Annotated in this window: 55 protein-coding genes and 5 pseudogenes (1 of these 60 running past the window's edge); 30 read left to right on the forward strand and 30 right to left on the reverse strand. The window is 62.3% G+C overall.

All coding sequences use genetic code 11. The features are described from left to right. The coding region (locus BCR55_RS33670) for a hypothetical protein (RefSeq protein WP_254661866.1) at positions 1-294 on the reverse strand (294 nt) is incomplete at its 3' end. A gap of 106 nt (positions 295-400) precedes the next feature. Here BCR55_RS33670 and BCR55_RS29270 point away from each other — a divergent pair. The 15 genes from BCR55_RS29270 to BCR55_RS33230 all read left to right on the forward strand — a co-directional run bounded on the left by BCR55_RS29270 (position 401) and on the right by BCR55_RS33230 (position 12,231). Then, on the forward strand, positions 401-1,603 hold the full coding sequence (locus tag BCR55_RS29270; protein ID WP_254661867.1) for a hypothetical protein: 1,203 nt from the start codon (positions 401-403) through the stop codon (positions 1,601-1,603). Beyond that, entirely contained in the window at positions 1,600-1,974 is a 375-nt protein-coding gene (locus BCR55_RS29275; protein ID WP_065497240.1) for a hypothetical protein, read from the forward strand. The genes BCR55_RS29270 and BCR55_RS29275 overlap by 4 nt, the downstream gene beginning before the upstream one ends. Before the next feature lie 10 nt (positions 1,975-1,984). Further along, positions 1,985-2,629, forward strand: a complete 645-nt coding sequence (locus BCR55_RS33675; RefSeq protein ID WP_254661868.1) for a hypothetical protein — start codon at positions 1,985-1,987, stop codon at positions 2,627-2,629. A gap of 62 nt (positions 2,630-2,691) precedes the next feature. Next, complete coding sequence (locus tag BCR55_RS33680; RefSeq protein ID WP_254661869.1) at positions 2,692-2,877, forward strand: hypothetical protein; 186 nt, start codon at positions 2,692-2,694, stop codon at positions 2,875-2,877. A 278-nt stretch (positions 2,878-3,155) separates the two neighbouring features. Further along, entirely contained in the window at positions 3,156-3,443 is a 288-nt protein-coding gene (locus BCR55_RS29295; protein ID WP_011875781.1) for a type II toxin-antitoxin system RelE/ParE family toxin, read from the forward strand. Between the two features lie 30 nt (positions 3,444-3,473). Further along, positions 3,474-3,665 carry a hypothetical protein gene (locus tag BCR55_RS33685; protein WP_254661870.1) on the forward strand — a complete coding sequence of 64 codons (192 nt, stop codon included), beginning with the start codon at positions 3,474-3,476 and terminating at the stop codon, positions 3,663-3,665. After that, positions 3,666-3,860, forward strand: coding sequence for a hypothetical protein (locus BCR55_RS33690; RefSeq protein WP_254661871.1), 195 nt, complete (start codon positions 3,666-3,668; stop codon positions 3,858-3,860). It begins immediately after the preceding gene. Between the two features lies 1 nt (position 3,861). Then, on the forward strand, positions 3,862-4,065 hold the full coding sequence (locus BCR55_RS29305) for a hypothetical protein (protein ID WP_043293136.1): 204 nt from the start codon (positions 3,862-3,864) through the stop codon (positions 4,063-4,065). Between the two features lie 34 nt (positions 4,066-4,099). Further along, a complete protein-coding gene (locus BCR55_RS32000; protein ID WP_254661872.1) occupies positions 4,100-4,321 on the forward strand; it encodes a hypothetical protein in 222 nt (73 codons plus the stop codon). A 7-nt stretch (positions 4,322-4,328) separates the two neighbouring features. Beyond that, a complete protein-coding gene (locus BCR55_RS29310) occupies positions 4,329-5,831 on the forward strand; it encodes a zeta toxin family protein (RefSeq protein WP_254661873.1) in 1,503 nt (500 codons plus the stop codon). Between the two features lie 297 nt (positions 5,832-6,128). Further along, entirely contained in the window at positions 6,129-6,542 is a 414-nt protein-coding gene (locus BCR55_RS33695) for a hypothetical protein (RefSeq protein WP_254661874.1), read from the forward strand. Then, positions 6,539-8,182 (forward strand): Eco57I restriction-modification methylase domain-containing protein, encoded by a 1,644-nt coding sequence (locus BCR55_RS33700; protein WP_254661875.1) that lies wholly within the window; start codon positions 6,539-6,541, stop codon positions 8,180-8,182. Before BCR55_RS33695 ends, BCR55_RS33700 begins: the two co-directional genes overlap by 4 nt. Positions 8,183-8,708: 526 nt before the next feature. After that, on the forward strand, positions 8,709-9,374 hold the full coding sequence (locus BCR55_RS33705) for a DEAD/DEAH box helicase family protein (RefSeq protein WP_254661893.1): 666 nt from the start codon (positions 8,709-8,711) through the stop codon (positions 9,372-9,374). Positions 9,375-9,878: 504 nt separating this feature from the next. Then, on the forward strand, positions 9,879-11,432 hold the full coding sequence (locus tag BCR55_RS33710) for a helicase C-terminal domain-containing protein (protein WP_254661876.1): 1,554 nt from the start codon (positions 9,879-9,881) through the stop codon (positions 11,430-11,432). A gap of 661 nt (positions 11,433-12,093) precedes the next feature. Beyond that, positions 12,094-12,231 carry a hypothetical protein gene (locus BCR55_RS33230; RefSeq protein ID WP_175403861.1) on the forward strand — a complete coding sequence of 46 codons (138 nt, stop codon included), beginning with the start codon at positions 12,094-12,096 and terminating at the stop codon, positions 12,229-12,231. An 89-nt stretch (positions 12,232-12,320) separates the two neighbouring features. Here the strand turns inward: BCR55_RS33230 and BCR55_RS32010 are convergent, their stop codons facing one another. Beyond that, complete coding sequence (locus BCR55_RS32010) at positions 12,321-13,439, reverse strand: IS256 family transposase (RefSeq protein ID WP_371493917.1); 1,119 nt, start codon at positions 13,437-13,439, stop codon at positions 12,321-12,323. A gap of 162 nt (positions 13,440-13,601) precedes the next feature. Here BCR55_RS32010 and BCR55_RS29320 point away from each other — a divergent pair, with 162 nt between their 5' ends. From BCR55_RS29320 to BCR55_RS29360, 9 genes and pseudogenes are all read left to right on the forward strand, one after another. Continuing rightward, on the forward strand, positions 13,602-13,739 hold the full coding sequence (locus tag BCR55_RS29320; protein WP_176697472.1) for a hypothetical protein: 138 nt from the start codon (positions 13,602-13,604) through the stop codon (positions 13,737-13,739). Between the two features lie 294 nt (positions 13,740-14,033). After that, positions 14,034-14,930 (forward strand): YafY family protein, encoded by an 897-nt coding sequence (locus BCR55_RS29325; protein WP_065497244.1) that lies wholly within the window; start codon positions 14,034-14,036, stop codon positions 14,928-14,930. 2 nt (positions 14,931-14,932) lie between these two features. Next, positions 14,933-18,464: pseudogene (locus tag BCR55_RS33985) on the forward strand (helicase-related protein). Between the two features lie 198 nt (positions 18,465-18,662). Next, complete coding sequence (locus BCR55_RS29335; protein ID WP_065497246.1) at positions 18,663-19,280, forward strand: NYN domain-containing protein; 618 nt, start codon at positions 18,663-18,665, stop codon at positions 19,278-19,280. A 12-nt stretch (positions 19,281-19,292) separates the two neighbouring features. Then, positions 19,293-22,169, forward strand: coding sequence for a DUF1156 domain-containing protein (locus tag BCR55_RS29340; protein ID WP_065497248.1), 2,877 nt, complete (start codon positions 19,293-19,295; stop codon positions 22,167-22,169). Between the two features lie 11 nt (positions 22,170-22,180). Then, entirely contained in the window at positions 22,181-25,000 is a 2,820-nt protein-coding gene (locus tag BCR55_RS29345) for a TrlF family AAA-like ATPase (protein ID WP_065497250.1), read from the forward strand. 1 nt (position 25,001) lies between these two features. Next, positions 25,002-26,273, forward strand: a complete 1,272-nt coding sequence (locus BCR55_RS29350) for an ATP-binding protein (protein WP_065497251.1) — start codon at positions 25,002-25,004, stop codon at positions 26,271-26,273. Then, complete coding sequence (locus BCR55_RS29355; RefSeq protein WP_065497253.1) at positions 26,270-29,137, forward strand: ATP-binding protein; 2,868 nt, start codon at positions 26,270-26,272, stop codon at positions 29,135-29,137. The genes BCR55_RS29350 and BCR55_RS29355 overlap by 4 nt, the downstream gene beginning before the upstream one ends. Before the next feature lie 250 nt (positions 29,138-29,387). Then, positions 29,388-29,975, forward strand: a complete 588-nt coding sequence (locus BCR55_RS29360) for a hypothetical protein (RefSeq protein WP_065497255.1) — start codon at positions 29,388-29,390, stop codon at positions 29,973-29,975. Here the strand turns inward: BCR55_RS29360 and BCR55_RS29365 are convergent. Together BCR55_RS29365 and BCR55_RS32895 are read right to left on the reverse strand one after the other, a co-directional pair. Next, positions 29,972-30,157 (reverse strand): annotated as a pseudogene (locus tag BCR55_RS29365) (lysozyme); the annotation flags it as partial. The gene BCR55_RS29360 and the pseudogene BCR55_RS29365 overlap by 4 nt on opposite strands. Before the next feature lie 53 nt (positions 30,158-30,210). Further along, positions 30,211-30,387: pseudogene (locus BCR55_RS32895) on the reverse strand (transposase); the annotation flags it as partial. A 125-nt stretch (positions 30,388-30,512) separates the two neighbouring features. On the opposite strand from BCR55_RS32895, the gene BCR55_RS29375 reads away from it, so the two are divergent. Further along, the gene (locus tag BCR55_RS29375) at positions 30,513-30,908 is read left to right on the forward strand and encodes a hypothetical protein (protein ID WP_065497259.1); all 396 of its coding nucleotides are present in this window, start codon (positions 30,513-30,515) and stop codon (positions 30,906-30,908) included. Positions 30,909-30,919: 11 nt separating this feature from the next. Further along, positions 30,920-31,192, forward strand: a complete 273-nt coding sequence (locus BCR55_RS29380; protein ID WP_045220237.1) for a hypothetical protein — start codon at positions 30,920-30,922, stop codon at positions 31,190-31,192. Positions 31,193-31,222: 30 nt separating this feature from the next. Here BCR55_RS29380 and BCR55_RS33840 read toward each other — a convergent pair. Continuing rightward, a pseudogene (locus BCR55_RS33840) lies at positions 31,223-31,345 on the reverse strand (H-NS histone family protein); the annotation flags it as partial. A 20-nt stretch (positions 31,346-31,365) separates the two neighbouring features. Here BCR55_RS33840 and BCR55_RS29385 point away from each other — a divergent pair. Then, on the forward strand, positions 31,366-31,680 hold the full coding sequence (locus BCR55_RS29385; protein ID WP_045220235.1) for a hypothetical protein: 315 nt from the start codon (positions 31,366-31,368) through the stop codon (positions 31,678-31,680). 49 nt (positions 31,681-31,729) lie between these two features. Here BCR55_RS29385 and BCR55_RS29390 read toward each other — a convergent pair whose 3' ends face one another. The 8 genes from BCR55_RS29390 to BCR55_RS29425 form a co-directional block, all read right to left on the reverse strand. Next, positions 31,730-32,251 (reverse strand): hypothetical protein, encoded by a 522-nt coding sequence (locus BCR55_RS29390; protein ID WP_045220232.1) that lies wholly within the window; start codon positions 32,249-32,251, stop codon positions 31,730-31,732. Positions 32,252-32,260: 9 nt separating this feature from the next. After that, entirely contained in the window at positions 32,261-32,401 is a 141-nt protein-coding gene (locus BCR55_RS32900) for a hypothetical protein (protein ID WP_175403862.1), read from the reverse strand. Positions 32,402-32,407: 6 nt separating this feature from the next. Beyond that, positions 32,408-33,085 (reverse strand): hypothetical protein, encoded by a 678-nt coding sequence (locus BCR55_RS29395; protein ID WP_045220230.1) that lies wholly within the window; start codon positions 33,083-33,085, stop codon positions 32,408-32,410. Next, positions 33,082-33,348 (reverse strand): hypothetical protein, encoded by a 267-nt coding sequence (locus BCR55_RS29400; RefSeq protein ID WP_045220228.1) that lies wholly within the window; start codon positions 33,346-33,348, stop codon positions 33,082-33,084. The genes BCR55_RS29395 and BCR55_RS29400 overlap by 4 nt, the downstream gene beginning before the upstream one ends. A gap of 113 nt (positions 33,349-33,461) precedes the next feature. After that, on the reverse strand, positions 33,462-33,854 hold the full coding sequence (locus BCR55_RS32025; protein WP_254661878.1) for a hypothetical protein: 393 nt from the start codon (positions 33,852-33,854) through the stop codon (positions 33,462-33,464). A 497-nt stretch (positions 33,855-34,351) separates the two neighbouring features. Further along, positions 34,352-34,543: a hypothetical protein gene (locus BCR55_RS29415; RefSeq protein ID WP_065497263.1), complete on the reverse strand. Its 192-nt coding sequence runs from the start codon at positions 34,541-34,543 to the stop codon at positions 34,352-34,354. Between the two features lie 18 nt (positions 34,544-34,561). After that, entirely contained in the window at positions 34,562-35,368 is an 807-nt protein-coding gene (locus tag BCR55_RS29420) for a hypothetical protein (protein WP_065497264.1), read from the reverse strand. Positions 35,369-35,446: 78 nt separating this feature from the next. Then, positions 35,447-35,842, reverse strand: coding sequence for a hypothetical protein (locus tag BCR55_RS29425; RefSeq protein ID WP_254661879.1), 396 nt, complete (start codon positions 35,840-35,842; stop codon positions 35,447-35,449). A gap of 33 nt (positions 35,843-35,875) precedes the next feature. On the opposite strand from BCR55_RS29425, the gene BCR55_RS29430 reads away from it, so the two are divergent. Then, positions 35,876-36,241, forward strand: a complete 366-nt coding sequence (locus BCR55_RS29430) for an Arm DNA-binding domain-containing protein (RefSeq protein WP_065497270.1) — start codon at positions 35,876-35,878, stop codon at positions 36,239-36,241. Between the two features lie 78 nt (positions 36,242-36,319). Here the strand turns inward: BCR55_RS29430 and BCR55_RS29435 are convergent, their stop codons facing one another. After that, a complete protein-coding gene (locus BCR55_RS29435) occupies positions 36,320-37,516 on the reverse strand; it encodes an IS256 family transposase (RefSeq protein WP_065494173.1) in 1,197 nt (398 codons plus the stop codon). 111 nt (positions 37,517-37,627) lie between these two features. On the opposite strand from BCR55_RS29435, the pseudogene BCR55_RS29440 reads away from it, so the two are divergent. Continuing rightward, positions 37,628-38,491, forward strand: a pseudogene (locus tag BCR55_RS29440) (tyrosine-type recombinase/integrase); the annotation flags it as partial. Here BCR55_RS29440 and BCR55_RS29445 read toward each other — a convergent pair. From BCR55_RS29445 to istA, 5 genes are all read right to left on the reverse strand, one after another. Further along, positions 38,469-40,247, reverse strand: coding sequence for a GTPase (locus BCR55_RS29445; RefSeq protein WP_065497273.1), 1,779 nt, complete (start codon positions 40,245-40,247; stop codon positions 38,469-38,471). The pseudogene BCR55_RS29440 and the gene BCR55_RS29445 sit on opposite strands and share 23 nt — an antisense overlap. Further along, positions 40,240-42,441 carry a GTPase gene (locus BCR55_RS29450; protein ID WP_083211916.1) on the reverse strand — a complete coding sequence of 734 codons (2,202 nt, stop codon included), beginning with the start codon at positions 42,439-42,441 and terminating at the stop codon, positions 40,240-40,242. Before BCR55_RS29450 ends, BCR55_RS29445 begins: the two co-directional genes overlap by 8 nt. Before the next feature lie 77 nt (positions 42,442-42,518). Next, entirely contained in the window at positions 42,519-42,743 is a 225-nt protein-coding gene (locus BCR55_RS29455) for a hypothetical protein (RefSeq protein WP_065497276.1), read from the reverse strand. 250 nt (positions 42,744-42,993) lie between these two features. Next, entirely contained in the window at positions 42,994-43,800 is an 807-nt protein-coding gene (gene istB, locus BCR55_RS29460; RefSeq protein WP_006402507.1) for an IS21-like element ISRme20 family helper ATPase IstB, read from the reverse strand. Next, the gene (istA, locus tag BCR55_RS29465; RefSeq protein WP_006405053.1) at positions 43,800-44,810 is read right to left on the reverse strand and encodes an IS21-like element ISRme20 family transposase; all 1,011 of its coding nucleotides are present in this window, start codon (positions 44,808-44,810) and stop codon (positions 43,800-43,802) included. Before istA ends, istB begins: the two co-directional genes overlap by 1 nt. A gap of 122 nt (positions 44,811-44,932) precedes the next feature. Between istA and BCR55_RS29475 the strand changes: the two genes are divergently transcribed. Further along, positions 44,933-46,053 (forward strand): IS3-like element IS407 family transposase gene (locus BCR55_RS29475; RefSeq protein ID WP_111442900.1). Its coding sequence is split into 2 segments (ribosomal slippage): positions 44,933-45,191 and positions 45,191-46,053, totalling 1,122 coding nucleotides; the frame shifts between segments, so codons are not numbered across the junction. A gap of 79 nt (positions 46,054-46,132) precedes the next feature. On the opposite strand, the gene BCR55_RS29480 is transcribed toward BCR55_RS29475, so the two are convergent. The 11 genes from BCR55_RS29480 to BCR55_RS29520 form a co-directional block, all read right to left on the reverse strand. Beyond that, a protein-coding gene (locus BCR55_RS29480) for an IS3 family transposase (protein ID WP_105771389.1) occupies positions 46,133-47,301 on the reverse strand; the annotation gives its coding sequence in 2 pieces (ribosomal slippage) (positions 46,133-47,037 and positions 47,037-47,301; 1,170 coding nt in all). A 141-nt stretch (positions 47,302-47,442) separates the two neighbouring features. Next, positions 47,443-47,949, reverse strand: coding sequence for a hypothetical protein (locus BCR55_RS29490; RefSeq protein WP_065497389.1), 507 nt, complete (start codon positions 47,947-47,949; stop codon positions 47,443-47,445). Between the two features lie 230 nt (positions 47,950-48,179). Next, positions 48,180-48,389, reverse strand: a complete 210-nt coding sequence (locus BCR55_RS32030; RefSeq protein WP_217491749.1) for a hypothetical protein — start codon at positions 48,387-48,389, stop codon at positions 48,180-48,182. Continuing rightward, positions 48,386-48,613, reverse strand: coding sequence for a type II toxin-antitoxin system RelE/ParE family toxin (locus tag BCR55_RS29495; RefSeq protein WP_083211918.1), 228 nt, complete (start codon positions 48,611-48,613; stop codon positions 48,386-48,388). Before BCR55_RS29495 ends, BCR55_RS32030 begins: the two co-directional genes overlap by 4 nt. 378 nt (positions 48,614-48,991) lie before the next feature. Beyond that, complete coding sequence (locus BCR55_RS32035) at positions 48,992-49,177, reverse strand: hypothetical protein (RefSeq protein ID WP_083211919.1); 186 nt, start codon at positions 49,175-49,177, stop codon at positions 48,992-48,994. A 101-nt stretch (positions 49,178-49,278) separates the two neighbouring features. Beyond that, positions 49,279-49,698, reverse strand: coding sequence for a GIY-YIG nuclease family protein (locus tag BCR55_RS33990; protein ID WP_083211920.1), 420 nt, complete (start codon positions 49,696-49,698; stop codon positions 49,279-49,281). Positions 49,699-49,800: 102 nt separating this feature from the next. Beyond that, positions 49,801-52,005 (reverse strand): DotA/TraY family protein, encoded by a 2,205-nt coding sequence (locus BCR55_RS29500; RefSeq protein WP_065497281.1) that lies wholly within the window; start codon positions 52,003-52,005, stop codon positions 49,801-49,803. Beyond that, positions 52,002-52,595, reverse strand: a complete 594-nt coding sequence (locus tag BCR55_RS29505) for a hypothetical protein (protein WP_065497283.1) — start codon at positions 52,593-52,595, stop codon at positions 52,002-52,004. Before BCR55_RS29505 ends, BCR55_RS29500 begins: the two co-directional genes overlap by 4 nt. Beyond that, a complete protein-coding gene (gene traW, locus BCR55_RS29510) occupies positions 52,595-53,815 on the reverse strand; it encodes a conjugal transfer protein TraW (RefSeq protein ID WP_065497285.1) in 1,221 nt (406 codons plus the stop codon). The genes BCR55_RS29505 and traW overlap by 1 nt, the downstream gene beginning before the upstream one ends. Next, positions 53,812-56,877: a conjugal transfer protein TraU gene (locus BCR55_RS29515; protein ID WP_065497287.1), complete on the reverse strand. Its 3,066-nt coding sequence runs from the start codon at positions 56,875-56,877 to the stop codon at positions 53,812-53,814. Before BCR55_RS29515 ends, traW begins: the two co-directional genes overlap by 4 nt. Before the next feature lie 11 nt (positions 56,878-56,888). Next, positions 56,889-57,218, reverse strand: the end of a protein-coding gene (locus BCR55_RS29520) for a hypothetical protein (RefSeq protein WP_065497289.1). 423 nt of this gene lie beyond the right edge of the window; only the last 330 of its 753 coding nucleotides appear in the window; its start codon lies off the right edge, out of view — the gene reads right to left on this strand; its stop codon occupies positions 56,889-56,891.

Consider the following 57,218-nt stretch of genomic DNA (forward strand, 5'->3'; position numbering starts at 1 on the left):
CGCGCTGCTCGCCGGTGACCCGAACATCGTGCAGATCTCTACGAGAAGGAAGAGGTCATCACGGTGCTGCCGGGAAAGCGAAACCTGACGATGCAGGCGTTCCTGCGCAAGTGCCGCTACAGCCACAACAAGCGCCAGGGCAACCGCTTCACAGTCGTCGAGAACGGCTTCGACGTGCCCAAGGGCGAAGCGATTGCCCGCGAGGGCATCGCTGTCGTCGTTCACCCCAAGACGCTCGAGCGCTTCGGTTGTTACAACGCACACGACCTGGTTGACTGCGTGGACCGCATCCACGCCAACATCCGCGAGGATATTGAGAAAAACGGTACCCGTTTTTGGGGCCTGGATACGCTCGAGTTGCCCGAGCTCGTGGACTTCGCGACGTTACGTGACGCCTTCGTTGAGCGCACAGCGCTTGTCACTGAACGCGATGCGTTGGAAAGAGACTCGCCGTGCGTGGACCGCGCTTCGCACGATCCTTCACCACTATGCCGCCGTTCTGACCGGCGGCGAACGTCGCTACCACGGCAGTCCCATCGTGAGGGGCGGCAAATCTTTCCAGATCCTGCTGGGCGAGTCGAACACCGCAGAGGCTTGGACCGATGGGGAAACCTACATCGCGCTGACCGTCGACGTCGTGAAGCGCCTCAAGACGGTGCCGCTCAAAGCTGCCGCGTACATTTTCAGCTTGGTGGAGCATGAGGTCGCACACGAAGGGGATAGTCTCGACTGCGGCCACGACGAAGCGTTCTACCAACGCTTCCACGACCTGACCATCAAGTACGCGCAGGAACGCCAGTGGTACATGCACGCATGGCTCATGCGGTACACGACCAGCCTGGAAGCCGAGGGCAAGCGCGCACGAGGCGAAGCATGGCGCGAGCGCTATCTTGTCGATCGCGCGGGCACAGGCCGCACGAAGCGCGGCTTGCCACGCGCAATCGACGACGTGGCGACCGATCCGCCCGTCGTGACTCCCGAAGAGAACATGGCCTTCATCGACTATCAGAACGCGCGCCTCGTGCAGGCTGGCGTCTGCCCGCCACCGCCGAACTGGACAGAGGTGCTTGACCGTGCGCGCAGTACCCAGCAACAAGTTGAGATCGATCTTCGTGCGGAGCGCGCGCGCCGGGAAGCCGAGGATGCCGCCGAGATGGCTGAGTTCGACGCGTTTTACGAAGAGATGCAACGCGAAGAGCAAGCGGCGCGGCAGCGCCTCGCGTTGCTGCTCGGTATCAACGCCGACGAGATCACCGATTACGCATTCGACTACCTGGCTGCGTCGGGCCTTTCTGACGACGACGTAAAGGCGATTTGGCAGCAGAAGCCGTGGGCCGAACGGGAACGGGAAATCTACGGCGATCCTATCGACTATCAGGACTGCGCCACGCAGCCCGACGATGGCGAGACAGACGCCACGGCCGACGACGAATCTCCCGACAACGACCCTGCCGCAGTCGAGGCAGGAGCCTTCTATCCCCCTGAGCTGCGCGCGCTGATCCAGCCAGGCGAAACGACGTGGGCGCTCGAGCGTAACGCGGCGGCCGCCGGCTTCTATCGCGTCGAGGACTATCTGAAATGGCGAGCAGAGGTGAATTCATGAAACGATGCGTCATCGCGCTCGCGCTTATAGCGTCGCTCGCCGCTTGCGACCGCAAGCCGCCCGCCGAGGCCGACGCTCAGGGCACTCACCGCGAAGTGCTGCAGGGCTTCCAGACCACGTTCTATCGCGTCAGCGACGGCAAACAGCGATGGGTCGAGATCGCTATCGCCGTCGACGGCAGCAAGACGTTCCGCATGCCGGTCTTTTTCTCCGACAATGGGCGACTTGTCCAGGTCAGCGACGACGAAGCCCGCACGCTGATCGATAAGTGGCTCAAGCAGCGGGCGGCGAACGTCGCCGCCTTCGGCTCGGTCGACCCGCAGGTCGGCGGCAACACTCCATTTCTGGCAATCGACCGCAACACCCCGTAACGGAGCGACCATGCAAGAACGCGCCTACCTTGAGGCAGTACCGGCCTACCACGCGACATCGCCCGACGGCCGCACCGTGCCTTTCATCGTCTCGTTGCTGCTGCACGACGCCGAGAACAAGCCTCGCATCACACCTGCCGTCGAGCGGTCAATCGACCGCACCATCGACATCACCGGCCGCGAAGGCCTCGCCCTGGCGATCATCGCGGACGACGACGAAATGCCGGCCACGGCACGCCGTTACGTCGAGCGAGCTATGGGCATCCCTGGCGCGATCATCCTGTTCCGATGCCAGAGTCCCGAGACGGCGGAACGCCTGATGCAGCACCTGCAGCCGAGTACCAGCTCACGCTTGTTCGTGAGCCGGCCGAGCCCGCACCCGGTCCCTGAAATCACACCTGCCGTCGAGCGGTCAATCGACCGCACCATCGACATCACCGGCCGCGAAGGCCTCGCCCTGGCGATCATCGCGGACGACGACGAAATGCCGGCCACGGCACGCCGTTACGTCGAGCGAGCTATGGGCATCCCTGGCGCGATCATCCTGTTCCGATGCCAGAGTCCCGAGACGGCGGAACGCCTGATGCAGCACCTGCATGCCGAGTACCAGCTCACGCTTGTTCGTGAGCCGGCCGAGCCCGCACCCGGTCCCTGAATTTGCATGTTAATGTTATTCGTGTACTCTAATAACAATTAAATTGCACCGGAGAGACCGAGATGCACACCTTGACCCTTGAACAGTTGCGGGCCACTACGGACGCCGGCGGCGTCGCGGGCGTCACGCTCAAAGCGCAGGGCGGCGCTTTCTACGTAAAAGTCGACACGCGCAACGGCGACGAGGCCGTGCTCGCGAAGGCCGCAGCAGCGAACCTCGCAGCTTCGGCAACCCCGCGCAGGCATTGACGCTGCTGCGCGGCCTCGGGCTGGCTGTCGGCTCATTCGACGTGCAGGACTGGAACCCGGAGGACAGGGCCACGGTGCGCACTCGTCCCGACCGCCGAGGCCCTGAAGCGGACGCACGAAGCGGCCGAACACGACAAATGGTTCCGCGCGCAGGTCGAACAGGGTCTCGCCGAGGCCGACGATCCGAATACGAAGTGGGTGCCGCACGACGTCGTGAAAGACGACATGCAGCGTCAACGCGAAGCACTGAAGGCCCGTATCGCAGGCGGCAATAAGTGATGGAATTGGTATGGACGCCACGCGCACGTCGCGCTCGCGAAGAGGCAATCGACTACATCGCGCAGGACAACCCGGTTGCCGCACTCGGCCAGCTCGACGAGATCGAGCGGCAGACCGACATGCTGATTCAGCATCCCGAAATGGGGCGCCCCGGCCGAGTGGAGGGCACGCGCGAGCTCGTCATCAGCCGCACGCCGTTCATCGTCGTCTATCGGCTTAGGCCGCGCGCCCGACGCATCGAACTGATCCGCTTTCTTCACGGCGCGCAGCAATGGCCGAAGACGTGACGAAGGACCGAACCACCGAGAGGACCGAACATGAAACTGAAAGTCAGAAACGCAGCCGGCGAACAGCACACGATCGACATTGATGCGTGCGACACAGCCATTATCAACGGCGCGCAAGGCCCGACCACCTCGTTGCTCGATTGGCTACCGCTGACGAGCGTCGAGAACTGGACGAGTGGTGCAACAACCAGACGCCAAGCCCGAATGGCTCGATCGCAATGAATGCGTGGCCCGGTTGGCATGATGTCGCGCTCCGACGCTTCGCTGACCGCCCGCAACTACAGGCCAAATATCCAAACCGTAACGCAGTCGTTCGCTCAACTCGTCGTCGGGGCACCGGCCAGCGGCAAGTCGCAGATGATGAACTCCTTCCCCATCACGGACCCGGACGCGCCGAACACGACGGAGGGCAACTGACGTGAAGACGACCGTACAAACTGGCGTTGCGATCCTTGCCCTTCTCATAGGATTGCTTTTCTGTTTTGCCGCCGCGCGCGGCTACATGCAGCACGACACCATCGCTCTGCGGCCATTGCTGTTCGGGGTGGTCGACGTGGCTGTCGCATGCGTGTTGCTACGCAAAGCCTATACGGCCCGCAAGGCCCGGAGCATGCCGCTATGACAACCTGGACTGACGAACAGCTTGCCGATTATGAGTGCGCGCTCGAAACGATCGGCAACGTGATTGCCTGAAGGCGCGCGACATCGAAGCCGAGAAAACGAAGCCGTCGCCGAACTCAGATCGCATTGACGAACTGCGACGGCAACAAGCCGAACTTGCCGACGAGCGTAGTCGCTTGCGCATCGGCGATCACGACGCCGTTGCGCGCGCCATCGAGCAATACGGCAGGCTTGTGGCGCGCAAGCGCGTGAACTGAGGGCGCGATGACGGTTATCCACGACAATCGCCCGCGCGGACTCTCGGTCGAAGAGGCGCAGAAAGCCGTCGACGAGTTCCTCGCCGAGTACAACGGGAATATTCCCGTAACCGCCGTCGTGCGCGCAACACAGGAGGAAATCTATGGACCCCAAGCATCCCGCGAAAAGCTCGGCTACCGTATCGACGGCGCATACCACCCGGCCCGACGCATCTTTACCCTTGCAGCTTCCAATATGGGTGACGAAGGGGCCGTCCGACGAGCCCTTCGCCACGAGCTGCTCGGCCACTACGGGCTCAACACTTTCAGCCCGACTGAGAAGCGCGCTCTGCTCGATCGCGTTCTGGAAACGCGGCACGAGCCGTCGTTGAGCCACATCTGGAAGCGGGTGGAGCGTGACTACGCCTCGCTTCCAGATCTGCACAAGGCCGAGGAAGTGTTCGCCTTCGTCGCCGAAGAAGAGCGCAGCTTTCTTGGTCGCGCATGGGATGGAGTGCGAGCAGCGCTTCAACGCGCCCTTCGTGCGACGGGACTTTCCAGCCGACCATTGACCCTCACGGAGCTGCGCGACGTAGCCCGCGACATCGCGCGCGGCATCCGCTCAGGCGATCGCGAGCAGCAGACGTTTCCCCAAAGCGACACCGCGCAATTCCGGCTCGATCCTGAAACGCATGCCGAGATCCTGCGCGACATCCAGACCCAAGCACTCGGGGCTACGCGACCGGCCCAGCGGCCCGTAGCGATCATTCTCGGCGGGCAGCCTGGCGCCGGCAAAGCCGGGCTGGCCAGTGCAGCGCTGGAGGAGCTCGCCGGCAACGCCGTAAAGATCGACGCGGACGAGCTCCGCAAGAACCATCCGGCCTACATCGCGCTGATGCGTGAGGACGATCGCACGGCCGCGGACCGCACACACGGCGACGCGGGCCCGTGGGCCGTCAAACTGACGAGTGCGGCGATGGCCGCGCGGCGCAATCTCATCGTGGACGGAACGATGCGCGACCCGGACAACCTGGCCAAGCTCTGCAGGAAGCTGCGTGAGGCCGGATACCGGATCGAGGCCCGCGTGATGGCCGTCAACCCGCTCGTCAGCCGTCTCAGCATTCACGAGCGATATGAGCGTCAGGTACGGGCCAACGGCTTCGGCCGCTGGTCGAACCGCGACAAGCACGACGCAGCGTTCAGCGGCGTGCCGCTGACCGTCGAGAAGCTCGAGGCGCAGCAGCTCGTCGACCGAATGACCGTGTTCGCACGGAACAGTGACGAGCCGATCTACGACAACCGGCTCGTCGCAGGACATTGGGAGCAGCCGCCGGCGGCCGCGAGCGGGTCGACGCAGAGCGTGCGCGCGATTGGTCGCCGGCCGAACGTCACCAGTTCGCCGACAAGCTCGACGCGATCGCACGCCGAATGCAACAGCGAGGAGCCGGCGAAAGCGACCTCGCGTCGCTGGCCGAGCTTCGTGCCGATTTTGAACGGCAGCATCCGACTGACCGGCACGCGCCGCGCGTGACCCGCCGCGATGCCCCAAAACCCGGAGGGTGACGCTGATATACGACACTGGCCGACATATGTCGCATACGCCACGAAGCAGCGCGCACGGCGCTGATTAAACATCTCTAGCCGTTTCGGACGCATTTTGTATAATGCCTATGATACAAACGGCTAGAGGGCGTACATCATGGCAAAAAGCGGCAGCCGGCCGACGATCTCAACCAACTCTCATTCGACTTCGAATTCAACGCCACCGCCGACATCATCGACAGCCTTCAGGCACAGATCGATGTCGACGAAGATGAAGGAGCACAGCATGCTTACCGGTCAAACTCAGCCGCTGTCGATCGCGGCGAAATCCTCAAGCCGACGACGATTCAGGCCGTCCGGCGTTCACCCTCGTATCACCTGCAGGGCTGGAAGATCCTCGACCGCTGGGCGTTCAACCAGCCCGGAGAAACTGCGCTCGCTGGAAGCGCAGGGCGAGGTGATCCTGCTGGGCAGGCTTCTGGAGCAGCAGACGATCGAGCACCAGGTCTTGAGCCGCTCGATCGACCAGAAGCAGAACGGCCTGACGGAGCACGAGATCCTGGTCAGCAACGAGATCATACCGAGCTGTAACGCCCGCCGACTACAACATCACCGCCGCGGACCGGCTCGGGGAGGGCGGCGCCAAGGCGAAATATCGGGACAACATCGCTGCATTGAAGCTGCTCCTGCAGCTTCGTGAAGAGCAGCGCAGCGCGACGCCTGACGAACAGGCAATCCTCGTGCGCTATGTGGGCTGGGGCGGCATTCCGCAAGCGTTCGACCACCGCCAATCAGGATTGGCAAGACGAATACCTCGAGCTCGCCGGCCTTCTCTCCAAAGATGAATACGAACGTGCGCGCCGTTCCACACAGGACGCGCACTACACGTCGCAAACCGTCATCGAGGGTATCTACAAGGGCCTCCAGCGTATCGGGTTCGACGGCGGCCGCGTCTTCGAGCCGTCTGCTGGCATCGGCAATTTCATCGGCCTCATGCCGGCGCCGATGCGTGCCGCGACCCACTTCACGGCGATTGAGCTCGATCCACTGACGGCCGAGATCGCGCGGCATCTGTACCCCAGCGCGACGCATATCAACCGTGGCCTGCAGGACGTCGTGATTCCCGCCGGTCATTTCGATGCGTGCGTCGGCAATCCGCCGTTCGGCACGCAATCACTCTACGATCCCCATCATCGCGAGCTGGGCGGCTTCTCGATCCACAACTACTTCCTCGCGAAGTCGATCGACAAGCTCCGCGAAGGCGGGGTAATGGCCGTCGTTGTGAGCCGCTACTTCCTCGACGCGGCCAACACCGCGGCGCGCGAGCACATCGCGGGACCGCGCGCACTTCTCGGCGCGATCCGCCTGCCCAACACGGCCTTCAAGCGCAACGCGCTCACCGAAGTCACGACGGACATCATCTTTTTCCAGAAGGCGGCCGCCGGCGAGACGCCCGATCGGCGCTGGGTCGATGTCGGCGAAATACGAGATCACGAGACTGGCGAGCCGATCACCATAAGCCGCTACTTTATCGACATCCTGAACAGTGGCCGTCGCATGGCGATCACCAGCAAGATGCACCGCGACGCGGCGGACCTGGTGCCCGAGGCGGGCGTCGACCTTGCCGACGCGATCGAGCGGCGCCTGCAGGCGCTGCCTGCCGACGTTTATCGGCCCGCCGATGACGCGGCCACCGCAACCGATCGGGGCGAGGACAACCGGCGCTCACGCTGCCGGACACGCTCAAGGTCGGCTCGTTCTTCGTCGCGCCAAACGGAAGGCTCGCGCGACGCCTGCCGGATATCCTCGATGAGCACGACTATAGCTACGTCGAGCCAAGAACGAGCGCGCCGGCGCGCGCATCAAGGGCATGGTCCAGGTGCGCGAGGCGCTGCGCGATCTCATGCAGGCGAGCAGTCCGAGCATGTGACCGACTTCGAACTCACTTCGAAGCGCTCGAAGCTGAACCGCGTCTACGACGACTTCGGCGCAAGTTCGGGCACGTCAGCTCGCAGGCGAACCGCCTCGCCATGTCGGAGATCCCGAGTATCCGCTGTTGCACGCGCTCGAAAGCGACTACGACAAGGGCATCTCGCCCGAGACCGCGAAGAAGCACGGCGTGGAGCCGCGCCGGCCGAGCGCGAACAAGGCGGCGATCTTCTCGAAACGCGTCATGAGCCCGCGCAAGGAAGTGACGCACGTCGAGACGGCGAAGGACGCGCTTGTCGTGTCGATGAACGAGAGTGGCCGCATCGACCTCGCACGCATGATGCGCCTCACAGGCAAGCCCGAGGACGAGTTGATTCGCGACCTCAAGGGCCTCATCTACCTGAATCCTGAGCGCGATCGCTGGGAGACGGCGGACCAGTATCTGACCGGCAACGTGAAGGCCAAGCTGCGCGCGGCCGAAACGGCCGCCGGCCAGAATCCCCGCTACATCGAGAACGTCGACGCATTGCGCGCCGTTCAGCCCGCCGACATCGAGCCGGTCGACATCTCCATCCAGCTCGGCTCGACGTGGGTGCCTGACCAGGTGATCGACCAGTTCGTCGGCCACTTGCTCGGCGACGTGCGCCGGCGCATCACGTATCAGGAGACGCTGGCAAGTGGCTCGTCGACATCGAGCACGGCGATCGCACTACGGCACGCGTCACGTGGGGCACCGAGGCATATCCCGCGAACGAGCTCATCGAATCGATCCCTGACGAACCGTCCGATCCAGGTCAAGGTCGAGGCGGGCAAGGACGCGAACGGGAACAAGATTTATCGCGTTGACGATTCGCAGACGGCAGCCGCCAACCAGAAGGCCGACGAGATCCGGCAGGCGTTCCTCGATTGGGTGTGGGAAGACAAGGACCGTCGCGAGATGCTCGCACGCATCTACAACGATCGCTTCAACACGAACATTCCGGCGAAGTACGATGGATCGCACCTGGACCTTCCCGGCGCGTCGCTCGACATAACGCTGCGGCCGCACCAGAAAGACGCTATCTGGCGCGGCATTCAGGACGGCACGGCGCTGTTCGATCACGTCGTCGGCGCCGGCAAGACACTCGTATGCGTAGGCACCATCATGGAGAGCAAGCGCATGGGTCTGATGTCGAAGCCCATGCTCGTCGTTCCGAACCATCTGCTGCTGCAGTGGAAGGACGCCTTTTACTCGCTGTATCCCAACGCGAACATCCTCGTCGCCGAGAAGAGCGACTTCAAGAAGGAAACGCGAGCGGCTGTTCGGCCGCATCGCAACAGGCGATTGGGATGCCGTGATCGTCGCGCACAGTTCGTTCAAGAAGATCGGCATGCCCGAAGACACGCTTCCGCGAACTGCTGGAGGAACAGATCGAAGATCTCTCGGACGCGATCACGCAGATCAAGCGGAGCAGGGCGACCGGATCACGATCAAGGAAATGGAGAAGGCGAAGGAGCGCATGACGGAGCGCCTCGAGCGCAAGGCCGATACCGGCGCGAAAGACTTGGCGGTCAGCTTCGCCGACCTTGGCGTCGACGCGCTTTTTGTCGACGAGGCTCATGAATTCAAGAATCTGTTCATCACGACGACGCTCAGTCGCGTGTCCGGTCTCGGCAATCTCGCCGGCTCCGAAAAGGCGTTCGACCTGTTCGTGAAGTGCCGTTACCTGCACAGCGCAAACGACGGCCGCGGCGTCTTTTTTGCGACCGGCACGCCGATCAGCAATACGATCGCCGAGCTCTATACGATGCAGCGCTACCTGCAGTACGACGAGCTCAAAGCGCGCGGCATCGTCCACTTCGACGCATGGGCGTCAACTTTCGGACAGGTCGTCACAGGCTGGGAGCTGGACGCAACGGGCGTTAACTACCGGCTCAACAGCCGGTTCTCGAAGTTCCAGAACGTTCCCGAGCTGATCTCGCTGTACCGCACCTTCGCCGACGTCATCACAAAGTCGGACCTCGATCGCCAGGCGGAGGAACGCGGCACCCGCTTCCCCGTCCCGAAGATCAGGGCGGCCGGCCGCAGAACATCATCGTCGATCGGTCCGATGCGCAGGCGCTGTTCATGGGCGTGCAAACGCCCGTGCTCGACGACAATGGCGCGCCTGTCCTGCGCGGCGATGGCACGCCACTCAAGAACTGGAACAGCGGCTCCATCATCCACCGGATGGAGAACCTGCCGAAAGACCCGCGCGTCGACAATCCTCTCAAGATCACGAACGACGCGCGCAAGGCTGGCCTCGACTTCCGCCTCATCAATCCAAACGCAGCCGATGATCCCGGCAGCAAGGTCAATACGGCGGTCGACAACATCTACCGGATATGGGAGGCGTGGAAGGACCGGAAGGGCACGCAGCTCGTGTTCTGCGATCTGTCGACGCCAAAGCTGTCGAAGAAGGCTGCGCCGGTCGCAGACGCGGCGAACGATGACGACAGCGACGATGAGGCGCCTGCTATCTCGATGGACGAGCTGCTGGCCAGCAACTCCGACTTCTCGGTCTACGATGACATCAAGGCGAAGCTGATCGCGCGCGGCGTTCCGGAGCACGAGATCCGCTTCATCCACGAGGCGACGACAGATCTGCAGAAGGCCAAGCTGTTCGATGACATGAACCGCGGCCATTCGCGGATCATGCTCGGCTCAACGGCAAAGATGGGCGCGGGCACTAACGTACAGCGGCGCCTCGTCGCCGAGCACCATCTCGACGCGCCGTGGCGGCCGAGCGATCTGGAACAGCGCGAAGGCCGTATTCTGCGGCAGGGCAACCTGTTCTACGAAGAAGACCCGGACGGCTTCGAGGTCGAGATCCTGCGCTACGCGACCAAGCAGACCTACGACAGCCGCATGTGGCAGACGATCGAATATAAGGCCGCCGGCATCGAACAGTTCCGCAAGGGCGACAGCTTGCAACGTGTGATCGAAGACGTCGCGAGCGAAGCCGCGAATGCGGCCGAGATGAAGGCCGCCGCGACGGGCAATCCGCTGATCTTCATGCAGGTGAAACTCAGTGCCGACCTGAAGAAGGTCGAGGCACTGTTCTCGAACTATAAGCGCAATCAGCACAGCCTCGAGAGCCGAATCGGCTGGCTCGCCGATGCAGACCAGCGCGCGGATCGCGCTGTCGCGCGATGGAACCGCGAGATCGAGCTCCGCGACAAGGCCACGACCGAGCAATTCCGGTTCGAGACCAAGAACCGCGTCTATGGTGAGAAGGATCGGGAGACGCTGCTCGGCGAAGTCATGTACGCAATGAAGAAAGCAGTCGAGCGGCGGGCTGTCGGCATCCTCGATCGACCCACCGAGATGCCGGTTGGCCGCTATCGCGGATTCGATGTGAAGGTCTATGCCAGCCGCGACGAGATTCAGTTCACGTTGACCGGCTCGGACACCTACGAGCCTGAAAATCTGAGCTATCGCGCCGAGGAGAAGTTCAGCATCACCGGCTTCATCCACCGTCTCGATAATTTCATGGCCCGCTTCGAGGACTGGCGACAGGAGGCCGAAGAGACGCGAGAAAAGGAGCGTCGCGAGTACGCGAAGGCTATCGCGGAGCAGGGCAAGCCGTTCCGCAGCAGGCGCGCCTTGAGGCGCTTCGGCAAGACGTGCGCGACGTCATGACGGAGCTGAAGCTCATGCAGGCAGACGAAAACTACGTATCGCAGTGGCAGCCTCGATCGCTGGCCAGCGACAGTAATACCGGTCAGCAGCAGGACCGTTACCGCATGCGAGCATGAGGAGGTAGACACAAGATGTTGTGCCCGACCAGCTGCCCGAAGGCACTACATCTTGTGGTCCGGCCATCTCGGCCGCACCGACTTCGACGCCTGTAAGCAGGCGAGCAGGGCAGGGCCGCCGACGGCGGCCGCACCCACCCATCCCCCGCCCTTCCCGCCCTGCGGGAAGGGAGCGAGTCGCCCTCTGTCGTCAAGGGTGCGGGGGAGATGAAACCACCCCCACACCCTCGACTGGAGCGTCTACACCGGCACGTCAGCCCCTCAAGGGCCGCTACGCTGCCGTCCTCACCCGTTCGGTGCTCGACCTGGCCTGCGGCCAGCTCTGCGCTCCGCGTGCGGCCTCCGGGCGGCCCCTTGACCGTCTGCCATGCCGAACAACTTCCCCATCTTTTTACGCAAGTACGTATTTACGTATGTACGTAAGCAGGCTATAATAGTCCCCATGCAGTGAGGATCTCCACCCTCGCCGCATCCCCGGCCGGAAACCACTGGCGGCTACCAGTCCCCCGGCTTCGTCGTTCACCGTCCCGTCTAGGAGCATTGGAATGAGCGCGAGTCTGTTCACACTGCATCATTGGATCGTAGTCCTGAGTTGTGCCTACATGGAATACACGTACACGCCGTGGAACGGTCGCAACCACTATCGGCGCACGGTCGACTACGGCCGGGTCGTCTGGTGCTAACCCCACGCCGAAAAATTCCCCTGATCGCATTGGCGGCTACCGATGCGATCGGTTTCTGCAACATCAACGTCTAGGAGCAACCATGCACATCAAGTTCCCGGTGCAGAAGGGCACGGCCTTGGCGGAGCTCGGCTATGGCGAAAGCCTGCTGGTCCCGTGTAACGATCGGACGGTGCAATCCGTCCAGTCATCCATTCAATCGCTGTACGCAAACGGATACGGTGCGCAGCGGGGAAGTCGAACACCGTCAGGGATTCAGGAATCGCGGTTTCGGCCCACTCGGCCAGTTTCGGATGCTCCTTGCGCCAGGTGTCCAGGGCGGCTTTCAAAAGCCGCTCGGCTTCTGCCTTGTCCGGAGCATTGAAGATCGCGCGCAGTGTCGCGGCGACGTGCTTTTTCGCCTCCTGTCGGGTGACGAACTGGCCGGCGTTTTGCTGCAGATGGAACTGGCAACGCTGCCAGGGAACAGAAGGGAACACCGCTTTGCGGGCAGCTTTGAGGCCCGCATGATCATCCGCGATGATGAGCTTGATCCCGTGCAACCCTCTGGCCAGGAGGGATTCCAGGAAACGTCGCCAATTGATCTCGGCTTCCGACGTGGCCACCGTGCAACCGAGCACCCGCCGTTTGCCCGTCGCATCGACGCCGACGGCGATCAAGACGGCACAATCGACGATTCGCCCTTCCAGCCGCACTTTCTCGTAACGGGCATCCAGAAAGAGATAGGGCACTTCGCCCAGAGGACGCTCGCGCCAGGCCGCAAGCCCCTCGTCGAGCCTGGCGGCGGCACGGCTCACCTGGGCGGTGGAGAGCGAAATCTCCGGCCCCAGCAGGCGCTGCAGTACCTCGATCACCCGGCGGGTGGAGACCCCCTGGACGTACATCTCGGCCAGGGCCAGATGCACCGCCTGATCGGTGCGGGTGCCTTTTTCGAGGGCAGAAGGGTAGAAGTCGCCGCAACGCACCTGGGGCACCTGAAAGGTCAGCTCACCAAGGCGGGTGAGTACCGTCTTGGGTTTGTACCCGTTGGCGTAGTCACGCCGTCGCTCACTACGTTCATAGGGCGCCGCTCCAAGGAACTGGGATCGTTCGATCTTGGCGGCTTCATTGACGAGGATGCGCAGAGCCTCGCCGGCACCCTCCAGTCCGTGTTCGAGCAACACAGCATAAGCCATTTCCAAAGGATTGGTTTCGACACGCATCGCCATGATGGGCATACTCCTTTCTCGAAGTCATGGCGTCAGACCGAGCGCCGCGCACTTCCTACCATAGGCGCTAAACGGAATTTACAGAAAGGATGGTACACAACCAAGGACAATTGTGTCGCTTTCGAGGGGCTGAAGTTGCAAATCCCGCCGGATCGCTATCGCATGCACTACGTGAAGGTCAAGGTACGGGTGCATCGCTACCTGGACGGGCGGCTGGCGATCTTCCATGGCCCGAGAAGGCTCGCGCGCTACACGGCTGACGGTCAGCTGCAAACCCCCGAACTGCAGGTTGTCGCGTAGGTCCGCCGCGGCGCCTGCCGGGGAGGGAAGGCGCTCCGGGCTACGCCCTTCACGCCTTCCCTCCCCGGCCCGGAAAAGCGGACAGTTTATGTGCTACGAAACCGGACAGTTCTATTTGTTGACAACACGGGGGGGCAAGTCGTGACCTGACGCGACACCCAAGCGGATCGCCGCTGGTCCATGCTGCATGTGCTAATCATTTTGCAACGCACAGCGGCGCGTTTTACGACTGCTTGACGTTCGTTTTGGATATCCGTATGCTTCCGCAAAAGCTACGGAAACTAGCACACGAACATGTCGAGCGGCCGACTCCCGGAGATGACCCAGGCGCAACGCGACCGGCTCGCGTTCGTCGAGTTGCGCCTGCGGTTCGTTGGCGAGATCCGCCGCCAGGACTTGGTGACGCGCTTCGGCATCCAGGCTGCGGCAGCCACGCGGGACATCGCCCAGTACAAGGAGCTGGCCCCAGGCAATATCGAGTACGACACCAAGGGCAAGGTCTACGTCCGCGCCGCTTGGTTCCGCCCCCTGTTTGACTTCCCCGCCGAGCGGATCCTCACTTGGTTGTCCCAGGGTTACGGTGACGGCGAGCCCATCCGCTGGAAGGGTGTCGTGGCACAGGAGGGCACCAGCCTGCCGGGCAAGATCGATCTGGAGATCCTCTCCGTTCTGACGCGCGCCATTCATCAGGGTGCGGCCGTTGAAGTTGCCTACCGCGCGCTGTCCAGCGGGCTGACAACCCGCGAGATCGTGCCGTTCGCGCTGGCCGACAGCGGCCAACGGTGGCACGTCCGCGCCTTCGACCGGCGCAGCGGTGAGTTCCGCGACTTCGTGTTGGGCCGCCTCGACGCCGCCCGCATCCTGCCCGGCCCTGTGGCCGACCACGAGAAGCCCGATCAGGACATCCAGTGGAACCGGATCACCGAGCTCGAGCTCGTGCCGCATCCGGCCAACGTGCAGCACCCCGACACCATCGAGGCCGAGTACGGCATGGACGGCGGCGTGCTCAAGGTGCGGACCCGTGCGGCGATGGCCGGCTACCTGTTGCGCCGCTGGAACGTGGACTGCACCGAAGATCACAGCCTCAAGGGTGGCGAGCACCACCTGTGGCTGCGCAATCGCCAGGCGCTGTACGGCGTCACGAACCTGGTGCTCGCCCCGGGCTACGACACGACAAGCAAGGAGGGTTGAGCGTGCTGAAGCTCGAACAGATCCAGAAGAACGCGGCCATCTCGGGCTTGGAACCCGGGCAGGTGGTACGCATCGTCACGACAGAGCCGGTCGGTGACAACGCCCTCACCGTTTACTACAAGACCGCCGACGGCTCGCTGCGCGAGCGGATGCTGTTCCGCACCGACGAGGCCAACCTGTCGTTGGCCGAAGCCGGCCGCCCATGGGCCTTCGACGCCCCAGGCGAGGACTTCAAACTTGCCACCGAGGCCTACCGGATCAACCTGGCCCACCTGTTCGATCCGATGATGGCGGTGCACACGTCGAACGTGGAGCCGCTGCCGCACCAGATCACGGCGGTCTACGAGTCGATGCTGCCGCGCCAGCCGCTGCGCTACGTGCTGGCCGACGACCCCGGTGCTGGCAAGACCATCATGGCAGGCCTCTTCATCCGCGAGCTGCTGATGCGCGCGGATGCCAAGCGCGTGCTGATCGTCGCCCCCGGCAGCCTGGTCGAGCAGTGGCAGGACGAAATGTTCGAGAAGTTCGGCCTGTCGTTTGCGCTGTTTTCGCGAGAGCAAGTCGAACAGTCGCGCAGCGGAAACCCCTTCGACGACCATGACTTGCTGGTCGCCCGCGTCGATCAACTGGCCCGCGCCGAAGACCTCCAGGAGAAGCTGCGCCTGTCGCGCTGGGACCTGGTGGTGGTCGATGAAGCCCACAAGCTCTCGGCCAACTACTTCGGCAACAAGATCAACAAGACCAAGCGCTTTCAGCTGGGCGAGCTCCTCGGCTCGATCACCCGCCACTTCCTGCTCATGACGGCCACGCCGCACAACGGCAAGGAAGAGGACTTCCAGTTGTTCATGTCGCTGCTGGACGCCGACCGCTTCTACGGAAAGTTCCGTGACGGCGCGCACAAGGTGGACGTGTCCGACCTCATGCGTCGCATGGTCAAGGAGGAACTGCTCAAGTTCGACGGTACCCCCGCTGTTCCCCGAGCGCCGGGCCTACACCGTCAACTACAAGCTCTCCGACCTCGAAGCCGCCCTGTACGCGGCCGTCACCGATTACGTCAAGGAGCAGTTCAACAAGGCCGACCAGTTGGCCGACAGCGGACGCAAGGGCACGGTGGGCTTCGCCTTGACGGCGCTGCAGCGCCGCCTGGCCTCCAGCCCCGAGGCCATCTATCAGTCGCTCAAGCGGCGGCGCAACAAGCTCAAGCGCCGCGTCGAGGAAGAAAAACTCCGTCAGCGCGGCCAATCACTGGCCGAGACACTGGGCAGCAACAACAGCCTGCCCGACGACGTGTGGGAAGCCGCCGACGCTCTGTCGCCCGAAGACTATGAGAACTTCGAGGAGGCCGTGGTCGACCAGGCCACGGCGGCGCAGACCATCCAGGAACTCGAGGCCGAAATCATCATCCTCGAAGGCTTGGAGGAGCAGGCCCGCCAGGTGGTGCATTCCGGTCAGGATCGCAAGTGGGATGAGCTCTCCCGCCTGCTGCAAGACACGCCGGAGATGCGCGACGCCGAGGGGCGACAGCGCAAGCTCATCATTTTTACTGAGCACCGCGACACGCTGAACTACCTCGCGGTGAAGATCCGCGGCCTTATCGGCAACGAAGAAGCCGTGGTGATGATCCACGGTGGGGTCAAGCGCGAAGAGCGCCGCAAGGTGCAGGAGCTGTTCCGCAACGACCCCACGGTGCGCGTGCTGCTGGCCACGGACGCGGCGGGCGAAGGCGTGAACCTGCAAAACGCCAACCTGATGGTCAATTACGACCTACCCTGGAACCCCAACCGCCTGGAGCAGCGCTTTGGCCGCATCCACCGCATCGGCCAGACCGAGGTCTGCCACCTGTGGAACATGGTGGCCGCCGAGACCCGCGAGGGCGACGTCTTCCAGCGCTTGTTCGAGAAGCTGGAGGTGGAGCGCCAGGCCCTGGGCGGCCGCGTGTTCGACATCCTGGGCGAGGTCTTCGAGGACAAGCCCCTCAAGGACCTGCTGATCGAGGCCATCCGCTACGGCTCGGATCCCGAAGTCCGTGCCCGCCTGCTCAAGAAGGTGGAAGGCGCGCTGGATACCCAGCACCTTGAAAACATCATCAAACGCAATGCGCTGTGCGAAGAGGTGATGGATGAGAAGCGCCTGTTCGCGGTGAAGGAGGAGATGGAGAAGGCCGAGGCCCGCAAGCTGCAGCCCTTCTTCATCCGCGCTTTCTTCAATCAGGCCTTCCAGCAACTGGGCGGCGAGCTGCGCCCGCGCGAGCAAGGGCGCTACGAGATCACCAACGTCCCGGCCATCATCCGCGAGCGCGACCGGCAAATCACCGGCCGCGACCGCCGCAATACCGACCCGGTGCTACGCCGTTACGAGCGCGTCTGCTTCGAGAAGCAGTACGTGCGGCTGACCGACCGTGTCGGCGCCCCGATGGCCAGCCTCATCCATCCCGGCCACCCCTTGATGCAGGCGGTCACCGACCTGGTGCTGGAAGCTCACCGCAACAAGCTCAAGCAAGGCGCGGTATTGGTGGACCCGAGTGATATGGGCGTCACCCCGAAGGTGATGTTCATCGTTGATCACGCGGTCAAGGAAGGGGCAGACCCCGCGCGCATCGTCTCGCGTCGCATGCAGTTCGTCGAGATCGACCCGCAGGGCCATGCCACCAACGCCGGCTGGGCGCCTCACCTGGACCTGGAGCCCATTGCGCCTGCCGACCTCAAATTGATCGAAGACGTGCTGGCGGCCCCGTGGATCGCCAAAGACCTGGAGCAACAGGCCTTGACCCATGCCGGAAGCTTCCTGGTGCCCGAACACTTCGATGAAGTTCGCACCCGCCGCGAGAAGGCGGTGGACAAAACCCTGGCCGCCGTGCATGAGCGTCTGGTCAAGGAAATCAACTTTTGGTCCGACCGTTACATCAAGCTGCAAGACGACCTGGCTGCCGGCAAGGATGTGCGCCTGACGCTGGAGAACGTGCGCCGCACCATCGACGACCTGACCGCCCGCCGCGAATCGCGCGAGAAGGAGTTGCTGGCCATGCGCCATGTGGTCTCCGCCACGCCGGTCGTGCTGGGCGGTGCGCTGGTGATCCCGGCGGGCCTCTTGATGCAGCGCAAGGGTCAGCCCGGCTGGTCGGCGGATGCCGATGCGCGCAGCCGCATCGAGCACATCGCCATGCAGGCGGTGATGAACGCCGAACGCGCGCTGGGCCATGAGGTCATCGACGTCTCGGCGCAGAAGTGCGGCTGGGACGTCACCAGCATCCCCCAAGCCCGCGATGGCCGCCTGCCCACCTCGCGCCACATCGAGGTCAAGGGCCGCGCTAAAGGCCAGACCACGATCACCGTCACCCGCAACGAGATCCTCTATGGCCTCAACCAGGCGGACAAGTTCATCCTGGCCATCGTGCTCGTTGACGGCGGCAGGCACGAAGGGCCGTTCTACATCCGAAAGCCCTTCACCCAGGAGCCCGACTGGGCGGTGACCAGCATCAACCTGGACCTGGACGCGCTGCTCGCGCGCGCCACGGCGGCGGAGGGCTCGCTGTGAGCCTGGGCTGCCCTCAGAAACAGAAACGCCCTCACGGGGAGGGCGTCGGGCCGTGGCTGCTGGCCGTGGGGCAAAATCCAACCCCAGAAAGAGAAACGCCCCTTGCGGGGCGTCGGGCCGGAGATGCTATCTCCGGGGGGTTAGTGCCGCTCATTATAGTCTCTGGACGTCAGAGGTCAAGATAGCGGGGCCGCTGCCATGACCCGCGTGATGGCCTACGTGGACGGCTTCAACCTCTACTTTGGCTTGAAGGCGGCCGGCTTCAAGCGCTACTACTGGCTGGACGTGGCGGCGCTGGCGAACAATCTGCTTCGACCCGGTCAGCGTCTGGTCACCACACACTACTTTACAGCGCGCATCCGTGACAACGGCCGCAATGCGGCCGACCAGAAGCGGCAGAATGATTATCTCGAGGCACTCGCCGCTCAAGGCGTGCAATGCCAGTTTGGCCATTACCTCGATAAACGGCGCCAGTGCTATACCTGCCAGGCCACATGGATGGATTACGAAGAAAAGATGACCGACGTCAACATCGCCATCCAGTTGATGGTCGATGCCTTTGACGACGCCTTCGACATGGCGCTGGTCATCTCCGGGGACAGCGACCTCACCACGCCTATCCGCCGCGTGCGCGAGCGCTTCCCCCTCAAGCGCGTCATCGTCGCGTTTCCGCCCAAGCGGCACTCCAAGGCCCTCATGCAATGCGCCAACGGCCACTTGGCCATCAGTGAATCCAAGCTGCGCGCCAGCCAGCTGCCCGAACAACTCGTCAAGCCCGATGGCTACGTGCTCGCACGCCCTGCCATCTGGCGCTGAAGGACTTCAAGAATGACCAGCATCAAAGCCCCCAAGAAACTCATCGAAGTAGCATTGCCGCTCGACGCCATCAACGAAGCGGCAGCGCGCGAGAAATCCATCCGCCACGGCCACCCCAGCACCCTGCACCTGTGGTGGGCGCGCCGGCCGCTGGCCGCAGCACGTGCTGTCATCTTCGCCCAGATGGTCAATGACCCCGGCTACGAGCGCCACCTGGGCCGCGGCGTCAACAAGAAACAGGCCGCCGCCGAGCGCGAGAGGCTGTTCAAGATCATCGAAGACCTGGTGCAGTGGGAGAACACCAACAACGAGGAAGTCCTCGAACGCGCCCGCGCCGAGATCCGCCGCTCCTGGCGCGAGACCTGCGAGCTCAACAAGAACCATCCGCAGGCGGCCGAGCTGTTCAACCCGGAGAAGCTCCCCGCCTTCCACGACCCCTTCGCCGGCGGCGGCGCCATCCCGCTGGAGGCGCAGCGCCTGGGGCTGGAAGCCTGGGCGTCTGACCTCAACCCCGTGGCGGTGACGATCAACAAGGCGATGATCGAAATCCCGCCGCGCTTTGCCGGCCGCGCGCCGGTGGGGCCGCTGCCGGCGGGCGAGCGGCAGGCCAGGCTGCACGAAGACTGGCGTGGCGCGCGCGGCCTGGCCGAAGACGTGCGCCGTTACGGCGCCTGGATGCGTGAGCAGGCCGAACAGCGCATCGGCCACCTGTACCCCAAAATCACCATCACCGCCGAAATGGCGGCCGAGCGGCCGGATTTGAAGCCGCTGGTGGGGCAGCAACTCACCGTGATTGCCTGGCTGTGGGCGCGCACCGTCAAAAGCCCCAACCCGGCCTTCAGCCATGTGGAGGTGCCCTTGGCCTCCACCTTCATCCTCAGCAGCAAGCCGGGCAAGGAAGCCTACGTGCAGCCGGTGATCGAGGGCGACCGCTACCGCTTCACCGTGCGCATGGGCACACCCCCGGCGGAAGCGAAAAACGGCACCAAACTCGCGCGCGGGGCGAATTTCCAGTGTGTGCTCTCAGGCTCGCCCATTGACGGCAACTACATCAAAGCCGAAGGCCGGGCCGGGCGCATGGGCGCAAGGCTGATGGCTATCGTCGCCGAAGGCGCGCGCGGGCGCGTCTATCTGCCGCCCATCGAGGAACATGAAGCCATCGCCCGGCAGGCGCAGCCGACATGGAAACCAGATACCCCATTGCACGGTAAAGCGCGCGACCAAATGCCGCTTTATGGCATGGAAACCTTCGCGGACCTCTTCACCCCCCGCCAACTGGTGGCGCTGACCACCTTCTCCGATCTCGTGGGCGAGGCGATCGAAAAATGCCGGCAGGACGCCCTGGCCGCGGGCCTGCCCGACGACGGCCGCGGCCTCGACGCCGGCGGCAGCGGCGCCACCGCCTACGCGCAGGCTGTGGCGGTGTATTTGGCGTTTGGTGTTGGCAGGAGTGCCAACTATTGGTCATCGCTCACTCCGTGGGGTGGCGATTTCATCGTGCAGACCTTTGGGCGTCAAGCTATCCCGATGGTGTGGGATCATGCAGAAGGAAATCCCCTTTCTAACTCCACCGGAAACTGGCTCGGTGCGCTCGAATGGATTGAAAAGGTTCTTGTTACGAGTCTTAGTAATGCAGGAAGAGGCAACGGAGTGGCATTACAGGCCGATGCGCAAACTCAAAATATTAGTGGTGACAAACTAGTATCCACCGATCCTCCCTATTACGACAATATCGGCTATGCCGATTTATCGGACTTTTTCTATGTCTGGCTGCGCCGTTCGCTCAAACCCATTTATCCGGGCTTGTTCGCCACGGTGGCGGTGCCCAAGGCCGAGGAGCTGGTGGCCACGCCATATCGCCACGGCGGCAGGGAACAGGCCGAGCAGTTCTTTTTGGAGGGCATGACGCAGGCCATGCACAACCTGGCGCAGCAAGCGCATCCTGCTTTTCCGGTCACCATTTACTACGCTTTCAAGCAATCGGAAACCCAAACCGAAGCCGGCACTTCCAGCACCGGCTGGGAAACCTTCCTGGAAGCCGTGCTGCAAGCTGGTTTTGAGCTGACTGGTACTTGGCCTGTACGAGCAGAACGTGATCAAGGCTTGAAGACAGGGACGAATGTGCTGGCCTCATGCATCGTCCTCGTTTGCCGCCCGCGCCGTGCCGACGCACCTACTGTGTCGCGCCGCGAGTTCATTCGTGAGCTGAATGCCACGCTGCCCGAAGCGCTGGATGAAATGACCCGTGGCGGCGTCAATTCGCCGGTGGCGCCGGTGGATCTCTCGCAGGCCATCATCGGCCCGGGCATGGCCATTTTCAGCCAGTATGCGGCCGTGCTGGAGGCCGACGGCACCCCCATGCGCGTGCGCACTGCGCTGCAATTGATCAACCGCTTTCTCGCCGAAGACGACTTCGACGCCGATACCCAGTTCTGCCTGCATTGGTTTGACCAATACGCATGGGCCGGGGGCAGATATGGCGAGGCCGACGTGCTGGCGCGCGCCAAGGGCACCAGTGTGGCTGGCCTGCAAGCGGCGGGGGTGGTGGAATCGGGCAAGGGCCTGCTGCGCCTGCTCAAGTGGGCCGAGCTGCCGCCCGATTGGTCGCCCGAGGCAGACGCCCGCACCCCGGTGTGGGAAGCGCTGCACCAACTCATCCGCGCGCTGAACCAGGACGGCGAATCCGCGGCCGGGAAGCTGCTCGCCCGCATGCCTGCAAGGGCCGAGCCGATCCGCGCACTGGCCTACCGCCTTTACACCCTGTGCGAGCGCAAGGGCTGGGCCGAGGAGGCCCGTGCCTACAACGAGCTCGTCACCGCTTGGAGCGCCATCGAGCAAGCGGCCAGCGAAGCGGGCGTGGTCGGCTCGCAGGCGCAACTGGACATTTGAGAGAGAGAGACATGTCTAACACTCTGTCGCCTTACCCTGGTTCGCGCTGGTGGAAGTTCGACTTCCACACACACACGCCGGCGTCGAAGGACACCGATGCCTGGCAGAAAGCCATGGGCACGCCCGATGAAATCACTCCCGAGAAATGGCTGCTCAAATACATGGCCGCCGGGATCGACTGCGTGGCCGTGACGGACCACAACAGCGGGGCCTGGATCGACGGGCTCAAGGCTGCTTACGAGCAGATGAAGGTGCAGGCGGATCAAGGCCAGGCACCGGCGGGTTTCCGTGAGCTGACGATCTTTCCGGGCGTGGAGATTTCCGCCAACGGCGGCGTGCATGTGCTGGCGCTCTTTGACCCATCGGCCACGACAAGCGACATCGACAGTCTGCTGGGTGCGGTTGGATTCCCGACTCAGTTGCGCGGCGTAACCGACAGTGCCGACGCTGCCGCTGTGACACGGGCCTCCTTGACTCAGGTCTTGGAGGAGGTTTTTCGTGCCGGCGCGATCCCCATCCCGGCGCACGCCGACAGTGGCAGCGGCCTGTTGTGCGTCAACCCTGGTACGCGGCAAAGCGCGCTGTCAGCCAACACTGTCAAACAAGCGCTGGAAGTAGAGGGTTTGTTGGCAGTGGAGTGGTGCGACCTGAACAACCCGTACCCGCAAGCCGTGGAGAAGCTCGCCAGGCCCTTGGCCCGCGTGCTGGGCAGCGACTGCCACAACTTTCAAGGCGCGAAGGTACCAGGCAGCGCTTACTACACCTGGGTCAAGATGGCCAAGCCCACGCTGGAGGGGCTGCGGTTGGCACTGCTGGACGGCAACGGCGTGTCGCTCCGGCGCAGCGACGACGCAGAACCGTTCGATCCATTCAAGACGCCGGCGCATGTGATCCGCGCCATCGAAATCGAACGAGCGAGGGTGATCGGCAACGGAAGACCGGCCGTTCTCCAGTTGTCGCCCTTCTTCAACGCCATCGTCGGCGGCCGCGGCACCGGCAAATCCACGGTGGTGCATGCGCTGCGGCTGGCGACCCGGCGCGAGGCTGAGATTCAGGCGCTGCCGAAAGACAGCGAGCCACGCGAGCGTTTCGAAGCCTTTCGAACGATCGCCAAAGGCCGCGATGACAGAGGCGCGCTGAAGCCAGACACGGCTATCAGGGTCGAATGGCAGCATGAGACGACGCGGCTGCGCCTGTGCTGGCGTGGTGAAGGAAAAGCCGTCGAGGTCAAGGAGTGGCGCGATGGCCAGTGGCAGCCTTCTGCTAGCCAGAGCGTGAATGCGGCCCGCTTCCCCTTGCGCATTTTCTCCCAGGGCCAAATCGCGGCGATGGCCGGTGGCGGACGGCAGGCCCTGCTGGCCATCATCGACGAAGCTGCGGGTGTGGAGCCGCTCAAGCAAGCCTATGAGGAAGCGCAGCGTGCGTTTTTCGCTCAGCGCGCACGGCTGCGCGAGATCGACGGCAAACTCGCTGTACTGCCCGAAGTCGAGCGACGCCGGCAGGAGGTGGAGGGCAAGCTCAAGTCGCTGTCGCAAGCCGATCACGCAGCCGTGCTGCAAGCCTTTGCCCGCGCTCAACACCAGCAGCGCGCGGTAGACGAAGCCTTGGGGCAATTGCGCGAAGGTGCAGCCACCTTGCGCAAGGTCGCCAATAGCCTGCTGCTCGATGACTGGCTGCCGCAGCATTTCACCGAGGCCGACGCCGACCTGTTGGCGTGGCGGGCCAAAGCCGATAGCCTGCTGGCCAGGGCGCGGCAACGCCTGGGGCAGGAGGCGGCGGCGCTCGATGAAGGCATCGCCCAACTCACAGCCGACGCGCGCCTAGGCGCCTGGCGCAGCCGGGCCGACGCTGCTCGCGAGCAGCACCAGAACTTGCAGACGCGACTTGCCGCACAAGGCGTGGCTGACCCGCAGGCATTTGCACGACTGACCCAGGAGCGGCAGCACCTGGAGACACAGATCAAGGCTCTGCGGCAGATGCAGTCGGATAGAACACTGCTCGTGCAACAAATCGAGGCTCAGCAGTCCCTGGTGCTGGAGCGCCGCCGGGCCATCACGCAGCAGAGGCAGGCGTTTCTGAAGGACAAGCTCGCCCAAAACCCCCATGTGCGCATGAGCGTGTTGCCGTTCGGTTTCGACGCGCAGGTGATCGAGCGCAGTTTGCGGGAGTTGATCGAGGTGGCGGACGACCGATTCGCTGAAGACATTCTCAAGATCGAGGATGGACAGGCCACGTCCGGACTGGCGTTCGATCTCGCTACGGCGACTGACGGCCAGAAGTTGGCGGCATTGGATCGCACCCGCCACGCCATTCTTCAACGTCCCGCGTCCTTGGGGGGGCACTTCCGCAACTATCTGGAACGAAAAGCCCAAAAGCCGGAGTTCGCCGACCACGTGCTCGTCTGGTACCCGGAAGACGACTTGCGCATCGAGTATCAGCGCGACAACAAGTGGTACGCCATCAGCGAAGGTTCCCAAGGCCAACGCTCGGCGGCGTTGCTGGCCTTCCTGCTCGCTTTCGGCGAGGAGCCCATCGTGCTCGACCAGCCCGAGGATGATCTGGACAATCACCTGATCTACGATCTGATCGTGCGCCAGATCCGCGAGAACAAGCTGCGTCGGCAGCTCATCGTGGTCACTCACAACCCCAACGTGGTGGTGAATGGCGATGCCGAACTGGTGCATGTGATGGAGTTCGGTCGCGGCCAGTGCTTGGTTCAGCAAAGCGGCGCCTTGCAGGAGAAGGCCGTGCGCGAGGAGGTCTGCCGGGTGATGGAAGGCGGCCGAGAAGCATTTGCCCGCCGCTGGATGCGTTTGGGCAAGGAGGTTTGACATGCTGGCGACCCGCGCGGAGTTGATCGAGAAGATTCGACTGGGCGAAGACAGCTTCCTCGAGCTGAAGCAGGTGAAGTTCGCAGGTGGCAAGGTCCGCGGCCCGGCGCAGGAAGACTTGGCCGACGAACTGGCTGCCTTTGCCAACAGCGCAGGCGGCGTGGTGCTGCTCGGCGTCGAGGACAAATCGCGGGAAGTGCTGGGTATTCCTGCCGAGCGGCTGGATACCGTGGAAGCGTTGGTGCGGCAGGCCTGTGAGGATTCGGTGAAGCCGCCCTTGGCGCCCATCATCGAGCGCATCACACTGCCTGATTTGAGCGGTGCAGAGCAGCCGGTGATACGTGTCGAGGTGGCACGCAGCTTGTTCGTGCACCAGAGCCCGGGCGGCTATTTGCATCGGGTGGGGTCATCGAAGCGCCCGATGCCGCCCGATCACTTGGCACGCTTGTTTCAGCAACGCAGCCAGTCGCGATTGATTCGCTTCGACGAAACACCGGTGCCGCGTGCGACGCTCTCTGATCTGGATGAGGCGTTGTGGCGGCGTTTCGCGCCCGCGCAAAGCGCAGACGCGCCGGAAGTTCTGCTGTCCAAGCTGGCAATGGCGGCGCAGGACGAGCAAGGCGTCTGGCGGCCGACGGTGGCGGGCCTGCTAATGGCCAGCAGCCAACCGGAGCGTCACCTTCCCGGCGCCATCGTGCAGGCCGTGGCCTACGTGGGCACGGAGGTAGTGCCCACGGGCGAGGGGGTGTACCAACGGGACGCGCAAGACATCACGGGCCCGCTCGATGAGCAGATACGCGCCGCATGTGCCTTTGTGCGCAAGAACATGCAGGTGGCAGCCTACAAGCGCGCCGGGGGCGGTCGGGTGGATGTGCCGCCATTCGACATGACAGCCGTGTTCGAGGCTGTGACCAACGCCGTGGCCCATCGAGACTATTCGATGGCCGGCGCCAAAGTGCGGCTGCGCCTGTTCGATGACCGGCTGGAGCTGTTCTCTCCGGGGATGCTGCCCAACACGATGACGCCGGAAAGCCTGCCTTTCCGGCAGGCGGCGCGCAATGAAGTCCTGACCAGCCTTCTGGCGCGCTGCCCCATCGGCGATGTCGGGCTTGCCAGCCATCGCAGCCACATCATGGACAAGCGTGGCGAAGGGGTGTCCATCATCCTGACGCGAAGCGAACAGCTATCCGGCAAGCGCCCCGAATACCGATTGAACGATGACAGCGAGCTGATGTTGACCATCTTTGCCGCTCGCATGGAGCAAGAAGCATGATCCTCAAACCCTGGCGCGAGATCGCAGAGCCGCATTCCGATGTGCGGGAGGGCAAGTTCCAGCAGGCCGAGTTCGCGGCGGACCTGTCGCGGGTGCATGCGCGTACGGCCAACGAGGAGTACCAGAACCCGGTGCTGTTCTTCCAGCGCACCTTCATTACCGAGGGCATGCGCCTGCTGCTGGACTCGGTGGTCAAGCGCCTGGCCGGCAAAGGCGGCGATCCGGTCATCCAGCTTCAGACCGCATTCGGCGGCGGCAAGACGCACACGATGCTGGCGGTCTACCACCTCGCCAAGGGGGCGGCGCCGGCGAGCGAGCTTCAGGGCGTGCCCCCGATTCTGGATGCAGCCGGCGTGACGGAGTTGCCCAAGGCCCGTATCGCCGTGCTCGATGGCGTGGACCTGCTGAGCCTGGCCAGCAAGCCGCGCGTCCATGACGGCTGCACGGTGCGCACACTCTGGGGTGAGTTGGCCTGGCAGCTGGGCGGCGAGACCAGCTACGAGCACGTGAAAGAAGCCGACCTGACCGGCACCGCACCGGGCAAGAAGGAGCTCGCGGACATGCTGGCGGAAAGCAGCCCGTGCGTGATCCTGATGGACGAGCTGGTGCGCTATGTGTCGCAGTTCGAGGAGGGTAAGACGCTCTCGGGCGGCACTTACGACACTCAGCTGTCGTTTGTGCAGGCATTGACCGAGGCTCTGAAGGCGGTGCCGACAGCGGTGCTGCTCGCCTCGCTGCCGTTCTCGGATCGCGAGGCGGGCAGCCAGCAAGGCGTCAAGGCCCTGCGTGCGCTCGAACACTACTTCGGCCGCGTGCAGGCACTGTGGAAGCCGGTGGCCACCGAGGAAGCGTTCGAGATCGTCCGCCGCCGCCTTTTTACCAACATCAACGACAAGCTGGCGATGGAGTCGGTCTGCCGCGCGTTCGCGGACTACTACATCGCCAACCGCGAGGACTTTCCCCAGGAGACGCAGGACAGCAAGTACTTCGAGCGCCTGGTCCACGCCTATCCCATCCACCCCGAGGTGTTCGACCGCCTGTACGAGGACTGGTCCACGCTGGACAACTTCCAGCGCACCCGCGGCGTGCTGAAGCTGATGGCCAAGGTCATCCATCGCCTGTGGAAGGACGGCAACAACGACCCGTTGATCATGCCTGGCAGCGTGCCTTTGATGGATGCCGACACGCGCAACGAGGCCATCTACTACCTGCCGCAGGGCTGGGACCCGGTGATCGAGCGCGACGTGGATGGCGAGCGCTCCGAGACCTGGGAGATCGAAAACAAGGACACCCGTTTCGGTAGCGTGCAGGCCTGCCGCCGCACTGCCCGCACGATTTTCCTGGGCAGCGCTCCGCATTCCGTCCAGATCGCGTCCAACCAGCTGGTGCGGGGGTTGGAGCTGGAGCGCGTGCTGCTGGGTGTCGCCCAGCCCGGCCAGCAGGTCAATCTTTACAAGGATGCGCTGAGGCGCCTCTCCGACCGGCTGCACTACCTGAACCACGCCAACAACCGCTTCTGGCTGGACACGCGCCCGAACCTGCGGCGCGAGATGGAAGAGCGCAAGCGCCGCTTCCAGGACAAGGAGGACGTGTTCCCCACGATCCGAGAGCGCGTGCAGCGCAGCTTTGCCAGCGGCGTCTTCGGCGGCATCCACATCTTCACCGGCAGCGGCGACGTGCCGGACGACTGGGCCTTGCGGCTGGTGGTGCTGCCGCCAGATGCGGCCTTCAGTAAAAGCGGCCAGAGCCTGGCAGTGGAGCGCGCCACCGAGATCCTGAAGAAGCGCGGCGACCAGCCCCGTTTCAAGCAGAACCGCCTGATCTTCGTGGCCGCGGACTACGACAGCGTGAGCCGCCTGAAGGACCACGTGCGCTCGTACCTTGCATGGCGCAGCATCGTCGGCGACTACAAAGACAACCGCATCGTCCTCGACAACCTGATGGCCAAGCAGGCGCAAGCCAGCCTGGAGCAGGCCGAGGAAACCGTGCGGCGGATGATTCGTGAGACCTATAAGTGGCTGCTGGCCCCGGTGCAAGAGGCGCGGCCGGGCAAAGGGCTGTCTGAGGTGATGTGGGAGCACTTTCCGCTCAACCCGGGCGCGCAGAACTGGTCGCAGGAGATCGAACGCGTCCTCAAGGAGAACGAGCTGCTCATCACCGAGTGGGCGCCGATCCACCTGGCCAAGGTGCTGAAGGACTGGTTCTGGAAGGATGACGTCAAGGACGTTCCGGCGCTTACCGTCTGGCAGCAGAGCTGCCAGCAGCTCTACCTGCCCCGCCTAAAAGACGACACCGTGTTCCAGAACACGATGGCAGCGGGCGCCGAGAGCCGTGAGTTCTTCGGCTTCGCGCAGGGCAAGGAAGACGGGCGCTACATCGGCTTCAGCTACGGCAAGCGCACGTCGCTCATCATGGATTCGTCGCTGCTGCTGATCGAGCCGCTGACGGCCGCCGCGTACATGGAAGCCCTGCGCGCGTCTGAAGAGGCCTCGCGTGCCAAGACCGCTGAAGCCGGAACGGGCGCAAGCACCGCAACGGCTCCGGCTGGCGGCGGCGAAACCTCGCACGTCGAAGACTCGGCCAAAGGGGGCTACCAAGCCGGTGGCGCGACCGCCGGCCAGATCGTCAAGAAGCAGTTCTACGGCAGCATCGACCTCGACCCCATCCTGGCCAAGAAGCAGTTCGCCGATCTGGTCGACGAGGTCGTTCAGCAGTTCACCATGCGCCCCGGCGTCAAGGTGAAGATCGCCATCGAGATCCAGGCCGAATCGGCCACCGGGTTCGACGATGGACTGCAGCGCGCCGTGAAGGAAAACTGCAACGTGCTGAAGTTCAAGAACGCTGAGTTCGAGACCGGCGAATAGGGGCCGCCGTGGGGATCATCGACAAAACCACATACCGACTGACCTGCCCGAAGTGCGGCGCTGTTGAGAAGGCGAACGTACTCGACAAGGGATCGAACTGGAGCGGATCGCACTGGCAATCCGGCGCAACGTTCGAGCGGTTCGAAACGTCTTGGTCTGGTGGCGGCAGTACCGAGCCCGACCTGACCTCGGCGACCTGCAGGCAGTGCGGTGTAGCTGCTCAGCGCAGCGCTTCGTAGGCCCGCAACACATGCCCAAGAAGAAGAGCATCAAGAGCTCGGCCAACAAGTTCAAGGCCGAAGTCGATAAGATCCTGGCCTTCCTGACGGCATCGGCGGGCCTCGGGGATGAGCATGTCTCGTGGTGTCACGATTTGGCGATCATCCGCCTCTATCGAGCCTTCGAATCGTTGATGCTGGACACGCTGGTGGGCGCGCTCAACAACGACACGTCGACGCTGTCCACCAGGACGGGCTTCTCCTTTCCCAAGCATCTGACCGATGAGGTCTGCCGATTCCTGGTGACGGGACGCGGCTACTTCGACTTCAAGGGACGGGACGGCCTGATCCAGACGCTCAAGCAGTACCTGCCAGACGACCACTATCTGGTCGAGGTCGTGTCCAAGCCGGGGTATCGCAATTCCCTGGAGCTGCTGAGCGCTGCGAGAAACTACGCCGCGCACGAAAGTCAGCAGTCCAAGAGCGCCTTCAAGAAGGCAACCGGTCAGGATCGAGTTGGCGCCGCGGGGTCGTGGCTGAAGCGGCAGAACCGATTTCAGACCATCGCGGACAGGCTAAAGGCAATGGCCGACGAGATCCACGCCGAGGCGCCTTACTAGCCCTCGCGCGGGCTGTCGGACAAGACGAGCGCGCGTTCGGCGTCCCGGCGAGTCACAAGCCCGGGCAACACCTTTCCGCCACCATAGACCCACCGCCGCAACTCATTCGCTGCGCCCGCCCAGTCCCGCTGGTTGATCCGCCGCCGCAGCGTCGAGGTCTGCAGCCGCCCGGCGCCGAGGTGGTTGTGCAACCTTTTTTCTGTAAATTTCCGTGGTGTTGGTCATGACGCCGGGGTTACGGGTTGAGGTTGAGATAGACCTTGCCGGTCATCCACTCGTCGTCGAGTTCGGCCAGCAGCGCCGAGACCAGGCGCAGGCAGGAATCCATGTTGGGGAAGATGCTGGCCACCCGGGTGCGTCGTCGCAGTTCCCGGTTGATGCGTTCCAGCCCGTTGGTGGTACGTACGCGAAGAAGGGGCTTGCTTCCCGCGAGTTCTCGCAGCGCAAAGCGCTGCTGATCCTCGACGAACACGTGCTGCCGATCCCCGTCGTCGTCGTGACCCGCCAACGCGTCGCAGTGCTCGAGGAGGTGCCGGCATGAGCAACCTCGTCGACTGCGTGAAGATCCGTGCGATGACGGCGGCCGACGCAGCGGCCGCGATGCGCACGCTGGCCACCAAGGTCGACGGCCAGGTCGGCATCGGCATTTGGGAAGGCTCGGTCACCGGCAAGATCAGCGGCCAAACCTACAACGGCAACGACGGCCGGCACATCGCCGTATTCCACGACACGAGCTTGGTCGCACCGTTCGGACCGCACGGCGACGCAGAGAGCGAGGCGTGCGCCGCGCTGTTCTGCCTGGCCGTGAAGCACGCCGAGGCGCTTGGCGGCCTCGTAGACGCCGCACAAGCCGTTCTCGGCGCATGGGAGAAGGGCGATCTCGCGGGAGCCGTGCGCAGCCTGTCTGCGGCCCTGGAACGCGTCACTGAATAGGGGAGGCCGGCATGCCCAACGAACAACGCATCGCGACATTTCGGACCGAGCTGATCGCGCTCGTGAACGCTCATATTCGCAACCACCAGATCCGCGCCGAGGAAGTGGCCACCGTGTTCGCCCAGGAGGCGACCGAGGCACTCAACAGCCTCGCGTGGAAACCGCACCCGCAGCGTGCCGCGAGCGAGCACCTGGTCGCGGCCGCCGCGTGCCTGAAGGATGGCCGCGTCATTCCGGTGCCGAACTTCGAGATCCTGTTTCCCGACGTCGACGACAAGGAGTAGGGGAGATTCAGACCCGACTTGGTAGGCGATCCAAGCCGGCACATGGCCCCGCCCGCTCCACGTTGCCCCACTCACTGGATCGCGGTAACGAGGCCGAGTTGGTTGGACGTTGTACCGAATGTTGCGAGGCCGTCGCAGCTCGTTCGGCTTGATTACCTACCTGAGAGGACTCCATGCGCGCTGAACCGACTCAGCCCCTCTCGATCGCGGCCGAGGTGCTGACGCCGGCCACGCTGGGCAGCGTTCGCCGGTCGCCATCGTTTCATTGCCGCGGCTGGCAGATCCTCGATCGTTGGGCGTTCGAGAGCCCGGTGCAGCTCCGGGCCCTCGAGGCCGAGGGCGAGGTGATCCTGCTGGGCCGGTTGCTCGAGCAGCAGCAGCTCGAGCACCAGGCACTGCGATCGGCGGTCGCGCTCGAGCAGCACCGGCGAGGCCTGGCCGAGCAAGAGATCCTTGCGTTGCACGAGATTCACACCACGCTTGCATGAGAAACCGGGCCATCAGGCCCGGTTGGTTTCTCCGTCCATACGATGTTCGTTATGCGGCATGTTCTAAGGCATAGCGAATACGGGCACTGGTGTCTTCAGCCCGGAGGCGGTTGATCCGAATCTGCATTGAGGGATTAGCGAAATCCCGAAAGCTGAAGGTGAACGCGGAATGGATCGCGTCGCCGGCATCGCTCACTTCAGCGCTTTGAATGTAGGTGATGGGTTCGCATTTCGCGAAGTCCTTCTCGCGATCAATGACAACCGTTTTGCCCATTACCGTATCGATGCCGACATACCGCGTGTTGAGATAGTCGGCAACCTCGACCTGCGGCCGGAAGCTCGGCGCAATCGACGCGATGATTTTGCGCATGTCACTGTCGCGCGCATGCCGCCACTTCGAGAGCAACACAAGGCCGCCGGCGATCCAGGCTACGGATGCAACCATCGCTGCAAAAGCTACGCCGAAGTGCAGGAATTTTCCGCCCCATGCCGAATAGATGAATATTGGGAGCGCGACCAAAATGGACGTCGATACATAGAAAAGCTCGGCCGCAAGTCTCAGTAATCGCATTATGTTCTCCTATTCTTTGATGTCGAACTCGTACATCAGCTCAGCGATCTGCGCTAGAGCGTCCTTGCGGGCCTGCGCGCGGGCCGCGACGATTCTGCGCTCAAGTTCCTTCAACTCTGCTACGAGTTGCGAATAGCTCTTGTCGGTCATCGCCACTTATGCCGGCCGCGGCGCATTCTTGCGCTGTGCGCGAGTTTCCTGAAGCCGCTGCATCTGCTCGCTGGCCAGCCGCGAACGCGGCGTCATTCCGAGCTGCGAATCGATGGCATCGCACGCAGCCTGGAAGCTGCTGTACGTACCCTTGAGCACCTTGTCGACGTCCTTCGGCATCGACGGCACGCCGCTTCCATAGGTCGTATGCGTCTTCGTCATGACCTGATACACGCCATAGCGGTCGACAACGCCATCGCCTTCGTGCTGGACGTCGAGGCGCTTTGCCGTGACCTCGCGGCCCGGATCGCCCCGATCGTTCGGCACGTTCGCTCGCGCAACGTGGTCGTACTCGCGCGAACGAAAAACCGTCTTGCCGACGACGACGTGCTCCTGCATCCGCGGATCGTTTTCAGGCGGCGTTGCCGGCTGGCATTCGACCAGGAACACGCGGTTCATCGTCGGATCTTCGAAAGGAGGCTTGCTCCCCGGCCCTTCGTGTTGAGCGAGCTGCGCGGCCACCTGGCGGGCGAGCTGCGACGCCTCGCGATCCACGCGATGATTGTCGACCGCCTGGATGATCGCTTTGTACTCGCTGCCGGTCAGGCGATGCCGGCGCTTTTCTCGGATGTCCTGCAGCAGCTCTTGGCATTGCTCGAGCGAAAGTGTCAACGTGCCATTCATCGCCTTACCCCCCGGTCAGCGGCTTGCAGCAAATGCACGCGCATCATGGAGCTCACCAGCTCCGCGAGGACCGCCACTGCGGCCATTACGACGAGCGGCGTCGTTGTCCACTGCGCGATGCTGTCGTCCATGTTGAGCCCCTTCGTGTGCAACACGATGCTGCTCACGACGGCGACGAGCAGCACGAACACGACGCCGGTTTTCCCCGAGCGGGAAAGCCGACACAGGAACAGGTACATCTGGTTGAGCAGCAGTCGGTTCATCGGACTCTCCATTCATCCACGCTATCGAATCGCTTAATCCGATAGCTTAATTTTACATAATGAATATTATCGGAAATTCTGCAAGTGTTGATTTTCAAGGAAAATCAAGCGTGTTAGGTCGCGGGGTCGATCGATGGCGCATGGCTGGACAGCCGCTTGATGAGTGGATGCGCGGCCTCGAATCGCTCGATCGCTCTCAACGTCTCGCGGCGTTTTTCGAGTGCTGCGCGCACGGGAGCGAATTGTTCGGCAACGACTTGCTCGCCATGTTTCTTGACTCGGGCTTCGTAGCCAACGCCTTGGTCGGGCTGGGCGTCCTGCGCCGCTTGGAGTTCGGCATAGGCGGCCGCATCATCCTCGTAGAGCTTCCGACGTCGGGCGAGCAGCTCTTGACGTTCTCCAGCCGAATAGAACGTCTCCACGAGACGCAGCGACGCGAGCGTCTCGAGCGAGCTGGCAATGCTTTTAAGTTGCTCCAATGTCTGATCGGTTTCCTTCGTATTCATCAGCGGTCCTTGCTGTTCAATTACACGGAGATCCCCACCCATCCCCCGCCTTCCCGCCCTGCGGGAAGGAGCGAGTCGCCCTCTGTCGTCAAGGGTGCGGGGGAGATGAACCCCACCCCCACACCCTCGACTGGAGCGTCTACACCGGCACGTCAGCCCCTCAAGGGCCGCTGCGCTGCCGTCCTCACCCGTTCGGTGCTCGACCTGGGCCTGCGGCCAGCTCTGCGCTCCGCGTGCGGCCTCCGGGCGGCCCCTTGACCGTCTGCCATGCCAACATGCAAATACGTACATACGCAATTACGTATTACTCCGGCAACCGACAACCTTTTCGCTGCTCGATCTGCTGATCGCTCGGCCTCGTCGACGCGTCGAAGCGAAACGTTCCATCGTCGTACAACTCGAGCCAGCCCCACACGCATTCGAATTCTGATTGACCTGGTTGTGGAGGTTTCTCCCACCACGGCTCGCGACTCACCAGCGCCGGCATGGGCCTCTCCTCACCTGCAGGTGTCGTTCGAAATCCCGCCATCGGGATTCGTGTCGACGCATACGGCTTTGCCCGTCGCGACGACGAAGTAGCGCGAGATCCCGGTCTGCGTGGCCACCACTACCACCGCGGCCGCCAGAAGAAGCCACAGCAGCCATACACCGATATTTCGCATTGCTCTGCCGCCCGAGGGAACGTTCATCGTTGCGTCTCCTGTTTGTTAAAGGTCGAAGCTGGCCAGCGGCGCTTTGGTTTGCGCGTTCACCAGCTCGAGGTGCGCGCGCGAGACGACGGCCAGCGCCGTACCGTTTTCCGCGCGAGGCACGAACAGATACAGCGTGCCCTGCAGCGCGAGAGCGTTCTGCGCACGTGTCGCCTCGATCAGCTTTGCTTGCTGCTCGTCCGAGACGGGCAAGCTACATGGGAAATCCGACGGAAGGATTCTCAGCGTCGCCCCTTGCTGATTCCGCAGAATCCCTGCCCAACAGTATTGGCCGTAGCTCGTCAGCGGAAAGCTCTTCGTGTTGAAGTCGTACTGTCCCACTGTCACGTTCGTGAGCCCGAGCGGCTTCTGCGAGTAACCGGACACCGGCAGCGTGTAGTAGTCGTGCTTGCGGTATTCGTCCAACGCGGCGTTGATCCGAGGCAGCTCGGTCGCGGCAAGATCCTTCTTTTTGAAGGCGTCCGTTTCGTTGTAATACGACGGCGACAGGCGGTTGAGCTTATCTTCGTCGCTCACCGTGCCCTGACTTTTCGCCGAGACGATGTAGGTCAGCGCCATGCCTGCCGCTTCGCCGTTCAGATCGACGTAGCTCGCCACCGGCACGCTGCGGTCCGGCTTCGGCAGCGTTGGCCCCTGCGCGGCGGCCGGCGCCGGCGCTGGATCGGGTAGCTTCGGACTGTTCAACAGCGACGCGGGCGACGCATTGGTCTGCCCCGCGCTGTCCTGCACCGAGTCTTTCTTGCCATCGCACCCGGCGAGTACAAGGCCAACGGCCAACAGCATCGCACCAGCTTTCAAAGTCATCCATTAGTCTCCATGCAAAAATGGGCATGGTCGCCTCACAGCAACACATGCCCACAGGTTTGCCTATACGGCCAGCTCTCAGCCGAAAATCGTGACGAGGTTCGCCTTGCACTCGTCGGCCTTCCGACGGTCGATACGCACACCCACAACCGGCAGCGCGGGCACACGCGTCAGCAGCTTCAGCAGCGCCGGTTTGTTCTTCTCGACGTCCAGCTCCCACGCGTTCACGTTGTCGAAGTCGACGAGCGTTTCGGTGCCGTCGTTGACGTCGACGTAGAGCGCTTTGCGCGTCTTCGGATCGAAGCCGACGTAGCGGTTGTAGATCACCGACACGACTTCCCACTGCGGCGCGAAGCCCTTCGCCTTGAAGTTGGCGACGCGCGCGAGCACGCGGCCGCGCAGGAAATTCGGCAATGTCTTCAGCAGCAGGTAGCCGAGCACGAAATAGCCCAAGCAGCCAATCAGCAGCGGCACCGAAGCCCTGAGGACGAACAGGAGACCTTCACGATGCTGACAGACGCCCAGTGCCGAGCCGCCAAGCCTAGAGAAGGCATCTACCGCCTCAATGACTACAAGGGGCTGTACCTAGAAATCAAACCCAACGGCATCAAGGCTTGGCGCTATCGCTTCAAGCTCAATGACAAGGCCTCGTGGTTCGCACTTGGCGACTACCCCAGCGTGACGCTCGGCGAGGCCAGAGAGAAGAGCGAGGCGGCGCGGAAGCTGGTCAGGGAGGGCATCAATCCCGTCCAGAATCGCCAGATCGAACGCATCAAGCGCGAGCAAGACTCAGCGAACACATTCGAGGCCATCGCCAAAGAGTGGCTGGCCCTGAAAGACGTTTGTGTGCGTCAAGTTGTGCAAAAGGGTTGATCAGGTATTCGGTTGATTCCGGGTTGCCGTGGTCGGCGCGCGGGGCGTAGCCCGGAGCGCCGACCACGGCGGCAGCCATCAGGCGGCCAGTCTCAACTGCTCCTTCTTTTGCTCGGCCAGCAGGGCCATGTTCAGGTAACGGTTGTCTTCGAGCCACGTCTCGTGGGTTTCGACGCACAGCGCCCGAATCAGTCGCAGGCACGACTCAGTGTTCGGAAAGATCCTTACCACGCGCGTGCGCCGCTTGATCTCCTCGTTGAGGCGCTCGAGCATGTTGGTGCTCTTCAAGTGCTTGTGGTGCGCTCGGGGCAGCCGGTAGAAGCTCAAGGTCTCGCCGATGTTGCTCTCGACCCAGTCGACGAGTTTCGGGTACTTGCCCTGCCACTTGGTGATCCATGCCGCCAGGTCACGACTGGCTTCCTGCAAGTCGCGCCGGTCGTAGATCCAGCGCAACTCCTGTAGGCAATCGTCGTCGGCCTTCCTGGGCAGGTAGTCGAGCGCGTTGCGCAGGAAATGCACATAGCAGCGCTGCCAGGCCGCTTCGCACAACACCTCGCTGATCGCCTTCTTCAGGCCCGCGTGGTCGTCTGAAACCACGAACTCCACGCCAGTGAGCCCACGCGCCTTGAGCCGCAGCAGGAAGTCCTTCCAGCTGCTTTGACTCTCCCGGTTGGCCGTCTCGACCGCCAGCACTTGACGCTGACCCTCCCAGTTGATGCCGATGGCGATCTGCACCGCCATTGAGCGGATCACCCCATCCTCACGCACCTTCTCGTAGCGCGCATCGAGAATGACGTACGGATACGCCTCTTCCAGTTGCCGGCTGGCAAAGCGCTCGAGTGCCTCGTCCAGGCTCTTGTTGATTGCCGAGATGGCCGAGGCGGAGAAGCTGTGCCCGCACAGCTCTTCAGTAATCGCCTTGACCTTGCGGGTCGACACGCCCTGCACGTACATCTCGGCCAACGCCGCCACCAGCGCTTTCTCGCTGCGCGCGTAGCGCTCAAAGAGCGCCGTCGAGAATTCGCCGCTGCGCTCGCGCGGAACCCGCAACTCTAGCTTGCCGATCCGGGTCACCAGCCCCCGGTGGTAGTAGCCCGCCCGGTAACCGCTGCGCGTCTGGCTACGCTCGCTCGGCGCCGCGCCAAGAAACTCCGTCATCTCCGCTTCGAGCATTTCCTGCAGCGCTTCCTTCATCAGCGACTTCATCAAGTCACGGTCGCCCAACACCCACTCTTTCGCCGACAACGACACCGTATTACTCTTGCTCGTGGTCATGGTTTGTCCTCTTCAAAGGTCAAGGTCGATATTCACAATCAACCTCTTACCATGACCACCCCTCTCTACAAGCCGCTCCGGGCTTTTGCACACTAATCAGAACACTACCTGAAAGACTGGGAGGAAGTGACCAAGAAGCGGAGACTCGACATGCTGGAGCGCGTGGTCTTCCCGTCGATTGGCAAGCTGCCGGTACGTCAGATCACTCCGGCCCATGTCCTCGACATTCTCAACAAGACGGTCAAGCGGGGTGCCCCCACCGTAGCGGCTGAAGCCAAGCGCACCATGTCTGGCGTGTTCGAGCATGCAGTCGCGACTCTACGGGCGGACACGGACCCCGTTTGGCCGGTTCGCAAAGCGCTGCAGCCAAACAAGACGCAACACAAGCGTGCCCTCAGCGCGGAGGAAGTCGGCCAGCTGCTGAACGACTTTGATGGACATGGCGGCAACTTCCAAACCATCAAGGCCTTCCAGCTGATGTGGCTGACGCTCAGCCGCCCGAATGAATCCGTCCAAGCAGAGTGGGTCGAGTTCGACCTGGAAAAGGGGCTGTGGACCATTCCAGCACGCCGGATGAAGGCGCGGCGGGAGCACGTTGTTCCGCTACCGACTCAGGCGGTCGAACTTCTCAAAGCCATGCATCCGATCACGGGGCACACGAAGTTCGTTTTCCCGAACCGAGACGACCGCCAGCGCCCAATGGCTGACGCGGCCTTGCGGCAGGCGCTCAAGAAGCTCGGCTGGGCGACCAAGTACAGCCCACATGGCACGCGCACCACGGGCAGCACTCGGCTCAATGAATTAGGGTATCGACCCGACGCCATTGAGGCGCAGCTGGCACATGCCGAGCCGAACAGTGTTCGGCGCACATACAACCATGCCACCTATCTGGATGAGCGACGGGTAATGATGCAAAGTTGGGCAAATAGTCTAGATGCATGGAAGTTGGCGGCTATGTCAGCCTCCGCGTCGTAATCTGACCAATGAGCTTTGTGGCGCGCTGCTCCAGCAATTGGAAGGCATCGGCCCCTGACTTGCGCTCGCTTCGCTTGCCAACGAGATCCTCGACGATCTCGTCAATCGCGAGCAACTCAGAGTCGTAGAAGTCGGCCAGGAATGACTCGAACTGCTCCCAGAATGCAGCTTGAACTGAGAGCGCCGAGTCCCGGTACGCGGAGCGCACGCCATCGCGAGCGTCTCGGAGTTGGATTCGGTACTGCTCCTGTTGACGATCCTCCGCGATCTGCGCGGCGACAGCAAGAACACCACCGACAGCGGAGATTACGCGGCCTGCGTTGCCTATCGCCCTCGCAACCTTCACGGCTCCCCAGGGCTGGAACTTGACCCCGAAGAATTTGCCGACGTTGTACACGGCCTTGTGTGCATCACTCCCGCGAGCAGCGGCAGCCCCGAAGGCAGACGCGCCTTCGGCCGCTGGGCCCGTAGCCCATCGGGCAGCCCAGTTGCCGATCTCCTTTGCGACGTTCCCGACCTTCTTCGCTTTGGTGGGCCAGTCGGCGAGGACTTCCTCCTTCGAGCGCGCCTGCCATGCGGGGGAGGCGAAGTCGCCCAGCGCCATGTCGCTGGGGGCAGCACCTTCAATCTGTCCGGTCAATTCGCGCGCGAGCACCCCATCGCGCAACGCCTCCAGCTGCCGGCGGAGCTCACTGAGCTCGGTCTCCACGCATAGGCGGGCTTCATCGGACAGTCCTTCGCTGCGATCACTGGCCCGAGCCTGGGCTGCGGTGTGCAGCCCCTCGACTTCCTTCTCAGTCTTGCCGGGCTCGATGGCTTCCGCGACCTCATCTCCGTACTTGCCGATGTCCGCGACTGCGCGCGAGACGACGCCGCTCATCGTGGTGCGTAGGCGGCCCCGTGATGCAAGTAGGATGCTCCGCTTGCGGTGAAGGAGTTCGAGCGCGGCGCGCTCCTGGGGGAAGTCCGTCGAGAGCAGCGCCGATGCCTGCTCTGCAGTGCTCCGCATCGTGAAGAGCGGCGCGGACAGGCGGCCTGCGAGACCGCGTTCAGCGATGAACCCATTGAGTGCCTCGGTAAGCGCCCCGATGTTGGCGATCTCGAGCAAGTCAGCGCGGTCCTCGTCATCGGCGCTCTGAGCCTCGAGCCACGAACGCGCGTCGATGAACACGCCTCGAAAGTCGGCGACCGTGAGTGGTGAAGTCACCTTCTCGATGTCCGCGCGCTTCGTCTCGGCCGAGCCCGGATCCCCGCCCATCTTGTTGACGACGAGCAGCATGCGCCTCGCGTGCTGCCGGTTGAACGCGAGCTCGCGAAAGTGGCGCCCAATCGTGTCGTCGAACAGCTCGTTCGTCACGACGAACACGAGGAGGTCTGCGCGATCGATGGTCGCGTAGGTCTTCTCGTCGTGGTCCGGGTGACCGGCATGAACGCCGGGCGTATCGAGGAGCCTTACCCCGTTCCAGTCATATGCCGTAACCGTATCGGTGCAGACATCGGAGTCGATCACGATGTCCTCACGACCGGTTAGAACGCGAAGAATCGTCGACTTCCCGGCGTTGTACTGTCCAACAAACGCGATGGTGAGCGGAGGTGCATCGATCGATGCCCCGACGATTCGCACCTCGTCCAGTTCGCGCGAAAGAGCTCGGACCTTGGGGTCTTCCGAGCGCGCTGTCGCCGCACGAAGGTCACACTGAAGACGCTGTGTGGCTGAGAGGATCTCGCCAAACTCGAAGGAAGTTTTGTCAGCCATGTGTATTTGACTCCTCTCCAATTACTTTGATTCGCACACCCACGAGGCGGCTGGCAAGCGAGACGTTGCTCCCACGTCGCCCGATGGCGCGTCCCACCTCTTGCTGGGGAACTCGAACCACCGCCGCTTGTGCCGAGATGGACACTCTTGTCGGCGAAACCGAAGCCGGACGCAGTGACCATGCGACCTTCTGCACGATGGCCCCTTCGGAAATCCCGTCGACCCACTCGCCGATGGCGAGGCCCACCTGTTTGCAGAACACAGGGTTGTCGATGCTGTCTCGCCACAGGAACTTGGCCAGTACACCCGGATCTCGGACTACGCGGCCAATGCAAGTCTCATCGACAGACGCTCCGACGAACTGCCCGGCGCGAACAAGGAGGCGCCGGTTGAGTCCTTCTACGATCGCACCCACCTCTCGCGCCCCGTCGTCTAGGGAGCGCGAGACGTCCCGCATACCGTTGTAGAGCTGCTTCGTGTCCTTGCGGATCGCGCGAACCAGTCGGCTCGTCACGCTGTCGTAAAACCACTTCTTCAGGCCGTTCGCGACCTCGTGCTCCAGCTGGTCGATGTTCTCCCGGAGCTGCGATGTGGCCCTCGCCTTCTGCCGCTGCAGCTTCTTTTCGCGATCGCCGAAGAGCCAAGAGAGCCCAGGCGCGATCACGCTCACGCCACCAGCAATCCAACCGACCGGGTTCCAGAAGTTGGCCGCGCCGAAGTACCCCGCGACGGCGGCGACGCCAGCAAGCGCGCCACCCGCGGCCGAGACCCAGCGAAGGGAGCGCTTCACATCCCAAGGATCGAATTGGGATGGCTTGGCGGAGTTGAACTCTCCGATCAGTTTCGTTTCTACCGACATCTCACGCGAGAACTCGACGAGGCGGCCGCGAAGTTCATCGAGGATGGCCGTCTGCTGTCGCTCGAGCCAGCCCTCGATATCCAAGGCCTTGACCTTACGGCCCCATCGATGCCCGACGTCATCGCGCTCGATGTTCTCGTCGATGAAGGACGAGACCGAGGCGCGCAGGGGCTGAACTAGCTGGGCGGCTTCTGTCTCCGCGCGAACGTTGGTCGCGCGAACGAACCCGTCCAACCAGATGTCCAGCTCGCTGAACTTGTCCTCGAGGTACTGCGCAGCGCGCCTCACCGTCTTCGCTTGCTCCGCCAGCTCCTCCTGGAGGTCGAGCAGAGAGACTTGTGTACCGTCCACGATCGTCTGCACTCGGCGAACGTTTCCGCGTCTTGCAACCTCGGACTTGAGCTCGTCGAGGAGGTCGCCGAGACGGCAGTGCTCCACGAGAAGACCGGCGTGCTCCTCGTGCTCGGGTCGCGTCGAAAGGTAGGCGGCCTGCGCGTGGATAGGAATGATGCGGATGTCCCGCATCCCCAGGTACTCGCCGGCGAGCTTGTGGATGCGATCGAAGTGACCTCGAAGTTCGTTGTCATCGAAGACCGACCGGGGGTCCTTGAGGAAGCGGCGCATGTTCACCGCCTTCTCGAGATCGCGCTTCACATTCAGCACAAACAGGAGCGGCTTGTTCTGCTGCCGCAACTCCTGCATCCCCTTGAACGATTCTTCTTGAATGCCATCGGAGCTGACGAGGAACAAAACAACGTCGGTCTCGTCAATCACCGAGAGTGCTTGCGCGCGGTCCTCGTCGCCCTCGTAAGCGCCAATGCCCGGAGTGTCGATAATTCGGAGTGAGTTCCATGTGTACTCGCGAACGTCACGCGTCGTGCGCTGCGCGCCCTTGCCGATCGTTGCTCCATCTCCGCAGGTAAGCGCCTCTCGAATCGTACTCTTGCCTGCCATCGTCCGGCCGAATAAGGTCACCGTAAAGCGATTGAGAGCGCCTTGCTTTGCGTGAAGAGCCAAACCAGCCTTTCGCAAAGAGTTCGAGAGCGTCTTCTCCAGTTTTGTTTCTAGCTCCTGAAGGCGCGCACGCGCATCCTCAACGGCCGCGCCGTCGGCCGGTGCGCGGCGAGCCACCGATCTCACTGCAATTTTCAGACGTGTGCCGATCTCTTCGGCATCATGGAATGCTTGATTGGCGACTCCAAACTCCTCTCTAGCAACACGAGCGCACTCGTCCAAGGCACGGTGGTAGCCTTCGCTCCGACCCATACTCCGGCTGGGACCTGACCGGTTGGCGGGGTCATCACGGGGATTAGGCAAATCTCGTTTCTCATTCATCTGGTAAAGCCTTGTTATTCACGAGACCAACTCTTGTCTCGTTTTTGGCCAGGATCACTTATCTCTCCCGAACATCCTCAATCCTTCACCGCCACCCGAGTCGCCCCACCGTGCTGCGTCACCCTGGGTCTGCACCGAAGCTTGACGGCCCCCTTCGAAAACGACTCATCCGTCGCCTTGCTTGACCACACGTAGGCCTCTCCGGCTTTCAGCAGGGCCATGCGCTCTGGCGTCAGGTTGCCGAGTGCAGCGTTGGCCTTCTGGATGTGCTTCAGCCACGCAGGCGAGTTGAACTTGTGCATGATGATCTGGCTGGACAGTGGCCTTGACCTGCCCCCTGCAAACAGGGCCAGCCGGAGTCTAGTAAAGTTCGTTTTCGGATGTCAACAGCAACTTAGAAGTGACCCACTTGGGCCGTTGTGCAGCACATTAGATTTGACCCACCTGGGTCACCAAGTTGATGCCCAGCATGTTGCGTGACCCTGGGTCAGCGTCAGTTGCTGGCCATCGGTTTCGCCTGACCCAGGGTCAAACGATGTTGCTGATCATCACTTACGCGTGCATCTCCAGTTGCTGTTCAGCACTTTCGGATGCACGGGATCGGATCACGCCGGCTTTTCGCTTGTCCTTCAGTCGGTAGCTTTCGCCTTTGATCTGTAGAACATGGCTGTGATGCAGGAGGCGGTCGAGCAACGCGGCCGTGAGCGTCTGATCTCCGGCGAACGTCTGGTCCCATTGCCCGAACGGCAAGTTGCTCGTTACGATCACGGAACCCTTCTCATAACGCTTGGCAATCACCTGGAAGAACAGATTGGCATCGTCCCGGCCGAGCGGCAGATAGCCAACCTCGTCGATGATCAACAGCCGTGGGTTCATGATGTTGCGCTTCAGGAAGTCGGCCAATCGATCCTGCCGAGAGGCGGCGGCCAAGGCAATGACGAGATCCGCTGCGGAGATGAAGCGCGTCTTGATCCCCATCTGCGTTGCGATGTAACCGAGTGCGATCGCCAGATGCGTTTTGCCAAGGCCGCTCGGCCCGAGCAACACGATGTTCTCGGCGCGCTCGACGAAGGCCATCGACGACAGCTCCAGCACCGATTTCTTGGTAACGCCGTGAGCAAACGTAAAGTCGAACTCCTCCAGCGTCTTCAGCACAGGGAAGCCGGCCGTGCGCAGCAACATGGATTTGGTCCGCGTGTGCTTCGCGTCCATCGCAGATTTCAACAGCGCCTCGAAGAAGTCGGCAAACGTGAGTTGATTCGCTGCCGCGCGAGCTGCCAACATGCTGTACTGCTCGCCCATCGTGTCGATCCGCAGTTGTCGACAGGCTTCGAGGATACGTTCGTGCTGGATGTCCATCAACGCGCCTCCGTCAGCAGGTCTTGATAGACTGACAGCTGATGCTGCAGCGGCGTATCATCGAACCGCGACGGCGGTGGCATCGTCGGCACGGAAGCTGACGGCAGGTTCGCGCGCCACGGCTCCGGCAACTGCTGCAGCTTCGGTTGCTCGAGCAGGAGCCGCTCGAGTGGCGACTGGCCAGTCGTGCCGTGGATGCGCACATTGGCGACATCTCTCAGCCAGCGCACGACCTCGGCGTTCGCCGTGGTCGCGTCAAGCGAGAGGCGATCCTGAGCGAGCCGGCTTGCCAGCGGATTGTAGAAGCTGCGGCGCAGGTACCCGTTAAAGCGCTCCACCTTCCCCTTGGTCTTGGCTCGGTAGGGCTTGCACAGGCGCGGCACGAAGCCGTGGTGCTTCGCAAAGTCGAGGAAGGCCGGTTGATAGCGATGCAGTCCGGGACCATAGGCGTCTCGGCCAATCACCACCGTCTTGACGTTGTCGTACAGGACCTCGCGAGGAACCCCACCGAAGAAGTCGAACGCGCGCTCATGGCATCCCAGCAGCGTCGGCAATCGTTCGTCGGTCACGAACTCGACGTAACTCGCCCGACTGTAACCGAGCGTCGCAACGAATGCCGACAGCGGCAGCTTGCCACGTCGAAACACGATCCAGTCGACCTGCATCTGCTGCCCCGGATCGGTTTCAAAACGTACCAGTGGCTCCGGCGCCTTGATCGACTTCAGCGACCGCAGATAGGCCCGCAGCCGCGTCAGGCCTCCGTCATAACCCATCGCGCGAATCTCGATCAGCAGCGCGGTCGCCGGCAGCCAGGCCGGATGCGCTGCGCGAACCCGGTCATGCAGATAGGCTTTGAACGGATCGAGCTTCTGCGTGCGCCCCGATCGCGGCGCACGATCCTGCTCAGCACAACTGCGTAAGTATTTGCGCACGGTGTTCCTCGACAGCCCCAGTTCCCGCGAGATCTCCCGGATTCCTAATCCTTGGCGGGCCAACACACGTATTTCCACGATTACCTCCCTTGTAAGCACTGGCCCTCCAAAAAGGGCCCATCCTACCCGGGTGGGTCAAATCCAATGTGCTGCCGCTGGGTCATTTTCAACGTGCTGCTGACACGGAGAAGAAGACGAACATGAAGAAGCGCTTTACGGAACAGCAAATCATCGGGTTTCTGAAGGAAGCCGAGGCCGGTATGCCGGTCAAGGAACTGTGCAGGAAGCACGGGTTCAGTGACGCGTCGTTCTACACTTGGCGCGCAAAGTTCGGTGGCATGGAAGTCTCGGAAGCCCGCCGGCTCAAGGACCTCGAGGTGGAGAATGCCCGGCTGAAGAAACTGCTGGCCGAAGCAATGCTCGATATGGAAGCGTTGAAGGTCGTGGTCAAGGGAAAGCCCTGAGCCCGCAAGCCAAACGCGAGGCAGTGTCGGCGATTCGGGAGAAGGTCAACATCTCCGAGCGCCGCGCCTGCCGGCTTGTCGGGCTTTCTCGCAGCGTGCTGCATTACGACGCGAAGCCAGACCACGAGAATGAGGTGCTAGCGGCGCGTCTGGTGGAGTTGGCACACGAACGTCGTCGATTCGGCTACCGCCGATTGCACGCCCTGGTGGAACGCGAAGGCACGCACGCCAATCACAAGCGCATCTATCGCCTGTACCGTGAGGCAGGGCTGGCTGTGCGGCGCCGTCGCAAGCGCCAGGGTGTAATGATTGAGCGCGAGCAACTGGCATTGCCGGGCGCGCCCAACGAGGTGTGGTCAATCGATTTCGTGATGGATGCGCTTTCCAACGGCCGGCGCGTGAAGTGCCTGACCGTCGTCGATGACTTCACGAAAGAGGCTGTCGACATCGTCGTCGACCATGGCATCTCAGGTTTGTATGTCGCTCGGGCATTGGACCGTGCAGCTCGCTTCCGTGGCTATCCCAAGGCGGTGCGAACAGACCAGGGACCCGAATTTACGAGCCGCGCGCTTGACCAGTGGGCGTATGCGAACGGCGTCACACTGAAGTTGATTCAGGCGGGCAAGCCAACGCAGAATGCGTACATCGAATCGTTCAACGGCAAATTCCGCGACGAATGCCTTAACGAGCACTGGTTCACGACGCTCGCGCACGCTCGGGCAGTCATCGCGGCATGGCGTCAGGACTACAACGAGCAAAGGCCGCACAGCGCACTGAACTACCTTGCGCCGTCAGAGTTTGCGGCGAAACATCGGGCAACCGCGGATGCTCCTGCCGCTTTCCAGGAGCTGGTTTAAAGGGACTTTGCTAGAAGCCCATTGGCCCTATTGATGGGGGCAGGTCAGCCTGACCCCATAGGGTGGTCCGGTTTCAATCTTAGTTCATGATCGGCCTTGGGGCTATTGCCTGTGCAGATGGTGGTGCCGATCCACGGGTTGGCACCGGCCAGACGATGGCCTCCGGTGCTGGCGGTTTGTAACCGAGCGATGAGTGCGGTCGCTCGGTGTTGTAGTAGCGTCTCCATGCCTCGATGATGACCTTTGCCTCGGCGAGGCTATAGAAGATCTCACCGTTGAGCAGTTCGTCGCGCAGCTTCGAGTTGAAGCTCTCGCAGTAGCCGTTCTCCCACGGGCTGCCCGGCTCGATGAACGCAGTCTTCGCACCGACGGCGACAATCCACTCCCGCACCGCTTTGGCGATGAACTCCGGGCCGTTGTCGGAACGAACATGGCCGGGCACACCGCGCAGGATGAACAGGTCCGACAGGGCGTCGATGACGTCGGTTGAGTTGAGCTTGCGAGCGATGCGGATCGCCATGCACTCCCGGGTGAACTCGTCGATGATGTTGAGCATGCGGAACTTTCTGCCATCGTGGGTCCGGCCCTCGACGAAGTCATAGGACCAGACATGGTTGGGGTACTCCGGCCAAAGCCGGATGCACGATCCGTCATTCAGCCAGAGCCGCCCCTTCTTCGGTTGCTTCTGGGGAACCTTCAGCCCCTCCCGCCGCCAGATCCGTTCGACACGCTTGGCGTTCACCGTCCAGCCTTCAGACCGCAGCATCGCCGTGATCCTGCGATAGCCATAACGGCCATAGCGGGAAGCGAGCCGGATGATGTCGGAGGTCAACGCCTCTTCATCGGGCCGGCCTTGCGGCTTCTTGCGCTGGGTCGAGCGGTGTTGGCCGAGAACCTTGCAGGCAAAGCGCTCCGACACGGAGAACTTCGCCATGACATGATCGACGCAACGGCGACGGCGAGCGGGGCTCAGAAGTTTCCCGAGGCAGCCTCTTTCAGGATCAGCTTCTCGAGTGTCAGGTCCGACACCGCCTTGCGCAGCCGGTCATTCTCTTTCTCAAGCTCTTTTAGGCGCTTTACCTGGTCACCCTTCAGGCCGCCGAACTCCTTGCGCCACCGATAGTATGTAAACTGCGTCACGCCGATCGAGCGAACCGCTTCTCCGACAGAACGACCTTGCGACAACAGAACATCGACTTGGCGCAGCTTCGCCACGATCTCTTCGGGTTTGTGCTTCTTCTGGGGCATTCCAACGTCCTCCTACGGCTCAATAGCCTACTTCAGGGAGGACCACTTTTCAGGGGGCAGACCACATTAGTCTCCATGCAAAAATGGGCATGGTCGCCTCACAGCAACACATGCCCACAGGTTTGCCTATACGGCCAGCTCTCAGCCGAAAATCGTGACGAGGTTCGCCTTGCACTCGTCGGCCTTCCGACGGTCGATACGCACACCCACAACCGGCAGCGCGGGCACACGCGTCAGCAGCTTCAGCAGCGCCGGTTTGTTCTTCTCGACGTCCAGCTCCCACGCGTTCACGTTGTCGAAGTCGACGAGCGTTTCGGTGCCGTCGTTGACGTCGACGTAGAGCGCTTTGCGCGTCTTCGGATCGAAGCCGACGTAGCGGTTGTAGATCACCGACACGACTTCCCACTGCGGCGCGAAGCCCTTCGCCTTGAAGTTGGCGACGCGCGCGAGCACGCGGCCGCGCAGGAAATTCGGCAATGTCTTCAGCAGCAGGTAGCCGAGCACGAAATAGCCCAAGCAGCCAATCAGCAGCGGCACCGACACCTCGAGATCCTTGCCGGCATGGTTGGCCACGATGAAGAAAAGCGGCACAGCCAGCACCAGGCCGAGCAGGTAGAACGGGCGGAGCACATACCAGATGATGTTCATTTCCATTCCTCCTTAGTATGCCGTGATTTTGTATCACATCTTGCATACGGAATTTCTACGAGCTCATTCTAGCATGTGCTATTGACAAGGGCCAGCACTATTGATATGGCGCATGGGCTCGTGCGAGGCAGCCGCTGCCTATGACTTAGAGGAACTGGGATTTATGGATGCAGCAGCGTGCTTGGTCATGTGGCTGCTTGATTACTGCCCTTCCTTTCTCGTCCAAGATTTCATACATGGCAGCTCGGCGGCGGTAACTCATCGGCTCCCCACTTCGAGAGCCAGTCATTCACCTCTTCTAGTGTCAAATGCAGACCTGTTTGTTTGTATTCTTCCCATGCGTGCAGCGCGTCGAGCCTAAATGACTCGCGCAACTCTTCGCGTGTTGTACCTTGTATGTCTAACGCTGCCATCGGCGGTGCTGGCTTGTCATCAGTCATCGCTTGTAGATCTCCCGGCGGTTGCCAACCCGCACAATTAGAATGCACAACGCGCCGTCCTGAATGTCGGCGATGATGCGATATTCGCCGACACGATATTTCCAGAACTCGCCCAGCTTGGAGCCCTTCAACGCCTCTCCGATGCTTCGCGGGTGTCCGCGGCGCCGCTGGCGCTCTCCGCAACGTATGGACAGGCTGGAAGCCTTGCCCAGCAAGGGTTTCATCGGGTTGTCCAGACGTTGACCGGTCTCCGGCCCAAACCGGCATTTTTTGCTTGCTAACAGCAACCTGTCGTCACGCGCACGCCACACCGCCGACGTATATTCTTTGACACTATGAGGGGTTTCCTTTAATAATGTAAGCTCATGTAACATTCGAAACATTTGCACCCGCATCTACGGCCGCACCCATTAGGTTTGTCGCTTCCTCTTCAGCATCTTCGTGGATGCCAGGCGCCATAAGCCCATCGCAGTGCGCGACGTTGCTGCATCGAAAAGAAGCACAAAAATGAGTACCTATGTACGTCCCCGCGGCCGTCCATTCCCCTTGGTAAACCTGCGTACGCTCTGCGAGAGAAAGCAAGCGGCATAATAAACGCTCGGTTAGCGGATACGAAATTCGCGGGCAACGTCACTGGCTTGCCGGCCTTGTGTTGACTGCTGGACATACTCGCGCATGAAATCCCGAATCAATACCGAGGCGGGCCGGTCGTTTGCCTTGGCCGCTCTCAGAAAGGCTTGTTTCAGGTCAGCATCGACGCGGCAGGTGAAGTTTGTTTGCTGTTCCATCCTGCATCCTCTTAATAACGCCGTCTGTACTATGCACTAACATTGTAATGCAATCAATCGCCATAGGCTTACGCTGAAATTGTCTTGACCTGTCGCGGGTTTTAGGACTTATGCGACAATCGGAGGCGCAAAATTGGATACACATGCGTGTATCCAAATGCTAAGCTGCTCCCCATGAAAGACGCCGCCATGAGCCTACCGTTAAACAGGTCGAGGGAGGATTTGATGAAATTAACGAGATGGTTATAGCAGCCAGAGCTAAAGAATTCTGATGCCCCCTCACCTAGCCTATCAATCGATTCAATTTCACGGGTCTTGCATCGCCACATCTGAAATGTGAGGTGCAATATGCGTTCAACTTCTATTGCACGTCTTTCTGTGTCGAATTCCAAGGCGAAGCTGCCTAATGGACGGAAGCGCGGCAGGGAAAGTTGTCGTATTCGCGCCGATAAATTGACAGCTTTCCCTATCTTAAAACGGTCTCCATCACGGTGCATCAAGACATAGACAAAGGCCGACATATGGTTATCCCCCTTCCAAAATCATGCTTGGGCAGAGCCCACGCACGAGTGCTTGCGTGGTGTCGGAGGGGCAGGTCATGGAGCCTGACCCTCCCGATTTTGTTACGTCGATGCTTTTATCCCATCGCCGCCTTTATCGCCACCGCCACCTCGTTTGCCACCACCACTGCGGCCACCGCCGGGCAGCAATTGCTCGAGCTTGCTCCCGAAGACCCGGATCGCGTTGTGCATACGATCGTTGTCGTCACGTCCGATAGAACCCGAAGCGTGGCCGCCCACCCAATTGATCACCTGGTCCGGCACGATGAAGATCAGGTTGAAGCAGCTATGCACGAGATTCAGGCACATCGATGCATAGATCGTCAGGAAGAAGATGATGCTGAACAGCCCCGTTACCGAATCGAACTGCGCGTTGGCGAGCGCGATGCCGAACGTCTGGTTCAGCAGCGTACCGCCTGCAATGATGCCTGCACCGCCAAGGAAGAACCCGATCACCATCAGGATCGGACGCACCATCACGTTCAGCAGGAAGATGTAGCCGTGGGCCGTGCGATGACCGAGACCATCGCCCTCGCCTCCCAGGTGGGTGATCGCCCACAGCGGCGCGGCAATGATCGCCTCGCCAACCACGACCAGCCAGTTCACGGCCGCACCGAACCAGATGATGAACGGGACCATCGGCAGGTACGTCGATAAGGTACCGCCGAGGATGAACAACGCGATGATCGCCATCACCAGGAACGGTGACATCGCATCGAGCACGCCCTGCAGGGCATCGCCGATCGACGACACGGCGTTCGCCACCTTCGCGAACATGCCGGCGACGCTCCACCCTTCCTTGACTTGCGCGATCGCCTTGGCCGTCACGTAGGCTCCGAGGCCAGTCTCGGCGGCCGCCATTGTATAGTCGCCGAGGTTCTTCATCTTGATGAGCGGATTGACCTGGCCGCGCCCTTCGCCGCCGGCGTTGATGTCGATCATGTAGTTGACGATCCGCTGTCCCGGCGCGTTGAAGAAACTGCCGATGATCTTGTTCGCATCCGATCCGGCGGCGCCTTTCGAGTAGTCGCCCGTGCTCGTCGTGCCGAGCGTCGGCGTGTACGTCGACGTGGCCTGTTGCGCCTTGTACGCCGCCATCGCGCTTTGGTAGACCGTCAGCATCGACGGATCGCCTTCGGACGACATGCCGTAGACCGATGCTTTGGCCGCCACTGCATCCGACAGTTTCGTATTGGCCTGCGCGAATGTCTGGTACCACGCGCCGAGCGTCCACCACCCGCCTTCCTTGATCGACGAGCTCAACTGGCTCGCGAGCGCCGCGATGTTGCCCTGCTTCGTGGCGGCCATGCTGCTGATGGTGTTCTCGTACTGCTGCGCCGCCGACTGGATCGCAATCTCCGCATCCGGCAGCGCCCCGCCTCCCCCGCTTTGCTTTTGCACTACGGCGTTGACGAAGCCTTGCGCAGCTGACGTCAGGCTCGACTGCATCGCCTGAAGCGCCTGCAGATGCGCGCGCCGAAGATCGGACGTGTCGATGGTGCCGCTGAACCAGCCGGTCGACTGCGACTGCGGTTGCAGATCGTTATTGATGTCGGCACCGCCGCATACGAAGCTCGAATTCTTCAACACGAAGCCGGAGTTCGTCGGCGACTGCTGGATGTACCCGTCCTGAGTTACCAGCGCGCCGCTCGACTCAGCTTGTGCGAGGCCGGCGTTAATCGCGTGCATGCACAAGTTCGATTCGAACACGCTATGCGCGAGATTCACCGTGCTCGGCATCACCGGTTGCACGACCATCGATTGGCCATTCTCGAACGCGGAAACAGACGCGTCCACGCCGAGGTTGGCGATACCTACGCCCATCAGCGAAGCACCCCACAGCATCAGCAGCTGCGCGAGTGACCAACCGTTCGCGGTCGGAACGAGCGAAGCAAGGCCCCACACGATCCGAATCGGCCCCCACATCGTGTGCTTCTCGCGGTCGAACACGGCCCCATCGTGGGCCGTCTGCGACACCTTTTTGAACATCACATAGCATGCGAAGAACGCGCCGACGACAAGCAGCGCGCCGTTCGCGACCTGGAAAATCCCGGCCAAGATCGTATCGCTGCCGCCGGCGCCGCCCGTGGCGAGCGGATTGTTCACGACGTTGCCGTAGATCGACACGAGCGCTTCGCGCGATTTGTCGCCCGAGCGTTGCGCCGCCTGCGTGATCTCGCCAAGCGACGTGCTTTGCGCCAACGCCGGCAGCGACAGCAGGGTGGCCATGCCGGCCATCAGGCCAGCGAGGATACGGGAGGTTCTCATGCGTGCGTTCCCCCTTTGCGACCGAATTCGGGATCGAGCGTCACCCACCACCATCCCTTCACTTCGCGCATGAAGTCTTCAAGGCCGCCCTTCTCTTCTTTCGAGAGCCGGTGCGTGCGCAACTGCCACAGGCGAAGCTGCGCACCCAACGCGACCATGAAGAAAACCGGCTGGCTGGCAACGAGCGAAATTGCCCCCAGCGCGATGCCGCGGTTATGGCCGAACCAGATCCCGCCGAGTACGCCGTAGAGGCCCATCAGCGCGAAGAACGCGGCCGTGCCGATCGCGATCCGCTTCTTCCCAAGAAAATAGCGGTACAGCTCTTCTTCATTGAGCGCATTCGCCGATCGTCGGCTCATTGCATCGGCGAACGAGTCGTTGCGCTGCTCCTTCGGCCCCTTGATGCCTTCGACGATGGTCTTGCGTGCATCATCACCCAGCTCTTTCAAAGCGCCGAGGCTTTCCTTCGTCCGCTCGACCTCCTTCTTCGCGAGCACGACGGTCCGCTTCATCGCCGAAAACGGCAGGAACACTCGCCACGCGACCTTGCCGGTTGTCCGCAGCGCGTTCTTTTTCTGTTCCGTGGCCATCACTGACCTCCCATGCGGCCGCCAATTGTCCGGTACTTCTGCGTCAGGATCGGCTCGTATTCCTGACGCGCCAGGCTCGCGAGGACTTCGCCGTTGATGACGTTGCCCTTGCGCAGCTCGTTCTTCACCTCGAGCAGCAGCCAGTTGTTCAGCGATGCCACGCGGATCTGCTCGCGCAGCAGGTTGTCGCCGCTCATCGCCTGCAGGTCCGTCTGATACTGGGTATTGGCGTAACGCCGGCCGACCTCGAACGCCTCGAACTCCCGAGCCGACATCAATCCCGTGGCCTTGGCCTGCGAGGATGCAACCTGGTTGTAGTACGAAGCTGCCGAAGGCGCCTGCAGCGCGTCAGCCAGCAGGTCCTTGGTCGCCGGGTTCGGCTGGCTGTCGGCGATGAGCTGATCCTGTGGATCGGATGCGGCCGAGATGATCGCGTTGTACTGAGTCATCAGGCCGACGTACTGCGCGCCGGCCACGGTATCCGCTTCGCCTTTGCGGAGCTGCGGGCCGATCGAGCGACGGATCGAGTTCTGCGTGTACATCCGCGCCACGTCGGTCTGCTGTTGCGAGAACGTCAACTCCGGCGCTTTCCCGTTCGGGCCCGCGCCGCTCAGAACAGAGTCGATACGCTTGTCCGCGCCCGGCAGGCTGCCGACCGACGGGCACGCCCGAGCTCCGCCGTAGGCCGAGTAATCGTCGGCGTCGCAATATTGCGCGTGAATCTTCGCCGCGCGAGACGCGTCAATCTCCGGCGCCGGCGGGGGCGAGTTGATCGCCTGCGCGATGGCGGAATTGCCGATCGCGGCACCGCCGCCGGGGCGGATGCCGCCCTTCGCGGCGCCGGCGGCCGCGCCGACCTGGACGGCACCGCCCGAACCCGATTCGCTGCAGATATTGTCGGGCACTTGGTAGCGTTGGCGCGCGTCCTCGATGCGACGATTCATTTCCATGTTCACGTCGTTCTCGCGCTGCGCGCGTGCGGCCGCCTCGATGGTGCTGGCCGTCTTGTTACCGTTCTCGTTGACCGCCATGCCGAGGTTGTACAGCAGGGTGCTGACCGACGTGTTCATCGCGGTAATTGCCCCGGTAATCATGGTGCTGGCCGCATTGACCGCACCCACTACGCAGCCGTCACAAATTGCGAACGCCGGCGTCGACGCTACCAGCCCACCGGCCAGCACCGCAGCAGCGAGCGGCCTCATCACGATCTTGTTCTTCATTCGACCAGCTCCCGTTGCTTCATCATCTTGCGCGTGTACCGTTCGACCAGCGTGCTCGCCAACCTCTCGATAACTGAAACGTCTTCTTTCTCGGACGACTCCGCACGCATGTGCTCGATCATCTCCAGCGCGGTGCCCAACGGAAAGTGTTCCGAGAGCAGTTTGCGCGCCTCGTAAGGCCCGATTCGCTTATAGAGGCGGTTGCGCAACGCGACGTCTTCCTGCGTTGTCGAGAACGCCCACAACTCGATCGGACCGACCGTGTTGGTAAGGAGCTGCACCACGAAGCCCACCTTCGTCTTAAACAGCGCGAGGAAGTTACCGCCCTCGGGGCCGGGGCCAACCGCTTCGCGCTGCAGTCGTCTGATTGCTTCCTCGGACACGCTGTAGATTGAACGCAGGATCTCTTCGTCGGCCGCGTTGCCGCCGCGCATGACATAGACGGCCGTGGCCGCGTTAAGCAGCTCGGTCGGGTAGTCAGCGAGGTATTGCGAGGCATTGACGATGCGGATGCCCCACTTACGACCTTCCCGGCCGTCCTTAATCATCGTCTGCACGAACGCCTCTTGCCCGCCCGTGTTATGCACTTCGTCGTAAGCGATGGTCTTCTGCTCGTCCTGCACGTCCGCAACGCGCTTCAGGTGATACTCCTGATACATCTTCGGGACCACCGGCAACACCACCTCATCTCGAAGGAAGTAGTTCTTGGCGGCCATCTGCCGCGCGAACATGTACATCGCAGCAGTGCGAAGCATGCCTTCGGGCGTTTTGCCGCCAATGACGTCGTTCAGGTCGATCGAGATGATGCGAGTCTCGCTGTTGAGCTCGAAGCGCGTGCGGCCCGCGAACAGAGCGTAATTCGACGTCGCGACCGTGAAGCAGCGGTACATGTACTTGAGCAGCGGCTCGTTCGTGCCCGGAACCTTGGCCTCACCGAACAAGTCGCGGATCGATTCGTCGTTCAGATACGCACCAAAGTCCGGGAGAATCGGAACAGCTTGGCGCTGCGCAAGCGACGCCTCGCGTACATAGCCGGCCTGGAACAGCATGTCGGTGACTTCCCACCATTTCGCGACCGACCACCACTCTTCCGAGTATTGCGTCTTCAACCCGGACGATTCGAGCACCGCGTCGACCGTCCGGTCGATATGCGGCTCGTACATGTGCGGATTTTTCGTCGCGCGGTCTTCATAAGCGATCCGCAGCAGCATTTCGTTCACCTGCGAGCACCCGGACGGCGCCTTCTTCGTCGCCGGATCGGTGCAGAACAGCGTCAGCAGGTCGACCAGGAACTCCTGCTCGCGCGACGTCGGAAAGCGCGCGCCGAGCTGCGTGTCGAACGGGTTGGTCGCGTACTCGAGGGAATTCTGCAGGCGAAGATACGCCGCCTCGCTTTTGCGATGTTCGGGCAGCGAGTCCTTGATCAACTGAATCAGACCGGACGACGACGGGCCGACGTCGATAATCGTCATCAACGGCAGCCGCACGTTGCCCGGCCGGTGGACGGTCGCGCTGTTCATCGAGTTCATGAGCACCGACTTGCCGCTACCCGGCGGCGCACTGATGAGTTCGATCCATGTGTCCTGCAGACGGCTGCCCAACTGGATCGGATAGATCTTGCCGTCGGGAGTCCGTACGATGAGCGAGCCGCCGTCGCCCCACGGCGTCGCCGGCCGCTGCAACGGCAGCAGCGCGAGCGCGTCGGGAAGCGGCGGCACCATGCGATTGGCCACGTTCTTTGTCGTGAAGCCCGGAATCGTCGACGCCCACGCGGCCATTGGGTCGCCGTGTACCGACGTGACCTGGCAAATGCCCCACGACTGGATCGACTTCTCCAGCGCGGCCATTCGACGCTTCGTCACGCTTTCGCTCGGCGACCACGTGGACACCGTGAACTTCATCGAGCAGATCGCGTCCTCTTTCGAGCGCTCGTTGAGATCGATGAACGACTGGCGAATCTGGCGGTTGCTCGGCAGCATGCCGACGAACGCCACCATCATTTGCCGCGCGCGCATCTCATTCAATCCACCCGGATTCAAATCGATGCGAACGCGCCACGGAATCTCGCGATCGATCGACGCGAACAGCGACGAGAACGGCTGCGGCTCTTGCGGCCCGAGCTCCATCGACAGGTTTCCGTGCCACAGCTCATCCGTCTTGATGATCTCGCGATGGTTCGTCACATCGTTCGTGCAGATCTGGTAATTGACCGGAGGCGCCGTCAGGTCCGAATGATCTCGCTTGTCTTCCCGCCCACGCGGAATGAAGCGGTCGCCCGGAAGCACCGGCCGGAATTTCTGCGAGGTGCGCTCGCGATTGACCATAATGCGCACGCGCTTGATTGCTTCGTGAGCGCTGATCGGCCGGAGCATGATGCCAGGGCGCCCGTCCGAGCCGCAGCGCTCGAAATCATGGCGCACACGCTCGATCATCGTGTCATGGCGATACTTCATCGCCATCAGGACCGACGCGGGGTTTTGGCCAAAATCGATACGCGGCAGCTCGTGCTTTTGCGCCTCCTGCGACCGCTCTTTGAGCTCCCGCTTCATTTCTTCGGGGCTCATGACGTTCATGTGCGTGTACACGATCATCAGGTTCTGTTCCCACGCGACGAGCGGCGCGTTGCTACGCACACGGTCCAGAATGATGTCCTCGGATTTGAGGCCAATGCGGCGAGCGGCGTTGATCTGCGGCTCGACAAGGCGCATCAGTTCGTCGAGCGAGCGGTCGGGATCGCGCTCGAACCCGAACGTGATCGAATGGCCGTACCGCTTCATGTAGCCGTTCATCTTCACGCGCAGGTTGTCGATCATCTTGCCGAAGTCTTGATCGGAAAGGATCTGGTAGGTGCCCTGCACGTCGAACGCCGTCAGCAGCGCGAGCTTGTTATCGACCACGATGTACGGGTCTTTCAGGCCCGGGTGCCGCTTGATGTCTTCTTCCGTGAGGCCCACGGCCGTCGCCAGCTCGCAGTATCCGGCGAAGTCCTTGCCGATCCAGTAACGCGCGAGATAAGCGAGCGTGTCCTCGATCGCGGTTACACCCTTGTCCAGAAAGCCCATATTCGTTCCTCTTATGCAGGCGCGTTCATAACGTCGTGATACACCTGGCCCCACTTGCCGACCGGCAACGTGCCGTAAGATTCGCGCGCCCATGTGCCAGCGACTTGCGTGTATGGACCAGGGTTGAAAACTACGGCGAGGCCTTCGAAGACAACCTCGCGCTTTTCCCGGTCCTGCTCCTCGAGGCGAACGATCGCCTCGGCGAAAACGGCCGGGTCGCTCGTGCCCCACGCGTCTTTCGCGTAGTCGCGATGCGAGGCCATCCAGTTCAGCAGCTTCTTCGCATCCTCCCGCACCGCTGGATCATCGGATTGCAGTGCGACGATGATCGTGCGTTGCAG

Origin of the sequence: Burkholderia sp. CCA53, assembly GCF_001685525.1 — a bacterium.
Classification (GTDB): domain Bacteria; phylum Pseudomonadota; class Gammaproteobacteria; order Burkholderiales; family Burkholderiaceae; genus Burkholderia; species Burkholderia multivorans.

Bases quoted from the DNA above. Each gene is read 5' to 3' on its own strand.
- BCR55_RS29275 (WP_065497240.1), top strand. From the start codon at position 1,600: ATGAAACGATGCGTCATCGCGCTCGCGCTTATAGCGTCGCTCGCCGCT.
- BCR55_RS33675 (WP_254661868.1), top strand. From the start codon at position 1,985: ATGCAAGAACGCGCCTACCTTGAGGCAGTACCGGCCTACCACGCGACA.
- BCR55_RS33680 (WP_254661869.1), top strand. From the start codon at position 2,692: ATGCACACCTTGACCCTTGAACAGTTGCGGGCCACTACGGACGCCGGC.
- BCR55_RS29295 (WP_011875781.1), top strand. From the start codon at position 3,156: ATGGAATTGGTATGGACGCCACGCGCACGTCGCGCTCGCGAAGAGGCA.
- BCR55_RS33685 (WP_254661870.1), top strand. From the start codon at position 3,474: ATGAAACTGAAAGTCAGAAACGCAGCCGGCGAACAGCACACGATCGAC.
- BCR55_RS33690 (WP_254661871.1), top strand. From the start codon at position 3,666: ATGCGTGGCCCGGTTGGCATGATGTCGCGCTCCGACGCTTCGCTGACC.
- BCR55_RS29310 (WP_254661873.1), top strand. From the start codon at position 4,329: ATGACGGTTATCCACGACAATCGCCCGCGCGGACTCTCGGTCGAAGAG.
- BCR55_RS33695 (WP_254661874.1), top strand. From the start codon at position 6,129: ATGCTTACCGGTCAAACTCAGCCGCTGTCGATCGCGGCGAAATCCTCA.
- BCR55_RS33705 (WP_254661893.1), top strand. From the start codon at position 8,709: ATGCTCGCACGCATCTACAACGATCGCTTCAACACGAACATTCCGGCG.
- BCR55_RS33710 (WP_254661876.1), top strand. From the start codon at position 9,879: ATGGGCGTGCAAACGCCCGTGCTCGACGACAATGGCGCGCCTGTCCTG.
- BCR55_RS33230 (WP_175403861.1), top strand. From the start codon at position 12,094: ATGAGCGCGAGTCTGTTCACACTGCATCATTGGATCGTAGTCCTGAGT.
- BCR55_RS32010 (WP_371493917.1), bottom strand. From the start codon at position 13,439: ATGGCGATGCGTGTCGAAACCAATCCTTTGGAAATGGCTTATGCTGTG.
- BCR55_RS29320 (WP_176697472.1), top strand. From the start codon at position 13,602: ATGCACTACGTGAAGGTCAAGGTACGGGTGCATCGCTACCTGGACGGG.
- BCR55_RS29325 (WP_065497244.1), top strand. From the start codon at position 14,034: ATGTCGAGCGGCCGACTCCCGGAGATGACCCAGGCGCAACGCGACCGG.
- BCR55_RS29335 (WP_065497246.1), top strand. From the start codon at position 18,663: ATGACCCGCGTGATGGCCTACGTGGACGGCTTCAACCTCTACTTTGGC.
- BCR55_RS29340 (WP_065497248.1), top strand. From the start codon at position 19,293: ATGACCAGCATCAAAGCCCCCAAGAAACTCATCGAAGTAGCATTGCCG.
- BCR55_RS29345 (WP_065497250.1), top strand. From the start codon at position 22,181: ATGTCTAACACTCTGTCGCCTTACCCTGGTTCGCGCTGGTGGAAGTTC.
- BCR55_RS29350 (WP_065497251.1), top strand. From the start codon at position 25,002: ATGCTGGCGACCCGCGCGGAGTTGATCGAGAAGATTCGACTGGGCGAA.
- BCR55_RS29355 (WP_065497253.1), top strand. From the start codon at position 26,270: ATGATCCTCAAACCCTGGCGCGAGATCGCAGAGCCGCATTCCGATGTG.
- BCR55_RS29360 (WP_065497255.1), top strand. From the start codon at position 29,388: ATGCCCAAGAAGAAGAGCATCAAGAGCTCGGCCAACAAGTTCAAGGCC.
- BCR55_RS29375 (WP_065497259.1), top strand. From the start codon at position 30,513: ATGAGCAACCTCGTCGACTGCGTGAAGATCCGTGCGATGACGGCGGCC.
- BCR55_RS29380 (WP_045220237.1), top strand. From the start codon at position 30,920: ATGCCCAACGAACAACGCATCGCGACATTTCGGACCGAGCTGATCGCG.
- BCR55_RS29385 (WP_045220235.1), top strand. From the start codon at position 31,366: ATGCGCGCTGAACCGACTCAGCCCCTCTCGATCGCGGCCGAGGTGCTG.
- BCR55_RS29390 (WP_045220232.1), bottom strand. From the start codon at position 32,251: ATGCGATTACTGAGACTTGCGGCCGAGCTTTTCTATGTATCGACGTCC.
- BCR55_RS32900 (WP_175403862.1), bottom strand. From the start codon at position 32,401: ATGACCGACAAGAGCTATTCGCAACTCGTAGCAGAGTTGAAGGAACTT.
- BCR55_RS29395 (WP_045220230.1), bottom strand. From the start codon at position 33,085: ATGAATGGCACGTTGACACTTTCGCTCGAGCAATGCCAAGAGCTGCTG.
- BCR55_RS29400 (WP_045220228.1), bottom strand. From the start codon at position 33,348: ATGAACCGACTGCTGCTCAACCAGATGTACCTGTTCCTGTGTCGGCTT.
- BCR55_RS32025 (WP_254661878.1), bottom strand. From the start codon at position 33,854: ATGAATACGAAGGAAACCGATCAGACATTGGAGCAACTTAAAAGCATT.
- BCR55_RS29415 (WP_065497263.1), bottom strand. From the start codon at position 34,543: ATGAACGTTCCCTCGGGCGGCAGAGCAATGCGAAATATCGGTGTATGG.
- BCR55_RS29420 (WP_065497264.1), bottom strand. From the start codon at position 35,368: ATGACTTTGAAAGCTGGTGCGATGCTGTTGGCCGTTGGCCTTGTACTC.
- BCR55_RS29430 (WP_065497270.1), top strand. From the start codon at position 35,876: ATGCTGACAGACGCCCAGTGCCGAGCCGCCAAGCCTAGAGAAGGCATC.
- BCR55_RS29435 (WP_065494173.1), bottom strand. From the start codon at position 37,516: ATGACCACGAGCAAGAGTAATACGGTGTCGTTGTCGGCGAAAGAGTGG.
- BCR55_RS29445 (WP_065497273.1), bottom strand. From the start codon at position 40,247: ATGGCTGACAAAACTTCCTTCGAGTTTGGCGAGATCCTCTCAGCCACA.
- BCR55_RS29450 (WP_083211916.1), bottom strand. From the start codon at position 42,441: ATGAATGAGAAACGAGATTTGCCTAATCCCCGTGATGACCCCGCCAAC.
- BCR55_RS29455 (WP_065497276.1), bottom strand. From the start codon at position 42,743: ATGCACAAGTTCAACTCGCCTGCGTGGCTGAAGCACATCCAGAAGGCC.
- istB (WP_006402507.1), bottom strand. From the start codon at position 43,800: ATGGACATCCAGCACGAACGTATCCTCGAAGCCTGTCGACAACTGCGG.
- BCR55_RS29490 (WP_065497389.1), bottom strand. From the start codon at position 47,949: ATGAACATCATCTGGTATGTGCTCCGCCCGTTCTACCTGCTCGGCCTG.
- BCR55_RS32030 (WP_217491749.1), bottom strand. From the start codon at position 48,389: ATGACTGATGACAAGCCAGCACCGCCGATGGCAGCGTTAGACATACAA.
- BCR55_RS29495 (WP_083211918.1), bottom strand. From the start codon at position 48,613: ATGAAACCCTTGCTGGGCAAGGCTTCCAGCCTGTCCATACGTTGCGGA.
- BCR55_RS32035 (WP_083211919.1), bottom strand. From the start codon at position 49,177: ATGGAACAGCAAACAAACTTCACCTGCCGCGTCGATGCTGACCTGAAA.
- BCR55_RS33990 (WP_083211920.1), bottom strand. From the start codon at position 49,698: ATGTCGGCCTTTGTCTATGTCTTGATGCACCGTGATGGAGACCGTTTT.
- BCR55_RS29500 (WP_065497281.1), bottom strand. From the start codon at position 52,005: ATGAGAACCTCCCGTATCCTCGCTGGCCTGATGGCCGGCATGGCCACC.
- BCR55_RS29505 (WP_065497283.1), bottom strand. From the start codon at position 52,595: ATGGCCACGGAACAGAAAAAGAACGCGCTGCGGACAACCGGCAAGGTC.
- traW (WP_065497285.1), bottom strand. From the start codon at position 53,815: ATGAAGAACAAGATCGTGATGAGGCCGCTCGCTGCTGCGGTGCTGGCC.
- BCR55_RS29515 (WP_065497287.1), bottom strand. From the start codon at position 56,877: ATGGGCTTTCTGGACAAGGGTGTAACCGCGATCGAGGACACGCTCGCT.